This window comes from Sorangium sp. So ce1036 (assembly GCF_051369805.1).
Lineage (GTDB): Bacteria > Myxococcota_A > Polyangia > Polyangiales > Polyangiaceae > Sorangium > Sorangium cellulosum_F.
The window spans coordinates 57,672-115,342 of the sequence record NZ_JBBMOX010000001.1 but is presented as its reverse complement, the minus strand read 5'-3'; the positions used below and the strand labels follow the sequence as shown (position 1 = coordinate 115,342).

40 protein-coding genes (2 of these 40 cut by a window edge) are annotated in these 57,671 nt (G+C 73.6%); 18 read left to right on the top strand and 22 right to left on the bottom strand.

Going from position 1 to position 57,671, the window contains the following annotated elements:
- The 11 genes from WMF31_RS00240 to WMF31_RS00190 all read right to left on the bottom strand — a co-directional run.
- Positions 1 to 91, bottom strand: partial view of a phenylacetate--CoA ligase family protein gene (locus tag WMF31_RS00240; RefSeq protein WP_436600026.1) — the 5' portion only. Its footprint begins 1,280 nt before the window's first position; 91 of the gene's 1,371 nt are visible here — the first part of the coding sequence; its start codon is at positions 89 to 91; its stop codon lies off the left edge, out of view.
- A 228-nt stretch (positions 92 to 319) separates the two neighbouring features.
- Entirely contained in the window at positions 320 to 1,234 is a 915-nt protein-coding gene (locus tag WMF31_RS00235; RefSeq protein ID WP_436600025.1) for a DMT family transporter, read from the bottom strand.
- A 64-nt stretch (positions 1,235 to 1,298) separates the two neighbouring features.
- Complete coding sequence (locus WMF31_RS00230) at positions 1,299 to 3,041, bottom strand: IgGFc-binding protein (protein WP_436600024.1); 1,743 nt, start codon at positions 3,039 to 3,041, stop codon at positions 1,299 to 1,301.
- A gap of 689 nt (positions 3,042 to 3,730) precedes the next feature.
- On the bottom strand, positions 3,731 to 6,793 hold the full coding sequence (gene uvrA, locus WMF31_RS00225; RefSeq protein WP_436600023.1) for an excinuclease ABC subunit UvrA: 3,063 nt from the start codon (positions 6,791 to 6,793) through the stop codon (positions 3,731 to 3,733).
- A gap of 115 nt (positions 6,794 to 6,908) precedes the next feature.
- The gene (locus WMF31_RS00220; protein ID WP_436606497.1) at positions 6,909 to 7,727 is read right to left on the bottom strand and encodes a Stp1/IreP family PP2C-type Ser/Thr phosphatase; all 819 of its coding nucleotides are present in this window, start codon (positions 7,725 to 7,727) and stop codon (positions 6,909 to 6,911) included.
- A gap of 373 nt (positions 7,728 to 8,100) precedes the next feature.
- A complete protein-coding gene (locus tag WMF31_RS00215; RefSeq protein WP_129354628.1) occupies positions 8,101 to 8,544 on the bottom strand; it encodes a hypothetical protein in 444 nt (147 codons plus the stop codon).
- A gap of 13 nt (positions 8,545 to 8,557) precedes the next feature.
- A complete protein-coding gene (locus WMF31_RS00210) occupies positions 8,558 to 9,421 on the bottom strand; it encodes a DUF2894 domain-containing protein (protein WP_436600022.1) in 864 nt (287 codons plus the stop codon).
- Positions 9,422 to 9,570: 149 nt separating this feature from the next.
- Complete coding sequence (locus WMF31_RS00205; RefSeq protein ID WP_436600021.1) at positions 9,571 to 10,206, bottom strand: OmpA family protein; 636 nt, start codon at positions 10,204 to 10,206, stop codon at positions 9,571 to 9,573.
- Between the two features lie 85 nt (positions 10,207 to 10,291).
- On the bottom strand, positions 10,292 to 12,907 hold the full coding sequence (locus WMF31_RS00200; protein WP_436600020.1) for a hypothetical protein: 2,616 nt from the start codon (positions 12,905 to 12,907) through the stop codon (positions 10,292 to 10,294).
- A gap of 18 nt (positions 12,908 to 12,925) precedes the next feature.
- Complete coding sequence (locus WMF31_RS00195; protein WP_436600019.1) at positions 12,926 to 13,726, bottom strand: hypothetical protein; 801 nt, start codon at positions 13,724 to 13,726, stop codon at positions 12,926 to 12,928.
- A 116-nt stretch (positions 13,727 to 13,842) separates the two neighbouring features.
- The gene (locus WMF31_RS00190) at positions 13,843 to 16,044 is read right to left on the bottom strand and encodes a prolyl oligopeptidase family serine peptidase (protein ID WP_436600018.1); all 2,202 of its coding nucleotides are present in this window, start codon (positions 16,042 to 16,044) and stop codon (positions 13,843 to 13,845) included.
- Between the two features lie 485 nt (positions 16,045 to 16,529).
- Here WMF31_RS00190 and WMF31_RS00185 point away from each other — a divergent pair, with 485 nt between their 5' ends.
- Complete coding sequence (locus WMF31_RS00185; RefSeq protein ID WP_436600017.1) at positions 16,530 to 17,345, top strand: hypothetical protein; 816 nt, start codon at positions 16,530 to 16,532, stop codon at positions 17,343 to 17,345.
- Positions 17,346 to 17,349: 4 nt separating this feature from the next.
- Here WMF31_RS00185 and WMF31_RS00180 read toward each other — a convergent pair whose 3' ends face one another.
- The 4 genes from WMF31_RS00180 to WMF31_RS00165 all read right to left on the bottom strand — a co-directional run bounded on the left by WMF31_RS00180 (position 17,350) and on the right by WMF31_RS00165 (position 20,829).
- A complete protein-coding gene (locus tag WMF31_RS00180) occupies positions 17,350 to 17,841 on the bottom strand; it encodes a hypothetical protein (RefSeq protein ID WP_129354640.1) in 492 nt (163 codons plus the stop codon).
- Entirely contained in the window at positions 17,838 to 18,299 is a 462-nt protein-coding gene (locus WMF31_RS00175) for a phage holin family protein (protein WP_242515550.1), read from the bottom strand. Before WMF31_RS00175 ends, WMF31_RS00180 begins: the two co-directional genes overlap by 4 nt.
- Before the next feature lie 230 nt (positions 18,300 to 18,529).
- Positions 18,530 to 19,414: a peptide chain release factor N(5)-glutamine methyltransferase gene (gene prmC, locus WMF31_RS00170; RefSeq protein ID WP_129354642.1), complete on the bottom strand. Its 885-nt coding sequence runs from the start codon at positions 19,412 to 19,414 to the stop codon at positions 18,530 to 18,532.
- On the bottom strand, positions 19,411 to 20,829 hold the full coding sequence (locus WMF31_RS00165; protein ID WP_129354644.1) for a phosphomannomutase/phosphoglucomutase: 1,419 nt from the start codon (positions 20,827 to 20,829) through the stop codon (positions 19,411 to 19,413). Before WMF31_RS00165 ends, prmC begins: the two co-directional genes overlap by 4 nt.
- Positions 20,830 to 21,045: 216 nt before the next feature.
- Here WMF31_RS00165 and WMF31_RS00160 point away from each other — a divergent pair, with 216 nt between their 5' ends.
- The 7 genes from WMF31_RS00160 (at position 21,046) to WMF31_RS00130 (ending at position 27,851) form a co-directional block, all read left to right on the top strand.
- Positions 21,046 to 22,164, top strand: coding sequence for a PEGA domain-containing protein (locus WMF31_RS00160; protein WP_129354646.1), 1,119 nt, complete (start codon positions 21,046 to 21,048; stop codon positions 22,162 to 22,164).
- Positions 22,165 to 22,201: 37 nt separating this feature from the next.
- On the top strand, positions 22,202 to 22,750 hold the full coding sequence (gene rsmD, locus WMF31_RS00155; RefSeq protein WP_129354648.1) for a 16S rRNA (guanine(966)-N(2))-methyltransferase RsmD: 549 nt from the start codon (positions 22,202 to 22,204) through the stop codon (positions 22,748 to 22,750).
- A gap of 299 nt (positions 22,751 to 23,049) precedes the next feature.
- Positions 23,050 to 23,664, top strand: coding sequence for an AgmX/PglI C-terminal domain-containing protein (locus WMF31_RS00150; protein WP_436600016.1), 615 nt, complete (start codon positions 23,050 to 23,052; stop codon positions 23,662 to 23,664).
- Between the two features lie 10 nt (positions 23,665 to 23,674).
- On the top strand, positions 23,675 to 24,058 hold the full coding sequence (locus WMF31_RS00145; RefSeq protein WP_436600015.1) for a hypothetical protein: 384 nt from the start codon (positions 23,675 to 23,677) through the stop codon (positions 24,056 to 24,058).
- Between the two features lie 25 nt (positions 24,059 to 24,083).
- Positions 24,084 to 25,010 carry a tRNA pseudouridine(38-40) synthase TruA gene (gene truA / locus WMF31_RS00140; RefSeq protein WP_436600014.1) on the top strand — a complete coding sequence of 309 codons (927 nt, stop codon included), beginning with the start codon at positions 24,084 to 24,086 and terminating at the stop codon, positions 25,008 to 25,010.
- Positions 25,007 to 26,461 (top strand): trypsin-like peptidase domain-containing protein, encoded by a 1,455-nt coding sequence (locus tag WMF31_RS00135; protein ID WP_436600013.1) that lies wholly within the window; start codon positions 25,007 to 25,009, stop codon positions 26,459 to 26,461. Before truA ends, WMF31_RS00135 begins: the two co-directional genes overlap by 4 nt.
- Before the next feature lie 178 nt (positions 26,462 to 26,639).
- Positions 26,640 to 27,851 (top strand): exo-beta-N-acetylmuramidase NamZ family protein, encoded by a 1,212-nt coding sequence (locus WMF31_RS00130; protein ID WP_436600012.1) that lies wholly within the window; start codon positions 26,640 to 26,642, stop codon positions 27,849 to 27,851.
- 37 nt (positions 27,852 to 27,888) lie between these two features.
- On the opposite strand, the gene WMF31_RS00125 is transcribed toward WMF31_RS00130, so the two are convergent.
- A complete protein-coding gene (locus tag WMF31_RS00125; protein ID WP_436600011.1) occupies positions 27,889 to 28,275 on the bottom strand; it encodes an SPW repeat domain-containing protein in 387 nt (128 codons plus the stop codon).
- A gap of 256 nt (positions 28,276 to 28,531) precedes the next feature.
- Here WMF31_RS00125 and WMF31_RS00120 point away from each other — a divergent pair, with 256 nt between their 5' ends.
- The gene (locus WMF31_RS00120; protein ID WP_436600010.1) at positions 28,532 to 29,962 is read left to right on the top strand and encodes an FAD-binding oxidoreductase; all 1,431 of its coding nucleotides are present in this window, start codon (positions 28,532 to 28,534) and stop codon (positions 29,960 to 29,962) included.
- Positions 29,963 to 29,989: 27 nt separating this feature from the next.
- Here WMF31_RS00120 and WMF31_RS00115 read toward each other — a convergent pair whose 3' ends face one another.
- Positions 29,990 to 30,538, bottom strand: coding sequence for an HD domain-containing protein (locus WMF31_RS00115; protein ID WP_129354662.1), 549 nt, complete (start codon positions 30,536 to 30,538; stop codon positions 29,990 to 29,992).
- A gap of 334 nt (positions 30,539 to 30,872) precedes the next feature.
- On the opposite strand from WMF31_RS00115, the gene WMF31_RS00110 reads away from it, so the two are divergent.
- Both WMF31_RS00110 and WMF31_RS00105 read left to right on the top strand, forming a co-directional pair.
- Entirely contained in the window at positions 30,873 to 32,702 is a 1,830-nt protein-coding gene (locus WMF31_RS00110) for an OmpA family protein (RefSeq protein WP_436600009.1), read from the top strand.
- A complete protein-coding gene (locus tag WMF31_RS00105; protein ID WP_436600008.1) occupies positions 32,699 to 34,432 on the top strand; it encodes a DUF11 domain-containing protein in 1,734 nt (577 codons plus the stop codon). Before WMF31_RS00110 ends, WMF31_RS00105 begins: the two co-directional genes overlap by 4 nt.
- 96 nt (positions 34,433 to 34,528) lie before the next feature.
- On the opposite strand, the gene WMF31_RS00100 is transcribed toward WMF31_RS00105, so the two are convergent.
- Positions 34,529 to 37,678 carry a DNRLRE domain-containing protein gene (locus WMF31_RS00100; protein ID WP_436600007.1) on the bottom strand — a complete coding sequence of 1,050 codons (3,150 nt, stop codon included), beginning with the start codon at positions 37,676 to 37,678 and terminating at the stop codon, positions 34,529 to 34,531.
- Positions 37,679 to 38,444: 766 nt separating this feature from the next.
- Between WMF31_RS00100 and WMF31_RS00095 the strand changes: the two genes are divergently transcribed.
- Entirely contained in the window at positions 38,445 to 41,255 is a 2,811-nt protein-coding gene (locus WMF31_RS00095; protein ID WP_436600006.1) for an RCC1 domain-containing protein, read from the top strand.
- Positions 41,256 to 41,421: 166 nt separating this feature from the next.
- On the opposite strand, the gene WMF31_RS00090 is transcribed toward WMF31_RS00095, so the two are convergent.
- Positions 41,422 to 43,431, bottom strand: coding sequence for a zinc-ribbon domain-containing protein (locus WMF31_RS00090; RefSeq protein ID WP_436600005.1), 2,010 nt, complete (start codon positions 43,429 to 43,431; stop codon positions 41,422 to 41,424).
- Positions 43,432 to 43,660: 229 nt separating this feature from the next.
- Positions 43,661 to 45,064, bottom strand: coding sequence for a hypothetical protein (locus tag WMF31_RS00085; RefSeq protein ID WP_436600004.1), 1,404 nt, complete (start codon positions 45,062 to 45,064; stop codon positions 43,661 to 43,663).
- Between the two features lie 745 nt (positions 45,065 to 45,809).
- On the opposite strand from WMF31_RS00085, the gene WMF31_RS00080 reads away from it, so the two are divergent.
- Both WMF31_RS00080 and WMF31_RS00075 read left to right on the top strand, forming a co-directional pair.
- Positions 45,810 to 48,128 (top strand): SdrD B-like domain-containing protein, encoded by a 2,319-nt coding sequence (locus WMF31_RS00080; protein ID WP_436600003.1) that lies wholly within the window; start codon positions 45,810 to 45,812, stop codon positions 48,126 to 48,128.
- 838 nt (positions 48,129 to 48,966) lie between these two features.
- A complete protein-coding gene (locus WMF31_RS00075) occupies positions 48,967 to 49,437 on the top strand; it encodes a response regulator (RefSeq protein ID WP_436600002.1) in 471 nt (156 codons plus the stop codon).
- An 81-nt stretch (positions 49,438 to 49,518) separates the two neighbouring features.
- On the opposite strand, the gene WMF31_RS00070 is transcribed toward WMF31_RS00075, so the two are convergent.
- Entirely contained in the window at positions 49,519 to 52,377 is a 2,859-nt protein-coding gene (locus WMF31_RS00070; protein WP_436600001.1) for an Eco57I restriction-modification methylase domain-containing protein, read from the bottom strand.
- Between the two features lie 398 nt (positions 52,378 to 52,775).
- Here WMF31_RS00070 and WMF31_RS00065 point away from each other — a divergent pair, with 398 nt between their 5' ends.
- The gene (locus WMF31_RS00065) at positions 52,776 to 53,441 is read left to right on the top strand and encodes a DsbA family protein (RefSeq protein WP_436600000.1); all 666 of its coding nucleotides are present in this window, start codon (positions 52,776 to 52,778) and stop codon (positions 53,439 to 53,441) included.
- Between the two features lie 223 nt (positions 53,442 to 53,664).
- Here WMF31_RS00065 and WMF31_RS00060 read toward each other — a convergent pair whose 3' ends face one another.
- Complete coding sequence (locus tag WMF31_RS00060) at positions 53,665 to 55,122, bottom strand: glycoside hydrolase family 6 protein (RefSeq protein WP_436599999.1); 1,458 nt, start codon at positions 55,120 to 55,122, stop codon at positions 53,665 to 53,667.
- A gap of 574 nt (positions 55,123 to 55,696) precedes the next feature.
- Here WMF31_RS00060 and WMF31_RS00055 point away from each other — a divergent pair.
- From WMF31_RS00055 to WMF31_RS00045, 3 genes are all read left to right on the top strand, one after another.
- Positions 55,697 to 56,953, top strand: coding sequence for a metallophosphoesterase (locus WMF31_RS00055; protein ID WP_436599998.1), 1,257 nt, complete (start codon positions 55,697 to 55,699; stop codon positions 56,951 to 56,953).
- 142 nt (positions 56,954 to 57,095) lie between these two features.
- On the top strand, positions 57,096 to 57,557 hold the full coding sequence (locus WMF31_RS00050; RefSeq protein ID WP_436599997.1) for a hypothetical protein: 462 nt from the start codon (positions 57,096 to 57,098) through the stop codon (positions 57,555 to 57,557).
- A 6-nt stretch (positions 57,558 to 57,563) separates the two neighbouring features.
- A protein-coding gene (locus WMF31_RS00045; protein ID WP_436599996.1) for a hypothetical protein crosses the window boundary here: on the top strand, positions 57,564 to 57,671 show its beginning. 882 nt of this gene lie beyond the right edge of the window; the window shows 108 of its 990 coding nt (coding positions 1–108); its start codon is at positions 57,564 to 57,566; the stop codon falls past the right edge of the window.

Genomic DNA, 57,671 nt, shown 5'->3' with positions numbered 1-57,671 from the left:
CGAGCTCCTCCAGCGCCTTCAGGGTCTCCCTGCCCCGGAGCCGGGTCTCGTAGAGTGGAAACAGGACATTTCGGAGCAGCCCACCGTACATGAGGAGAGCCTCCCTTCGAATCATCGCCAGTCAAGCCGCGACGGGTGGTTCTCCTGCAATCACCCTGAATCGTGGTGAAGAGTTTGACCGAAGCGTCACGCGCCGGCGACTTCCGTCCAGGCACGGACAGCGGCGCTCGACTCCATCGCTGCACAGGCACGCTTCCATCGCCTGGCCGGCCGGCGCGCTCCGCAGGACGCCGCGGGGGGTGGTCGCGTCGGGGGCGTGTCAGCCGGCGCTGGCCGCTGCCGAGGCGCGCGATCCGAAGATGGCGATCGTGGCGCCCGCGAGGATGACCGCCGCGCCCGCGACCTCCGTGGCGGAGGGGACGGCACCGAGCCACAGGGCGCCGAGCAGGATTCCGCCCAGCGTCTCGCCCGGGGACACGAGCGCCACGACGGCCGGGGACATGCGGCGCGCGGCCGCCTGGATCGCGGTGTGGCCGAGGAGGGTGGGGACGAGCGCGAGCGCGACGATGGCGACGGCGGCGTGCGGCGGCGGCGGGGCGACGCCCTCGAGCGCGCCGGGCGCGACCGGGAGCGCCGCCGCGAGGAAGGCCGCGGCGCTCGCGTAGACGAGCGCCGCGTAGCTCCGCGTCGGCAAGGCGTCCCGGAGCGCCCGGGCGAAGGACACGTAGAGGCCATAGAGGACGGCGGCGCCGACGACCATGAGGTCGCCCGAGAGCCTGTGATCGCCGGCGCCGGCGCCGCGCGCGACGAGGAGCGCGCCGGCGGTGGCGAGGAGCACGCCGACCTGCTCGGAGCGCGCCGGGCGGACGCCGAAGAACACCCACGCGCAGAGCACGACGGCGAGCGGCTCGAGCGAGATGAGCGAGAGCGCCGCGGGCACGGAGGTGCGGTCGAGCCCCCAGAGGAAGAGCGCGAAATGCGCGGCGAGCAAGAGGCCCGCGCAGAGCACGGCGGCGCGCTCGCGGAGCGAGAGGCGGGCGATCGAGCGGGCGAGCACGCGCAGGTCGAGCACGGAGAGCGCGATCGCGGCGAGCGCCACCCGGCCGAAGGCGATGAAGAGCGGATGGACGGGGCGAGCGTACCGGGCGAGCGGGCCGCTCACGGCGAAGGCGGCGCTGGCCAGGACGACGAAGAGCACGGCGCCCCGGGCCGTGGCGCGCTGCTTGGCCGCCATGCGGTGGTGCTAGGGCCGCGGCCCGGGGAAGACAATCACGGAGGCGGGCGGCGGGTGGCGCGGCTCAGCGGGGCACGACCGGCGGCGGCGCGATGACGTCGAGGTTGAGGCCGCCGGGGTACTGGTAGCTGGTGTACGAGCCGTAGCCCATCACCTGGATGCCGACGGGCGCCGAGGCGGTCAGCACGTGAGCGCCGTTGTTGCCGGGGCCGAGCGGGACGCGCGCGACGCCGAAGCCGGAGCCGATCGGGGTCGGCGCGAGGTCGAGCGTGGCGTCGTCGAGCGTGACCGAGGCGTCCAGGGGCAGGACGATATCGACGTAGCTCTCGTCGTAATCGCTGGGCGCCAGGAACACGTACTTGGTGCGGTACTGCTCGACCGCGGTGGAGAGGCTCTGCGACGGATCGCCCTTCTGATCGCTGTCGTTGCCGAGGTCGACGAGCTCGGCGCTCAGCATGAACGAGCCGACCGCGAACTCATGATCTCCCACGACCTCGAAGTCCCTCCTCACCATGTCGAGGTCGACGACCTGACCGGCGTCGAGCCGGGTGGGCGCGCCGTCCGGCCGGCCGGAGGGGTAGGTCAGCGTCGTGCCGTCCACGTTGCCGTAGAGGCGCACGATGTGCCCGACGGCCTCTCCGCCGGGCGAGGTGGGGACCGTGACGAAGTAGCGCTTGCCGAGGGTCTCGGCGGGGAACACCGACTCCTCGAGGTGGTCGCAGGCCTGGTAGGGGCTCGGCGACTGCGCGCACGCCATGCCCGTCAGCACCTGGACGGGGTGCGTGGCGGAGACGAGGCTGCCGCTGAGGTCCGACCGCGGGTCGCTCAGGATCTCGACGACGTCGCCCTCGTCGAGCTCGACGGTGAAGATGTCGCCCCCCTCGGTCTCGGGGACGCCGCCGCCGGCGAGCACCCGGCCGCCTCCGGCCACCTGCACGGTGACGGTCGTGCCGTCCTGGATGCCGGTGATGGTCATGAAGCCGCCGATCTCCGCCCTGGGCCAGCCGTCGCGACCGGTGATTCGATAGTTGCCGGTCATCGCCGTGCTCGGCAGGAGCAGCGAGGCGTCGTTGCTGAAGGAGAAGCAGCCGAGGGGCTCGCGGCTGGACGGGCAATCGTAATTTCCGGGGCAGGAGGACCAGCTCTTCCCCTCGGGGCCGCCCTCGCCCTTGTACTCGAGCGCGTTGAACTGGTAGACGGTGACCGGCCTCGTCGAGACGAGGTGATAGGCGCCGTCGTTCACGCGGACGGAGCGGGTCATCTCCACGGAGTTGCTGCACCTGTCCATGTCGGGCCCCTTCAGCTCCGGGACCCAGGGGAGATAGATCTTGGTCAGGCTGTTGGGCGGGACCTGCTCTTGCGCCAGGACCTCGTCGCCGCGCGTCACCTCGACCTCGGCGACCTCATCGCCCGCGTTGGCGACGACGACGGCGTAATCGAAGGTCGACCAGACGATGTTCGCGGTGACCGTGGGCCAGAAATCGCAGCCGATATAGGACCTGAGCGCGGCGGCCTGCGCGCACGTCCTCGGATCGCCCCCCGGGAGGGGCTCGTCGCTGCCTGCGGTGCCGCTGGCGAGATCGTCCCCGAGGCTGCCGGCGCTGCCCATGTCGCCGGAGCTCGCCTCGTCCCCCGCGCCAACGCCGCCCGAGCCAGCGCCGTCCGAGCCGCCGTCGCCCGAGTTGTCTGCGCCAGCGCTCCCGGGGCGCGCGGAGCTCGACGCACCGCCGGCGGAGCACGCCACCGCGGAGACGGCGCCCATCCATAGTCCCAGGCCGAGGAAAAGAGAGTGCTTCGTGATCTGCATGGGCCCTCCCGGAAACGGACTTCATGCACAGAGGCCTGTGCGACAGCCCGGCTAGCGTGGAAAATTACGTTGAATTGTCTGAGGGAGTTGGTGGGGTGCTTGCCCACTCCTGGACACGGTGGCGTCCCCCTCCGCGCTACGCGGTTTTGACCCATGACGCAAGCACATCAAATATTTCCATTATTGATGTTATCCGGCCGCAGGGTGAATATCCTGGAGGCACGGAGAAGATGAGGTGTTGATCACGAGATCGGGTGTTCGTGTTCGGGTCGGACGGGCCGCCCTGCCGGGCCCGGTGCCCGGTGCGGATGCGTCGTGGTGGCTCACCCGCGTTGGGTTGGGTGGACGTCAAGTGAGCTGGCCCGGACGGGGGGAAGGGTTGATCCAGGGCGGGATTACGACGACGGAGGAAGCGGGAACGGAACGGGAACGGAACGGGCACGCGCACGCGCACGCGCACGCCAGACGAGGACGGGAGACGGGGACGGAGGACGGGAGACGGGAGACGGGAGACGAGAGACGAGAGACGGGGACGGGGACGGGAGACCGGAGACGGGGACGGGAGACGAGAGACGGAGACGAGGAGGGGAGGGAGGGAGGCGTTCCGGGGTCTCTTGTCGCTGCAAGGGGCTGGCACGCGGACAGCCCCCACCCCGATCACGTCAATCCGGGGAGATCTCCTCCCCCGGTCAGGCGCGTGGCTGCGATCTTCCCGCCGCAAGCAGGGGTTTCAGGAACTGCCCCGTGTAGGAGCCCTGCACCTTCGCGACGGCCTCCGGCGTCCCCTCGGCGATGACCCGACCGCCGCCAGAACCCCCCTCGGGGCCGAGATCGATCACCCAGTCCGCGCACTTGATGACGTCGAGGCTGTGCTCGATGACCACCACGGTGTTGCCCGATTCGACCAGCCGACGCAGCACCCCGAGCAGCTTGCGGATGTCCTCGAAGTGCAGCCCCGTCGTCGGCTCGTCGAGCACGTAGAGCGTGCGCCCCGTCTGGCTCTTGCCAAGCTCGCGGCTCAGCTTCACCCGCTGCGCCTCGCCGCCGCTCATCGTCGGCGCGCTCTGGCCGATCTTCATGTACCCGAGGCCGACCTCGACCAGCGTGTCGAGGACGCGCCGCAACGCCACATGATGCTCGAACAGCCGCACGCAATCCTCGATGCTGGTGTCCAGGATGTCGGCGATGCTCTTGCCCTTGTACCGCACCGCGAGCGTCTGCGCGCTGTAGCGCTTGCCCCCGCACACCTCGCAAGGGACGTAGACGTCGGCGAGGAAGTGCATCTCGACCTTCACCATGCCGTCGCCGCTGCACGCCTCGCAGCGCCCCCCCTTCACGTTGAAGCTGAACCGCCCCGGGCCATAGCCCCGCGCGCGCGACTCCGGCAGCTCGGCGAAGATCTCGCGGATCTGATCGAACGCCTTCGTGTACGTCCCCGGGTTCGAGCGCGGCGTGCGGCCGATCGGCTTCTGGTCGATCGCGATCACCTTGTCGAGCGCCTCGAGCCCCTTGATCGCCCGGTGCGCGCCGACCGGCTCGGTGCTGTTGTGCAGCGCCCGGCCGAGCGCCGGCAGCAGGATGCCATTCACCAGCGAGCTCTTGCCGGCGCCGCTCACCCCCGTCACCGCGAGCAGCACCCCGAGCGGGAACCGGACATCGATGTCCCTCAGGTTGTGCTCGGCCGCGCCCAGGATCTCCAGCCACCCGCGCGGCGCGCGCCGCGCCTCGGGCACCTCGATGCGCACGCGCCCCGCGAGGTACGCGCCGGTCACGCTGTCGGGGTCGCGCGCGATCTCCTCGGGCGTCCCCGCCGCCATCACCCGGCCGCCGAGGTGCCCCGCCCCGGGGCCGAAATCCACCACGTGATCGGCGGCCCGGATCGTCTCCTCGTCGTGCTCCACCACCAGCACCGTGTTGCCCAGATCGCGCAGGCGGCGCAGCGTGTCGATGAGCCGCTGGTTGTCCCGCTGGTGCAGGCCGATGCTCGGCTCGTCGAGCACGTACATCACCCCGGAGAGCTCGCTGCCGAGCTGGCTCGCCAGCCGGATGCGCTGCGCCTCGCCGCCGCTCAGCGTCGGCCCCGAGCGATCGAGCGTCAGGTAATCGAGGCCCACGTTCAGCAAGAAGCTCAGCCGGGTCGAGATCTCCCGCCGCACGCCCTCCGTGATCTTCTGCCGGTTTCCCGGCAGCTCCAGCCGGGCGAAATGCTGGTACGCGTCCTTGACCGTCATCGCGGTGACGTCGGCGATCCCCTCCCCCGCGATGCGCACCGCGAGCGACTCGGGGCGCATCCGCCGGCCGCCGCAGGCGTCGCACGGCCGCTCGCTCATGAACTTGCGGTAGGAGTCCCGCGCCGTCTCCGACGACGACTGCTGGAACCTGCGCATCAGGTTCGGGATCACCCCCTCGAAGCGCATCCCCCACGTCCCGTGGGTCTCGGTCCCCTCCTTGCCCCACGTCACCGAGATGCGCTTGCCCGAGAGGCCGTAGAGCACCATCTCCTGCTTCTTCGCGCCGAGCTTGCGCCACGGGGTGTCCAGGTCGACGGAGCACGCCTTCGACACGGCGTCGATGATGCGGAACGTCCAGCCCTCGCCGCGCGCCATGGCCGACGCCCAGGGGGCGATGGCGCCCTCCCGGATCGACCTCGAGGGGTCCGGGATCACGAGGGCCGGATCGACCTCCAGCCGGGTGCCGAGGCCGTTGCAGGCGCCGCACATGCCGAGCGGGCTGTTGAACGAGAAGCTCTGCGGCGAGAGCTCGGGGAAGCTGTGGCCGCAGCACGAGCGCGCCGCGCTGAACAGGAGCGGCGCGTCCGGCCGCCGCCGCCGCGCGCCCGCCCCCTCGTCGGCCTGGAGCTCGACCCGGATCTCGCCGCGCCCCTCCTGGAGCGCGAGCTCGACGCCCTCGGCGATGCGCTGGCGCTCGTCCGCGCGCACCACCAGCCGATCGACGACGAGCGCGATGGTGTGCTTCAGCTTCTTGTCGAGCCGCGGCAGGTCGTCGAGCCGGTGCTGCGCCCCGTCGATCTCGACCCGCACGAAGCCGCGGCCCCGGAGCTCCTCGAAGAGGTCCTTGAACTCGCCCTTCCGGTGCGTCACGAGCGGGGCGAGCAGCACGAACCGCGCCCCCTCGGGCATCGCGAGCAGCTCCTCGACGATCTGCTCCGAGCTCTGCGCCCTCACCGGCTTGCCGCAGAGGTGGCAGTGCTGCTCGCCCGCGCGCGCGTAGAGCACGCGCAGGTAATCGTAGATCTCGGTGATGGTGCCGACCGTGGAACGGGGGTTGCTCGACGCGCTCTTCTGCTCGATGGCGATCGTCGGGGACAGGCCGCGCAGGTGCTCGACCTGGGGGCGCTCGAGCTGGCCGAGGAACTGCCGCGCATAGGAGCTCAGCGTCTCGACGTAGCGCCGCTGCCCCTCGGCGTAGAGCGTGTCGAACGCCAGGCTCGACTTGCCCGACCCGCTCACCCCCGTGAACACCACGAGCTTGCGCTTCGGCACCTCCAGCCGGTCGATGCGGAGGTTGTGCTCCCGCGAGCCGAGCACCTCGATGAAATCCGGCTCGCGCGCCGCCTCGAGGAGCTTGAGCGTCGGCCGCGCCTCGATCTGCGCGGGCCCGGCCGCGGGCGCGGCAGGCCCCGCTCCCCGCGCGCTCGATGCGCCGCCCGATCCCGGCCTGGCCAGCACCGCGCCCGCAGAGGTGGAGGAGATCAATTGCGATCGTGTGGATCCGTTCGTTCGCGCGCCCATCGTGGTTCCCCGCCGGCCTTAACATGGTGGCGCGCTTTCCGGCACTCGATGTTCCATGGAAAAACAGACAAGCTGGGCGCAATGCTGAGCGCCATGACACGCCCGGCCCAGGCGCTCAGCGCCCGGCCGGTGCGCCGGAGGCGGCGCGCCAGCGCACGACAACGCAGGTGACGTTATCGGGACCACCGTTCTCGTTGGCGCGTTTGACGAGCCGCGATGTCATCTCGCCGAGATCGGGGTGCGTCTCGAGGATACTGGCGATATCTTGCGCCGACACCACGCCGGACAGGCCGTCCGAGCAGAGCAGGAGGATATCGCCGCTCTCGATGGCGTCGATCCGCGTCTCCACCTCGACCGCCTCGTCGGTGCCGAGCGCCCGCGTGATCACGTGCTGGAGCGGGAACGAGCTGGCCTGCTCGGGGAGGAGGTGGCCGAGCCGGATGCACTCGTTGACCAGCGAGTGGTCCCGCGTGAGCAGCTCGAGGCGGTGATCGCGGAGGCGGTAGACGCGGCTGTCGCCCACGTGCGCGATGGCGACGAAGCCGTCGCGCGCGAGCGCGGCCGCGAAGGTGGTGCCCATCCCGCGCTTCTCCCGGTCGCGGCGCGCCGCGGAGAAGATGCGGCCGTTCGCGAGCTGGATGCCCGCGACCAGCAGGGGGAGGCCCTGATCGACGTAGCGGGCCTCGGCGCCCCGGAGGGTCGGCGGGCCGACGCCGACCGCGATGGGCCAGGTGGACTCCGGGTCGTTGAAGAAATCGCGCACCGTCTCGATCGCCATGCGCGAGGCGACCTCCCCGGCGGCGCGCCCTCCCATCCCGTCGGCCACGAGGAACAGCCCGCGCGACTCGAGGATCGCGTAGCTGTCCTCGTTCGTGTCCCGGACCATGCCGGGGTGGGTGATCCCGGCGGCCTCGACGACGAGGTGACGCTGCACGGCGCCGTTCCCTGGGTTGCTCACGGGCACACCCCGCCGAGCGACGGGCGCTCCTCTCCCGTGAACTCCGTGAACCGCGCCCCTTCCGGCGCCTGGATCGAATCGACCGCGCGAAACAGGAGGCCTCGTCTGCTCATTCCGCTGCCCGCTCTGACTCCTCCAGAGCGTACGCGCCAAGGATCGGTCGCGTCCACCAGATCAGGCCTCGGGCCGCGCCCGCCCGCGGCCGCCCGCCCGGGGGTCGGTGGCCGTGCCGGGGGTGCGCAGGAGGGTATTCCGTTTCCACCGTCCTGTGCCGCCGCGGGCTCTGGACCGTCTGCCGCGGCGCGGCGCATGACCGGACCGACCCGAACGCCCCGGCGCGGCGCGCCCGTCACGGGACCGCGAACCGCTCGGCGCCGCCGCCGGAGCACGCGCTCAGGGCGAAGCCGAACCGGTCCTCGCTGCCCTCCTGCATGATGCGCTCGAGATTGCGGCAGGCGTGACGGAACACCCCTTGCAGCGCATAACGGTCCTTGCTGTTCACGACGACCACGACGCCCGTGAGCGTGACCTCGAGGTGGTAGGTGATGGGATCTCCCTCGATGGTGTACCGGGTTGTGGTGAACTCGGCGGGCTCGCGGTCCTTGTACGCCTGCCAGATGCACTCGCGCGCCCTGGCGTCGTACCCCTCGCCGCGCTTGACAACCTCGGTGCCGCACTGCTTGAGCGGCGGCGCCGGCGGCGCGCTCTGCACCTTTTCGGGGGAGGGCCCGCAGGCGCAGGCGAGCAGGAAGAGCACGAGGGCAGCGGGCGAGCGGCCGGACGAGCATGACATGGCGACTCTTTACCTAACGCGATCCGCGGAAGAGTGATGCTTTTTTTCGGGCGGGCCGGCGGCGTGTGCCGGTGTCGCCGCTGGCCCGCGGAGGGGCCTTCTTCCGGGCGGGCTTCTCGGGCTCGGGCTCGAACGCGGCGACCAGGGCGCCGAGATCCTGGAGGCTGGCCACGAGCGCGCGCAGGTAGTGGTCGGAGAGGCGCTCGGCTGCGCAGAGCGCCCGGGCGGCGAGCACCTGGGCGTTGTAGGGGCCGGCGTCCACCGGGACGTTGTCGGCGGCCCGCGCGACCGCGAGCGTCGCGCGGGCGCTCACCAGGGACTCGTGAAACAGCGCGCTCGAGAGGGCGTTGCTGAGCGCCTGAGCCTGCCGCTTGACCCGGCGCTCGACGGCGTCGCCGTCGCACGGGAGCTGGGCCAGGTCGCGCGCGAGCGGCTCGGGCAGGCGCATGTCACGCGCCGCCGCCTCGCCGCGCAGGCGCGCGAGCCAGGGGACGGCGGTCATCTGCCGCTCCGCCGCGAGCTCGCGCAGGCGGCGCCGCGCGGCCTTGACGACGAGCGCGACCTCGCCGCGCTCGAGCGCGGCGGCGAGCGCGCCGTCATCGACAGCGCCAGCCTCGGCGAGGGCGCGGAGCTGGCTCGCGGCGTCGTCGCGCGCGCGGCGGAAGGCGGCCTCGAGCTCCGCGAGCCGCGCGGAGGCGCGGGCCTCGAGGCGCGCGCGGGCGCCGCCGTCGAGCGCGCGGGCGCGCTCGAGGAGCACCTCGATGAAGCGGCAGGCTGCCGGATCGAAGCGGTCGGCGCCGGCCTGCCGCAGCGCCGCGAGGCGTGCGGCCGCCGACCCAGGTTGAGGCTCGTGAGCCGCCGACCCAGGTTGCGCCAACCGCGCCGACCCAGGTTGCGCCGACCCAGGTTGCGCCGACCGCGCCGACCCAGGTTGCGCCGACCGCCCGCCCACGCCAACCGACCGTGGTTGAGGCACGCGACGCTCTTCGGCCTCGACCCTCTCTGGAGCAAAATCCGACACGGACGTCATCGCGACGTCCCTTGTCGGGGGATGGGCGAGATCTCCACACGGCGGTTCTTCGCCCGGTTCTCGCTGGTATCGTTGGGCGCCACCGGGTGCATCTCGCCGAAGCCGGCCGCGAACAGCGCCGCGTCAGGAACGCCGGCGGCGGCGAGCGCGCGGGTCACCGTGAGCGCGCGCTGCGCCGAGAGCTCCCAGTTGTCCGCATAGCCCCGGGAGGAGTTCGTCAACGGCCGATCGTCCGTGAAGCCGCTCACCATGATGAGCTCGTCATGGTGCTCCAGGTACGCCTTGAGCGGATCAGCGAGCGCGTGGAGCAGCGCGATGCCCTCCGGCTGAAGCTCGGCCGAGTTCAGCTCGAACAGGATGCTGCCTCGGATCCCGATGCGCCCCTCGCTCAGGGTGATCCTCCCCTCGGCGAGCGGTCCGGCCAGGGCGCGCTCCAGCGTCTCCAGGCGCGCGCGCTCCGCCGCCCGGGTGGCGCGCTCGACGGCGAGATCGCGGGCGAGATCCACCTGGAACGCGATCGCCCAGACGAAGAAGAGCACGAAGAGCCCGAACAGGCACGCCATGAGGTCGCCGAAGACCGGCCAGACCGCCGCCTGCTCCACCACGTCGTCTTCCGCGGGGATCAGGGACATCGGCGCGCGCTCCCTGCGGCCGGCGGGCGCACGACGCCGCGGCGCGAGGTGCCAGGGCGAGCCGGGAGCGCGCGGCGGCGGCGCATCAGCTCGTCCTGCTCCTCAGCGCCCGTAGCTCCGAGAAGAGCTCGCGCTGGAACTGCAACGAGTGGTCGAAGACCTCACGGGTCTGGTCGAGGTAGGCGCCGAGCAGGTCCGTCGCCTCGCCGTGCTCCCGGCGCTCGATCGCGTCCTCGATCGCGCCGAGGCTGTTCAGCCAGCGATCGCTCGCGTCACGGTACCGGTCCACGGCGACGGTGAACATCTCGGCCACCGCCGTCATCTCGGCGCCGCCGGCCCGCACGAGCTCCGAGGCCTCACGCACCACCGCCGCGGTCGCCTCGAGGCTCTCGCCGAGGCCGCGCGCGTGGGCGCCGAGCCGCTCGGCCAGCCCGTCGGCCGCCTCCCGCCGCGCGCCCTCGAGCCGCTCCTCGAACGCCGCCAACCGCGACGCCTGCTCCGCCAAGAGCCCCCGCGCCGCCTCCGCGAGCTCCGCCACCCGCGCCTCGGCCCGCGCCTCCCGCTCCGCCGCGCTCCGCTCCGCAGCCGCCGCCAGCTCCGCCACCCGCTCGGCCTGCTCCCGCGCGCTCCCGGCCATCCCCGCCGTCGCCTCCGACAGCCGGTCCAGGAGCGCGTCCAGCCTCGCGTCCCGCGCCGCGTCCGCCTCCGCACGCGCCGTCAGCCGCTCCGACGCCTCCGCGATCAGCCGCGACGCCGCCTCCGGCGCCGCCTGCGCCGCTCGCGCCGCCTCCGCCAGCGGGCCCGACAGCGCCTCGCCCAGCGCCGAGAGGTGCGCCGCCCGCGCGGCTTCCAGCTCCGCCTCCCGCTCCGCGGCCTCCGCGGCCCGCGCCGCCTGCGCCCGCTCCAGCCGCTCGATCGCCTCCCCCACCACCCCCGCCAGCCGCTCCGCCTGCTCCGCCAGCCGCGACGCCGACGCGGCCTCGATCTCGCGCCGCCGCGCGAGCGCGTCCCGCTCCAGCCGCTCCAGCCGCTTCGCCGCGCCCTCCTCCAGCTGCTCCAGTCGCGATGACACCCCGCCCTCGAGCCGCTCCAGCCGCGACGATACCCCGCCCTCGAGCCGCTCGAGGCCCTCGCCGAGGCCGCGCGCGTGGGCGCCGAGCCGGTCGGCCAGCCCGTCGGCCGCCTCCCGCCGCGCGCCCTCGAGCCGCTCCTCGAACGCCGCCAGCCGCGACGCCTGCTCCGCCAAGAGCCCCCGCGCCGCCTCCGCGAGCTCCGCCACCCGCGCCTCGGCCCGCGCCTCCCGCTCCGCCGCGCTCCGCTCCGCAGCCGCCGCCAGCTCCGCCACCCGCTCGGCCTGCTCCCGCGCGCTCCCGGCCATCCCCGCCGTCGCCTCCGACAGCCGGTCCAGGAGCGCGTCCAGCCTCGCGTCCCGCGCCGCGTCCGCCTCCGCACGCGCCGTCAGCCGCTCCGACGCCTCCGCGATCAGCCGCGACGCCGCCTCCGGCGCCGCCTGCGCCGCTCGCGCCGCCTCCGCCAGCGGGCCCGACAGCGCCTCGCCCAGCGCCGAGAGGTGCGCCGCCCGCGCGGCTTCCAGCTCCGCCTCCCGCTCCGCGGCCTCCGCGGCCCGCGCCGCCTGCGCCTGCTCCAGCCGCTCGATCGCCTCCCCCACCACCCCCGCCAGCCGCTCCGCCTGCTCCGCCAGCCGCGACGCCGACGCGGCGTCCGCTTCCCGCCGCGTGAGCGCCTCCGCGTCGAGGCGGCGCGCGAGCGCCTCCAGCGAATCGCCCGCGATCGCGCCGGCGCGCTCCACCGCCTGCGAAAGGAGCGGCGTCACCACGCCGGCCGCGACGTCGGCCGTCTGCCGGAGGCCCGCCGCGATGTCGCCGCGGATCTCGGCCGCGGCCGTCGTCAGCGAGGCAGCGACCTGCCGCGCCCCCTCGGTCTGCACGGCGACGAGCCGCTCCTCCAGGCGCTCGAGCCGCGCGGTGGCCTCGCGGAGCGACGCGGCCGCGCCGGGGAGCGCCTCACCCTGGCGCGCGAGCGCCTCCAGCGCCGCGAGCTGTCGCCCCGCCGTCGTCAGCGCCGCGAGCGGGCCCGCCGCGTACGCCTGGAGCGCGGCCGCGGCCGCCGCCTCGGCGCGGCGCACGAGCACCGCGCCGAGCCCGAGCATCCCCGACGCCGACACGCCCGCCGCCGAGGTGCCGAACGCGCGCGACAGGCCCTGCATCGGCGCGGCCAGGCTCTCCCGCAGCGCGTCCACGTCGGCGCTCCGGGTCAGCGCCTCGCGCGCCCCGCGCAGGGTCTCGAACAGGCCCAGGAAGGTGCCGAGCAGCCCGATCATCACGAGCAGGCCGATGAGGTACGAGGCGAACGAGGCGCCGGCCGGCGTCAGCGGCACGCCGGCGATCCGCGCCTCGAGCATCGCCCGGAGCGGGGCGCCGCTCTGCTCGACCGCCGCCCGCGTCGCCGGCCGCGGCAGCGCCGAGAGCTCGCGCCCGAGCCGGGCGGCCCGGCCCGCGCGAACGAACAGCTCGAGCGTGCCGAGCGCGAGCCCGAGCGCGATGAGCTGGACCAGGCGGTACGCGAGCGGGTCCGTCCCGCGGTAGACGAGCGCCGCCCGCGCCACCAGGGCGAGGCCGAGCGCCCCGGTGAGGAGCACCAGGAGCCGCGTCGTCCACTGCCGCGCCGTCGCAAGCCACATGGTGAACGCCCCGGCGAGCTAGGCGGGCGCGCCCGCCACGGCACCGTCGACGAGGGCGAGCAGCCTGCCCGCCTCGTGCGCGAGCAACGCCTGGACCACGAGCTCCATGCGCTGGAGCTCGCGCCCGAGCCACGCGCCCTGCCCGAACCAGGCCGCGACGTGCTCGATCCGGACCTCCCCCGGCAGCGCGGCGACGGCCGCGCGGAGGCCGCGCGCGAAGCAGCGCGCGAGGCCGGGGACGAGCTCGCCGAGCGCGCGCTCGCGCCGCTTCTGGGTGGCGGACGAGATCGCCGCGTCGAGCTGCTCGAGGCGCGCCGCGCCCGGGCCGAGCGCGCCCAGCGGCGGCGCGAGCTCCTCGCGCAGCGCGCGCGTCTCGAGCCGGATGCGCCCGAGGGCGCGCGCCGCGAGCTCGCCGAACGGCTCCCAGATCTGCCCGGCCGCGGACGCGAGCTCGCGCCCCGCGCGCGGGCGCGCCGAGAGCGCCCCGGTCTGCTCCAGGATCGCGAGCAAAGCCTCCGCGTCGGGCAGCTTGTTGCGCCGCTGGAACGGCGCGGCGAACACGTGATCGAGCGCCTCGGCGAGCTCGCCGAGGCGGTCCGCGGCGAGCTCGCGGACGCCGGCGCGCGCCTCGTCCGAGGCCGGCGGCGCCGGCGGCGCGGCGCGGCGGTCGAGCAGCGAGAGCTCGCGCGCGAGCGAGACGCTGCCGTGCAGGTCCATGAGCCCCGCGAGGACCGCCGCGGGGTCGGAGGCCCCCGGGCGCGACGCGCGCGGCCCCTCCGCGAGCGCCGCGACGGCGGCCGCGAGGGGGCGCGAGGTCAAGGGCCCCCGCCCCAGGGACCCGGCTCCGGGGTAAAGCATCTGCACAGCGGCGCGTTGTTAGCCGTCGCGGCGCGGAGCCGCAAGCCTGTCCGTCGCGGCGCGCGCGCCCTCGCGCTTCACCGGCTCCGGGGCTGCTGCGCGCCCGTCGCCGCGGGCTGCTGCGGACTCGCCGCCGCGGGCTGCTGCGGACTCGCCGCCGCGGGCTGCCGCGCGCCCGTCGCCGCGAGCGCGAAGGCGAGCTGGTCGGCCCCCTTCTCGACGGCCGCCTTGACGAGATCCGCGCCGCCGTGCCCGGCGTTGCGCTCGATGCGGAGCAGGACCGGACCGCCCGCGCTCGCCGCCTGGAGGGCGGCGGCGAACTTGCGCGCGTGCATGGGGTCGACCCGATCGTCGCTGTCGGCCGACAGCAGGAGGATCGCCGGGTACCGCGTCCCTGCCTCGATGCGGTGATACGGGGAGTAGGCGTGGAGCGCCTTGAACTGCTCGGGATCGTCGGAAGAGCCGTACTCGCTGATCCACGTCTTGCCCGATCCGAACAGGTGATATCGCACCATGTCGAGCAGCGGGACCCCGCAGAGGACGGCCCCGAACAGCTCCGGCCGCTGCGTGAGCGCGGCGCCGACGAGGAGGCCGCCGTTCGAGCCGCCCTGGATGGCGAGCCGCTCGGGCCGCGTGTACCCCTCGCGGACGAGGTGCTCCGCGGCGGCGATGAAGTCGTCGAAGACGTTCTGCTTCTTCAGCAGCATCCCGTCCCGGTGCCACGCCTCGCCGTACTCGCCGCCGCCGCGCAGGTTCGCCACCGCATACACGCCCCCTCGCTCTAGCCACGGGTACATCGAGGCGATGAACGAGGGAGTCTGCGAGATCTGGAACCCCCCGTAGCCGTAGAGCAGCGCGCGGGCGCTGCCGTCCTTCTCCATGTCCTTGCGGCGGACGATGAACATCGAGATCCTCGTGCCGTCCTTCGACGGGAAGAACGCCTGCTCGACGACGTACGGCGACGGATCGACGGGCACCTCGACGCGCGCGTAGAGCTCGGTCTTCCCCGTCCTGATCGAGGTCGCGTAGATCTCCTGAGGCGAGGTGAAGGAATCGAACGAGAAATAGGCATCGTCCTCGTCCGGCAGCCCGATCGGACCGCCCACGGTGCCGATGCCGGGCAGCGGGAGCTCGCGGACCAGCTTGCCGTCGAGCGCGCGTATCTCGACCCGGCTCGATGCGTCCTTGAGGTAGCTCAGCGCGAGGTGCCCGCCCACGATGGAGACGCTCTCCAGCGTGGCGTCCGGGCGCTCCGGGACGATCTCCTTCCATGCGGCGCGCTCCGGCCGGTCCGGATCGACCTCGAAGACGCGGCCATGCGGCGCGCCCTCGTCGGTGTGCACATAGAAGCGGTCCTTGTAGACCTCGACGAGGTAATGCGCGTCGCTCCCGACCGCGAGCGGCGTGTCCCTGGCCTCCCCGCCCGGCTTGCGGAGGTCGCGGAAGTAGACGTCCATCGACGTCCACCCGTGGGACACGGTGAGCACCAGGAAGCGGCCGTCCTTCGAGAGGCTCGCGCCGAGGAAGGTCCTCGGATCACCCGTCCTGCCGCGCACGATCCGGTCCTTCGCCGGATCCTCGCCGAGCCGGTGGAAGCGCACCTCCGCGTAGCCGGGCCGATCGGCGGCCGGGATCGACGGGTCGGTGGGGAGCCAGACGTAGTAGAAGCCGTCCCCGGACGGCGTCCACGAGGCGTACGCGTACTTGGCCCCTTCGATGACGTCCGCCTCGGAGCGCTTGCCGGTCGCGACATCCATCACGTGGAGGGTCGCTTCATCGGAGTTGTTCTTCTGGACCTTGTAAGCGACGTTCTTGCCGTCCCACGACACATGCCACCCACCCAGCGAGAGGCTGCCGTCGGCAGACCAGCTGTTCGGGTCGAGCAGCGGGCGCTCCTCGCCGCTCTTTCCCTGCTTCCAGTAGACGATCGATTTCTCCTTCGTCGCGTGCCTCCGGCTCACGAAATACCTGCCGCGCCGGTGCCGCGGCGCGGAGACCGCATCGACGTAGAAGAGCTGCTTCAGCCGCGACGCGATCGCGTCCCGCTCGGGGAGCCGGGCCAGCTCGGCCCGCGTGAACGCGTCCTGATCCCTCATCCACTCCTGCACTTCCGGCGAGGCGCCGTCCTCGAGCCAGCGGTACGGGTCGGCGATCTCCACTCCATGAAGGATGGTCTTCACCGGGTCGATGCGGGTGGGCGGGTACGCGGGGCGGTCATGGTCTTCGGGCGTCGGGGCGGCGCTGGCCGCCCCCGGGGACAAGGAGGAGCTCGCGGTCATGGTGCGATCCGATCGGTGTGCCTCAGCGCCTCCGCAGGCGCCAGCAAGAAACGCCGAGAGGAGCAGGCGGGGAGCGACCTTCATGGTACGACAACCCTACCGCGCCCCGTCGGCCGAGGCAGGCGGGTTCGCGGCCCGCTCGACCAATCCGCCGATACGATCGTGCTTTGCTGCCGGAGCGGGACGGGACGTCGTGGGACGGAGCGACGGTTCAGGGAGCTCACACCACTTCGCATCAAGCCGCCTTTTCACGCTGTTCAGACATGCTGTTCATGGCCCCTTTCGAGGGAGGCTCAGGACCGCAGCGCGCCCCCGCCGCCCCGGCGCGCGCCCTCGGGTGAGAGCGCCCCTCGCCAGCGCGGCGCTCGCGTGGCGGCGAGGCCCGGCGTGCGGCGCTTGCCGCGGGCAGAGGGGCGCGTTGATCGAGAAGCGGCCATCGGATTGCGATGCCGGGCACCCCCGTCATCGTATAGGAAGGGAAGCCGATGGCGACGCCTCTCCACCTCCGGCGCGCGGCCGCGCTGCCAGCGCTCCTCGGACTGGGCCTGCTCCCTTCGATCGCGGCGGCGCAGCAGACGGCGCCCGGGGCCGCGGAGCGCTCGCCTCCGCCCGCCGCGGCCCCGCAGCCCGCCGGCGCCCCTGCTGCTCCGCCCGCCGCGGCCCCGCAGCCCGCCGGCGACCCTGCTGCTCCGCCCGCCGCGGCCCCGCAGCCCGCCGGCGACCCCGCCGGGACCGACCCGCTGTTCGCGCCCACGCCCTCGGTGCGGCGCAGCGGGCTCGCCGTGGGGATCGCGGGAGGCCTCGCGCTCGGCAGCGCCGCCGGCTACCCGAACGACGTCCAGAAGATCGGGTTCCAGCGGCATTACACCGAGACCGGTGTCGGCATCGGCGGGGGCGGCTATCTCTGGATCGGCGGCGCGCTCACCGACTGGCTCACGTTCGGCGGAGCCCTCGGCGGACACGGCCTGATCGCCGCCGACCATTCCGTTCTGGCCGGCGGATTCATGTTTCACACCGAGGTCTTTCCGCTCTTCTCGCTCGGGGAGCTCTGGAGAGAGGTCGGCCTCATCGTCGACGCCGGCACCGGCGTGGCCCACACGACCGCGGACGCCGGCGGCGACGCCGACGTCATCGACGGCGCCCTGCCCGCCCGCCTCGGAGTCGGCGTGTTCTACGAGGGAATCCGGCTCTGGAAGGTGTCGATGGGGCCGTGGCTCTACGCCGACTACACCTGGAGCTCATCGGTCCGCCAGCCGGCGTTCTACCTGGGGTGGCGGTCCGCGATCTACACCGGGCCTTAGAGCGCTACACCGGGCCCTCCGCCGGGCTCCGCCGCTGCGGGCCCGGGAGCTCCAGCGCGCTCCGGCGCGACAGCGCCTCGCGCCTCGGCGCCGCCAGCGTGAGCCGGATCCCCCGCCGGATGAGCTGCATCGCCGCGAAGGACACCGCGCCCACCAGGACCTTCCGGCCGATCTCGCGGGGCACGCTCGGCTTGCCGCGCGGCGCCACCCAGTCCGGGTGCTTCCAGAAGCGGACGAGCGCCCGGACGCGCTCGCGCCGCAGCCGCTCGCCCCGCGCGCGCGCCTCCTGGACCAGCGCGATCACCACCGCGCCGCCCATGATCGCGAGCATGAGCCCGCCCGTGACCACCCCGGCGCCGTGCCGGCGCACCTGGGTCTTCACGTCGAGCAGCGCGTGCCGCCGCTGATCGAGCGCCTCGATCGTGTGAAACAGCCGCTCGCGCAGCTCGTCCGCCCTCCGCTCGAACACCTCTCGCTGGCCGTTCAGCCGCTTCATACGACGCGCTCCCGGAGCAGCCGGACGTCCGACTCGAGCCGGCCCCGGGTCCTCTCCAGCGGCCTCTTCGGCACCTGCCTGTAACCGACGAGCCCCATCACCACGGCCAGCGCGATCAGCACGAGCCCTATCAGCAGCGCCGGCAGCGGGCGAGGCGAGATCGCGAGCGCGAGCGCGACGAGCACCAGCGCGGCCCCGAGCAGCCCCGCGGCCGCCGCCGCGCCGAGCGCCACGCCCGACGCCTTCGCCCGCGAGATCTCCTGCTCGATCTCGTCGCGCGCCAGCGCGACCTCGACCTGCACCAGCTCCTTGGCCTCGGCGATCGCCTCCTTCACGAGATCGGTCGTCGAGCTCTCGGGCCTGGGATCCAGCTGCTTCATCCTGGGCTCCAGCTGCCTCGTCCTGAGCTCCAACTGCCTCGTCCTGGGCTCGAGCTGCCTCGTCCTGGGCTCCATCATGGAACACCTCTCCGCCTCACGGGGTGAACACGCCCGGCGAGCGGAGCAGGCAACCGCCGGCGCACCGCCGCGGAGCCGCCGCCCACCGCCCGCGCCCCGCGGTGCACACGGCGCGCCAGCCCCATCCTGGCGGGCGGCGCGCGCGCGCTGCGCGGCCCCGGCGGCGCCCTGCGCGGCAGGCGATCGGCCCAGGACGCCGGGGTCGCCGCGCAGCCCCCCGCGGCGGGCGATCAGGGCAAGGCGCCGGAGACGACGCGCTCGTGCCCGCCGTAGTCGAGGTTCCTCGCGACGTCGTGGAACCCCGCCCGGGCGAAGAGCTCGGCCACCGCGCCCGCCTTGCCGGCCTCGACCTCCACGGCGAGCACGCCGCCGCGGGCGAGCACGGCCGGCGCGCCCGCGACGATCCGGCGCGTGACGTCGAGCCCGTCCGCGCCGCCCGCGAGCGCCAGGCGCGGCTCGTAGCCGCGGATGTCGACCTGCAGCGCGCCCACGTCGTCGTCCGGAATGTACGGCGGGTTCGCCGTGATCAGGTCGAACCGGAGGCCGGGCGGCAGGTCGGCCAGGAGATCCGAGCGCAGGAACCCCGCGTTGACGGCGCCGAGGCGGAGCGCGTTCTCGCGGGCGACGGCGAGCGCGCCCTCGGAGAGGTCGACGCCGAGGACGCGGCTCGTGGGCCGCTCGCAGGCGAGGCTCACCGCGACGCAGCCCGACCCGGTGCACAGGTCGAGCGCGCGCGCCGAGAGCGCGAGGTGCCGCGTCCGGGCGAGGGCGACCTCGACCAGGATCTCGGTGTCGGGGCGCGGGATGAGCACGCGCGGATCGACGCGGAACGGGCGGCCGTAGAACTCCCGCACACCGAGCAGGTAAGCGACCGGCTCGCCGGCGCGGCGGCGCTGGTGCAGCGCCCGGTAGGCGGCGAGCTCGGCCTTGTCGAGCGGCCGCTCGGCGTCGATGAGCAGCCCGACCCGGTCGAGGCCCAGCACCTTGCCGAGCAGGAGCTCCGCGTCGAGGCGCGCCGAGGACGCGCCCCGCTTCTTCAGGTCGCCGGTCGCCCAGGCGATCACGCGGCGGATCGTCCAGGCCTCGTTCTGGGGCTCGACGTCGGGCTTGGTCACGGGACGGCGGCGGCGAGGGACTCGCGGACGGCGGCGGCGACGACGGCCTCGACCTCGGCGCGGACCGCATCGCGGCGCGCGGCCGAGCGGGCCTCGAACCGCAGCACGAGGATCGGACCGGTGTTGGAGGCGCGGCAGAGCCCCCACGCCCCGCCGCCGAAATCGATGCGCGCCCCGTCGATGTCCACGACCGGGCGGACGCCGCGGAAATGCTCGGTCACCCGGCGGACGACCTCGAACTTCACGGCGTCGGGGCAGTCGACCCGGATCTCGGGGGTGGCGAACGTCTCCGGGACGTCCGCGAGCAGCTCGCCGAGGGGCCGGCCGGCCCGCGCCACGATCTCGAGCAGGCGGACCGACGCGTACACGGCGTCGTCGAACCCGAACCACCGGTCGGCGAAGAACATGTGCCCGCTCATCTCGCCGGCGAGCAGCGCGCCCTCTTCCTTCATCTTGGTCTTGATCAACGAGTGCCCCGTCTTCCAGAGGATGGGGCGCCCGCCGCGCGCGGCAATGTCGGCGTACAGGCTCTCGGAGCACTTCACCTCCCCGAGCACGGCCGAGCCGGGCCGCTCGGCGAGGAGCGACCGCGCGAAGAGGAGCAGCAGCTTGTCGCCCCAGAGCACCTCGCCGCGCTCGTCCACGACGCCGAGCCGATCGCCGTCGCCGTCCCACGCGATGCCGAGCGCGGCGCCGGTCGCGAGCACGCGCGCGCGGAGCGCCTCGAGGTTCTCGGGGACGGTCGGGTCCGGGTGGTGGTTCGGGAAGCGGCCGTCGATGTCGCAGAAGAGCGCGTCCGGCGCGAAGCCGAGCGCCCGGAGCGCGCGGACGCCGAGCGGGCCGGCCGCGCCGTTACCCGCGTCGACCACGAAGCGGACGTCGGCGCCGGAGAGGCGCGACGCCGCGCGCACCGCCTCGATGTAGTCGGCCTCGAGATCGACCTCGGTGAGCGCGCCGCCGGCCGCGCCCGCGTCGAGGCCCGCGCCCGCCTCGACGAGATCGGCGAGCGCCTGGAGGTCCTCGCCGAAGAACGAGGCCTTGCCGCGCATGAGCTTGAACCCGTTGTCCGGCGCCGGGTTGTGGCTCGCCGTGATCATGATCGCGCCGTCCGCGTCGAGGTGGTGCGCCGCGAAGTAGAGCAGCGGGGTCGGCCCGACGCCCGCCGAGATCACGTCGGCGCCGCCCGCGCGCAGGCCGCCCGTGAGCGCGGAGAACAGGCGCTCGCTGGAGAGGCGGCCGTCCCGGCAGACCGCCACCCTGGGCCGGCCTCCGCCGGGCGGCGCGCCGGCAGGGGGCTCGCGGCGCAGCAGGTGGGCGAACGCGGCGCCGAGCCCGCGCGCGAGCTCGCTCGAGAGATCGCGCTCGGCGACGCCGCGGATGTCGTACTCACGAAAGATGTGTCGGGGGACTCTCATGGCCAGGCGAGGAGAGCGCGCCCGGGCCCGCCCGCGGGCCCGCGCCGAGGACGCTCTGACACGGCGCGATCGTGGGTGAAACGAAAAACGCCGCGCGCGGCGCACCTCCCCGCGCGGGCCCACGAGATTGCGTTCCCGGCCGCCGGCCGGGTAATTTGGGTACGTGGAGCTCACGACCGCACGATGACGCGCGCACAGAGAACCGGTCTCGCGGCCATGCTGGCCCTCTCCGCCTGCGTGGCCCGCGGCGGCGCCGCGCGGGCCGCGGAGCCGTCGCCCGCGGCCTTGCCGATCACCGTGGTCACCCTCCGGACCGACGACGCTTACGACCAGGCCGACGCGCTGACCAAGGCGCTCCGCTCCGCCATCAAGAACGTCCCGGGCTGGTCGGTCGGCACCGGCGATTTCTCGCTCGAGGTCCTGACGCTCTCCCTGCAGTGCGACGATAGGCCCGACGCGAGCTGTCAGGCCCGCATCGCGGATCACATCCGGAGCGACCGTTACATCTGGGGCATGCTCCGCAAGAGCGACGCCGTCGTGGAGGGCGAGCTGCACCTCTGGACCCGCGGGCAGCCGACCGTGACCGTGCCGGTGAAGTACAGCGCGAACCTCACCGAGGCCAACGACGAGTCGCTCCGCGCGATCGCGGCGGACGCCATCGCGGCGCTGACCGGCGGGCCGCCCAGGGGCTCGCTCCGCGTGCGGACGGGCGCCTCCAGGGCGAGCGTGCTCATCGACGGCAAGCCGGCCGGCCTGGTGCAGAACGGCGAGGCGACCTTCACGGTCACGGCCGGGCCGCACCGGGTGCTCGTCAAGTCGACCGGCTTCCTCGACGCGGAGGCGTCGGTCGTGGTCCGTCCCGTCGCCACCACCGACGTCGCGCTCAGCCAGATGCCCGACGAGTCGTCGCAGCTCGACTGGAAGCGGCTGGGCGGCTTCGTCGGCCTCGGCGCAGGGGCGGTGTTCGGGACCGTGGGGGTCATCAGCTCCGTGCAGGTCGCGAGCATCCAGGGCGACGCGCGGTACGACGCCTACCGCGCGCTCTTCGACCAGAGCGTCACGGACGTGTGCGCGCGCGACCAGCGCGAGGCCATCCGGGGCGATCAGCGCGCGGACGCGTCGACGGTGAACGCCGGCATCCGGCTCTGCGAGAAGGCGGACACGTTCATGACGCTCCAGCTCGTCTTCTATCCGCTGGCGGTGCTCTCGGCCGGCCTCGGCGCCTACCTGCTCGTGACGAGCGGCGACGAACGGCCCGAGCGGCGCACCGGCTGGACCGTGCAGCCCAGCGTCGGCCTCGACGCGGGCGGCCTCGACGTGACGTACCGCTGGTGAGCCGCGCCCCTGGGCCCGCGGCGGCGGGGCGACGACCATGCGGGTGATCGCCGGCCGGCTCGGAGGGCGGCGGCTCGCCGCGCCGCGCGGCGAGGGCACGCGGCCGACCGCGGACCGCGTGCGCGAGGCGCTCTTCTCCTCGCTGGGCGACGTCACCGGCGCGCTCGTCTGCGACCTCTACGCCGGCACCGGCGCGCTCGGCATCGAGGCGCTGTCGCGCGGCGCGCGGCGCGCGGTCTTCGTCGAGAGCGGCCGGCCCGCGCTCGCCACGCTCCGCGAGAACCTCGCCGCGCTCGGCCTGGGCGACGAGGAGGCCCGCGTCGTCCCGATGCCGGTCGAGCGCGCGCTCGACCGGCTCGGCGACGAGGGCCCCTTCGATCTCGTCCTGCTCGATCCGCCGTACGCCGCCCTGGCCAAGGCCGTCGCCGCGGTCGCGCGCCTCGCCGGGCCGCTCGGCCTGCTCTCCCCGGCCGGACGCCTCGTCCTGGAGCACGCGCGCCGCGATCCGTCCCCGGAAATCGCCGGGCTCACCTGCGCAGCGACGCGCGCGTATGGTGACACCGCGGTGTCCTTCTACGAGCGCTGACCCCTGCGCGCGCTCTGCGACCGCGGACCCCTGCTACGAGCGCGGACCCCTGCGCGCGCTCTGCGAGCGCGGACCCCTGCTACGAGCGCGGACCCCTGCGCGCCCTCGCCCGCCGAGCGCGCCGCACGGGCTGGCCCGCCGTGTGTCCATCCCCGGGCGTATCCCGTTTTCCTGGCGCGCTCCCCTGTCCGCCCTTGTAGACTCGCCCCCGCCGGACGCGCCCGCGTCTCGGCTCTGGCGCACGAGGGGCCCGCCGAAGCGGCCCGGTCCACGCGCGCCTCTCCGGGAGGACTTCTCACGTGTCCGCATCGATGCCCCCGTCGTCCCAGCACATTCCTGGAAAATCGAGCAATACGGGCTTCTACGTCGCAGGAATCGTCGTCCTCGCCGCGCTCATGGCGGGCCTGCTCTACTGGAAGCTGAGCCCGGAGCCGGCCCCGGCGCCCGTGGCGCAGACCGCGGCGCCCACCGAGAGCAGGCCGGCGGATCCGCCGCCGCTCTTCGCGCCCCCGCCCCCGCCGCCGGTCGAGGAGGTCGAGGACGCCGGCGTGGACGCGGGCAAGGTCGCCTCCGGCCAGAGCCCGCAAGGCGCCGGCAAGTCTCCCTGCTCGGGCAAGTGCGGCGACGGCGCGACCTCGCCCGCGCTCGACTCCGCCGTCCTGGGGCTCGCCCGCTCGGCGCAGGGTTGTTATAACCGCGCGCTGCGCACCTCGGAGGTCTCCGGCAAGCTGACGGTGAGCGTGCAGGTCGCCTCGACAGGCGCGGTGTGCAGCGCCTCGATCCTCAACGACACGGTGGGATCGAACGAGATTGCGTCTTGCGTCCTGGGACGTTTCCGCGGCAAATCACTGCCTCCGCCGCAGAGCGGATGCGTCGTGGTGAACGTTCCGATCAACTTCACCATCAAGCAATAGGAAGCAGCCGATGCGAACGCTCCCCCCCCGGATGGCCAGCTTGCTCCTCGTCGTGCTCGCTCCGCTCGCGCTGCTGGGCGCAGCGTGCAGCGCGGAGGACGGGACCACGCCGACCTGCACCGACAACCTCGACCCCGAGCAGGGCATCGTGAAGATGTCGGACGGATGCCACCAGTTCCCCTACTGCATCGTGAACGGCCGACAGTCGGCCCCGGAGGAGTGCTGCAAGAACGACGAGGGCCTCGTCAACCCGGAGTGCGTCAAGGGGTACATGCCCCTCGGCTCCGGGAGCAGCACGACGTCGGGCGCCGGCGGCTCCGGCGGGAACGGCGGCTCCGTGGACGCCGACGGCTCCGGCGGAGCCGGGGGCGACGGGCAGAACGGCGGCGCCTAGCCCGCCCCGCCGGGCGGTGCCGAGCATGGCCGCGTCGAGCCGGGGCATCCTGCTCTCGGTCGCCTACGATGGGCGGCCCTTCGCCGGCTTCGCCCGCCAGCGCGACCAGCGCACGGTGGCGGGGGAGCTGCTCGGCGCGCTGCGCGCCATCGATCCGACCATCCGGGAGATCCGCGGGGCGAGCCGCACCGACGCGGGCGTCCACGCGCGCGACCAGCGCGTCGCCTTCGACGCCACGGCGCCGCTGCCGCCGCGCGGCTGGGTCCTCGCGACCGCGCGCCACCTGCCCGACGAGATCGTGATCCGGCGCGCCGCCGTCGTGCGCGTCGGGTTCTCGCCCCGCTTCGAGAGCGTCCGCAAGCGCTACCGCTACCTGATCCTGCGGGATCTGGTCCGCGACCCGTTCCTCACCCGGCGCGCCTGGCGCGTCGAGGGGCTCACGGAGGCCGCGCTCGAGCGGGCGCGCGCCGAGGCGGCCGCCGCGGAGGGCACCCACGACTTCGCCGCGTTCCGGACGAGCGCGGACGAGCGGACCTCCACGGTGCGGACGCTGCACGGCGTCGCGCTGTCCATCGACCCCGCGGACCCGCGCCTCGTCCGGATCGACGTCGAGGGGAACGCGTTCCTGCACAACATGGTGCGCATCCTGGTCGGCACCCTGATGGACGTGGCGCGCGGCCACCTCGCGCCCGGCGCGATCGCCCGCGCCCTCGCGTCGCGGGACCGGCGCGACGCCGGGATCACCGCGCCGCCGGACGGGCTCTACCTGGAGCGCACCTATCTGCGCGACGACGGGGAGGCCCCCTGGCCGGCGGGGCCGCCGGCCGGACCTCCGGCGGAGCCGCCGGCCGGACCTCCGGCGGGGCCGCCGGCGGGCGATGCCATGGACCGCGGACAGGGCCCCTCCGACGCGCTGGACGACGCAGGAACTCACGCGCTGGAGGAAGCATGATCTCGCGCCGGCTCGCCGCATCGCTCGCCCTGCTCGTCCCTGCCCTCGCGCTGCCGTCGACCGCCGACGCCCAGGCGCCCGCGGGGGCTCGGGCGCCCGCGCCCGCCCCGAAGATCGCGCCCGCGCCGTCGTCGCAGAGGCCCGCGCCCCCGCCCGCGTCCCGCGCCGGCGCCGCCGCGGCCGCCGGCGCCGCCGACCTGCGCCGCCTCGGCGAGGCCTTCGCCGACGTCGCCGACAAGGTCGGCCCCGCGGTCGTCCAGATCGAGGTCACCGTCGCCGAGGACGTCTCCTCGCCGCTGCGCTGGTTCCGCGACGGCGGCCAGCGCCGCGGGCTCGGCTCGGGCGTGATCTTCTCCGAGGACGGCGGGATCCTCACGAACAACCACGTGATCGACGGAGCCCGCGCGATCACCGTCCGGCTCCGCGACGGCCGCATGTTCGCCGGCCGCCTGGCCGGGCGCGATCCGGCGACCGACCTCGCCGTGCTCCGCATCGACGCGAAGGGCCTCCCCACCGTGACGTTCGCCGACAGCGACGCCGCGCGCGTGGGCGCCTGGGTCGTCGCGATCGGCTCTCCCTTCGGCCTCGGCCACACGGTCACCACCGGCGTGCTCAGCGCCAAGGGGCGGGGCGGCGTCGGCGTCAACGACGTGGAGGACTACCTCCAGACCGACGCGAGCATCAACCCGGGCAACTCGGGCGGCCCGCTCGTCGACCTCGACGGCCGCGTGCTCGGCATCAACACCATGGTGGTGAGCCGCGGGCAGGGCATCGGCCTGGCCGTGCCGGCGAACATGGCCCGGCGCGTGGCCGAGCAGCTCCTCTCGAGCGGCCGCGTCGAGCGCGCCTGGATAGGCGTCGGGCTGCAGGACCTCACCCCCCAGCTCGCCGCGGTGCTGCCGAGCGCGCCCCCGGCAGGGGCGCTCGTCAACGCCGTCAGCCCGGGCGGCCCCGCCGCCAGGTCGAACCTGCACCCGGGCGACGTGATCACCTCGGTCGCGGCCCGGCCGGTGCGCGACGCGCAGGACGTCCTCCGCGCGCTGTTCCTCCACAACGTCGGCGAGACGCTGGCGCTCGAGGTCGTGCGCGACGGCCAGCGGTACCAGACCCGGGTGACGCTCGCCGCGCGCAACGAGCGCCCGCCGCCGGCGCTGCCGGTGGAGCGCGCGCCCGCCCGGCACCCGGGCCTCGGCCTCACGCTGCGCGACGTGCCGGTCGCGCGCGCGCCGCGCGCCCCGGCCGGCGGGGCCACCTCGGCCGTGCGCGTGCTCGGCGTGGCGAGCGACTCGCCCGCCGAGCGCGCGGGCATCCGTCCAGGCGACGTGATCCTGGAGGCGGACCGGAGGCGGGCGCCCACGGCCGCCGACGTGGAGCAGGCCGCGCGCGACGGCGACCTCCTCCTCCGGGTGCAGCGCCGGAGCACCGTGTTCTACGCGGCGCTCCGGCGCTGAGCCGCGCCTGCGCGGATCGTGGGGGCGCTGGAGGGCTCGCCGGAGGGGCTTTCATGCAGGCGAGCCACGAGGCGCTCGCCGGAACGCAAGCCCCGGAGGGGAGCCCCCCAGCGCCCCCACGACCCGCAGACGCCAGGACGCATGGACGGCCAGCGCTCGCCGCGGTAGGCACATCGACGTGCACGTCGGACTCGATCGCCTCCCGGATCTCCCGCTCCTCAGGCGCATCCGGTCGGCTCGCCTGGGGGTCCTCGCGCACCCGGCGAGCGTCGACCGCGAGCTCACCCACATCGCCTCCGTCCTCGATCGCCTCGGCGTCCGCCCGCGCCTCTTCTTCGGCCCGGAGCACGGCTACGGCGGCGAGGCGCAGGACATGGCGACCGTCCTGAGCGCCGTCGACGCGCGCTCCGGCGCCCGCGTCGTCAGCCTGTACGGCGAGCGCTTCGAGGATCTCTCGCCCGCCGCGGAGGATCTCGCCGAGATCGACCTGCTCCTCATCGATCTCGCCGACGTGGGCTCGCGCTACTACACGTTCGTCTGGACGGCGCTGCTCGCGCTCAGGGCGGCGCAGGCGGCGGGCGTGCACGTCGTGCTGCTCGACCGGCCGAACCCCCTCGGCGGCGCGGCCGAGAGCGTCGAGGGCGCGACGCAGGCGCCGGGGTTCCTGTCGTTCGTGGGCCTCGAGCCCGTGCCCATCCGCCACGCGCTCACCGCCGGCGAGCTGGTCGCGCTCTTCGCGCGGCGCGAGGGCATCCCGCTCGGCGACGTCGCCTGCGGGCTGGAGGTCGTCGCCGTCGAGGGCTGGCGCCGCGAGGCGCTGGCCGCCGCGTGGGACCGGCCGTTCGTCCTCCCCTCGCCCAACATGCCGACGGCGGACACCGCGCTCGTCTACCCGGGCGGCTGCCTGCTGGAAGGGACGAACCTGTCCGAGGGGCGCGGCACGACGCGCCCGTTCGAGATCGTCGGCGCCCCCTGGATCGACGGCCACGACCTCGCCGCGCGCCTCGCGTCGACGGCGCTCCCCGGCTTCGTCGCGCGGCCGCTCACGTTCCGGCCCACGTTCCAGAAGCACGCCGGCGCGACGTGCGGCGGCGTCCAGATCCACGTGACGGATCCGGGCGCCTTCCTGCCGGTCGCGACGTACGTCGCGCTCGTCGCCTTTGCCCGGAGGCAGCGCCCGGAGCAGTTCCGCTTCCGCACCGAGCGGTACGAGTACGTCGACACGATCCCGGCGTTCGACCTGCTCACCGGGTCCGCGGCCGCGCGCCTCGCCATCGAGGCGGGCGAGGATCCCCTGGCGATCGCGATGGAGGTGTCGCGCCCGGATCCAGGCTGGCCCGAGGTGATGCGCGAGGCGCAGGCGGCGTCGGAGGCCGCGCGCGCCTCGTAGCGCCCCTCGCGAGCGGGGCGCTGCGCGCCCGCGCGGCTCAGCGATCGTACCGGTCGTACGGCTCCGGCCGGGAGAGCACGCCGGCCACGTAGCGCGTCGTCATGACGACGAGCACGAGCAGGATCCCGGTGGCCACGAAGAAGGTCCGCGTCGGGCCCTCGGCGGAGAAACGGAACATCCAGGGAGAGGCGAGGAGACCCACGCCGAACGAGAGCTCGAGCGCTCCGTGCACGGCAAACGGGATCTTCCTGGCGGCGCCGAGCGGATGATCGGACAGCAGCGACACGATGAAGTGCGCGAGCGCGGTGGAATAACAGACCGCCGCCGGCGCCGGCTCGAAGCGCAGCGCGAGCGGCGCGGCCACGAGCAGAGAGACGATCGCGTAATCGATGTATCCATGGAGGCGGGGAGACAGGAGCTTCATCGGTCCCTCCTTGGAGGAGCGCTCCCCACCGGTGCATTGCATGTGCCGAGGAGAGGGCGACATCGCGCGCGCAGACCGCGTCGGAACGCCACGCCCCCGGGGAGCAGCGCGGATATCGCTCGTCCGGGACGGGCGCGAGGGTGCCTGTCATGCTCACTCCATGAGGGGCGCGTGATCTCGTGCGATCTCGCGGACAGCCACCGACAGAGACACGGCGCGGGTTGACGTGATCCTCGCGGGGCGCGAGGTCCATCGCATGCTGCCCGGAGAGCGCCCGCCCCCGCGACCCGAACCGCGGCTGACCGGGCGGGTCGTCCTCCCCGGCGACCCTGGATACGACGACGCCCGCGAGGTCCACAACGCGCGGATCTCGCGCAATCCGGGCGCCATCGTGTTCTGCCAGGACGCCGGGGACGCCGCGAACGCCGTCCGGTGGGCGGCCGCGCGGGGCGTGGAGATCCGGGCGAGGAGCGGCCGGCACTGTTACGAGGGGTTCTCCGTCGTCGACGCGGGGCTCGTCATCGACGTGAGCGATCTCCGCGGCGTCCGCGTCGACCGCGAGCGGGGCGTCGCCGTCGTCGGGGCCGGCGCCGACCTGCTGACCGTCTACGACGCGCTCGGGCAGGTGGGCGTCACGATCCCCGGCGGCACGTGCCCCACGGTCGGCATCGCGGGGCTCACGCTCGGCGGCGGGTTCGGCCTGCTCTCCCGCGCCCTCGGCCTCACCTGCGACAGCCTGCTCGCCGTCGAGATGGTCACCGCGGACGGCGACGTGATCCGGGCCGATGAGGGCGAGCACCAGGATCTCCTCTGGGCCTGCCGGGGCGGCGGGGGCGGCAACTTCGGCGTCGTCACGTCGTTCACGTTCAAGACGCACCCTGTCTCCGAGGTCTCGATCTTCAGGATCGCCTGGCCGTGGGCCGAGCTCCCGGGCGTGATGGAAGCGTGGCAGGCGTTCGCGCCCTGCGCCGACGACCGACTGACCTGCTTGCTGCAGCTCAGGGCGCGGTCGAGCGGCGAGATCGCGTGCATCGGCCAGCTGCTCGGGGCGGGGCAGGAGCTCTATCGGCTGATCCAGCCGCTCCTCGCGGCCCGGGCGGCGCCGTCGAGCGTGTCCATCGACACCGTGCCTTACCTCGGCGCGGTGGGCCAGATGGGCGGGCTCGGCCGCGATCCCGACCGGTGGACCGTGCACGCGCACCAGGCGCAGGAGCGCTACAAGAACTCGTCGGCCTATGCCCACGACCGATTCGGAGGCGACGCGATCGCGACCCTGTCGGCCGCGCTCTCGGGCGCGCCGAGCTCGAGGTGCCTTGTCCAGCTCGACGCCTACGGCGGCGCCATCGGCCGGATCGCGCCCGACGCCACGGCGTTCCCGCACCGGCGCGCGCTGTGGAGCCTCCAATACCAGGCCTACTGGACCGCGCCCGCCGAGGAGGCGGAGAACGTCGCGTGGGTCGAGCGGCTCCGCCGCGCGATGCTGCCCCACGTGCGGGGCGCCTACGTCAACTACATGGACGCCGAGATCGAGGATTGGCCCGAGGCCTACTACGGCGCGAACCTCCCGCGGCTCGCGGCCATCAAGGCGCGGTACGACCCGCGCGACCTGTTCCATTTCCCCCGGTCGATCCCGCGCCCTCCGCCGGCCGCGGCGAGCGCTCCGCCGGCCGCGCGCGCGGGCGAGTAGCCGCCCCGCGCGCCGGGGCGCCGGCGCTCAGCGCACCGACAGGAGCTCGTCGAGCACGGCATTGTATTCGTCGATGAGGGGGTGCGGCGGCAGCGCTCGAGACATCCCCCGCAGCTCCTCGAACCTGGCGACCTGCGTCTCCCTGCCGCGCTTGAACATCGGCCACGGATCGCCGTGCTCCTGCGAGCAGACGATGATGGACTGGAAATTGTCTATCTTGTCCGCCAGCGTGATCGCCTGCGCGTCCCAGGGCTTCATCGGGAACGCCTCGAGGTAGAGCCGCTTGCGCTCCTCCCAGGGCAGCGACCTGTCCTGCTCGGTCACGTGGCGGACGAGCGTGGCGACGCGCTCGCCGAAGCGCTGGAGCAGCTCGTCGAACGTGACGCCCTGGTCCTCGATGGAGTCGTGCAGCGCGCCCGCCGCCACGACCTCCTCGTCGAAGCCGTGGCGCGCGAGCACGATCGCCACGCCGGCGAGGTGGCTGATGTACGGGACGTCGACGTTCGGATACTTGCGCCTCTGTGCCCGGTGCCAGACGGCGGCCTGGTCGAGCGCGCGCTTGAGGAGGGTGCTCATCGCGATGCCCGCACCATAGCCGCTCGGCGCCCGGAGCGCAGGCGCCCCGACGCCTGGCGCGGCGCTCGATCCGGCGGGCCGCGCGCTGCAGCCGCGCTGTGCCGTGTCGCCCGGCGCGCGGCCGCGCCCGGGCGCACGCCCGGCGCGGCGGCAGGCGAGCGCGCGACAACCTCTCGTTCGTTCAGATGGTCCGGGGAGGTGCGCGCAGGTGCTACGAACGTGCGGCGCCTGTCGTGGGTTGCCGGAGACGACGCAATTGCCGGTCTGTATACTGGTCCGCGACAGCATCTTATATCGTCATGCGAAACCCGCCGACACAGCAGGGTGCCACCACATGAGATCTTGGTCTTTCGTATCCATCGCCGCCGCCCTCGCCGCCCTCGCCGCGGCGCCCGCGCCGGCGCGCGCGCAGGACGCGCCCCAGGAGCCCGGGGGCATGGCGCTGAGCCGCTTCGTCCCGGCCCCGGCCGGGGACCGCATGTTCAGCGTGCCGTCGCCGTTCTCGCCAGGCCACCTCACGCCTCACGTGATGCTGCTGGCCGACTACGCGAGCAATCCGCTCGTCCTCCGGCGCGAGCGCGATGACGCGGAGCTCGGCGCGATCGTGAGCGATCAGCTCACGTTCCGGCTCAACGCGTCGCTCCCGCTCTGGAACAGGGTGAGCTTCGATCTCGACGCGCCGCTCACCGCGCTGCAATCGGGGGACAGCCCGAGCGGCGGCGGCCAGGCGTTCGCGTCCCCGAGCGGCGCGGAGCTCGGGGACCTGCGGCTCGGCGCGCGGGTGGGGCTCTTCGGCGCGTACCACGACCCGCTCCAGGTCGCGGTGGGCGCGTACCTCTGGCTGCCCACGGGCGCGGACGACTCCTACGTGAGCGACGGCAGCGTGCGGGCGATGCCGTACCTCGCCGCCGGCGGACGCACCCAGGCGCTCGTGTGGTCGGCCGCGCTGGGCGCCGAGCTCCGGCGCTCGCAGTCGTTCGGCGGCGTGACGCAGGGGACGATGCTCATCCTGGGCGGCGGCGTCGGGTTCCTCGCCGCGGACGGCCGGCTCCAGGTCGGGCCGGAGCTCAGCACCGCGATGGTGCTCGAGGACATCGACAGCCGCGCCGTCAACGCGGAGCTCCTCCTCGACGCGAGGTACCGGGTCCTCCCCTTCCTGGAGGCGGGGCTCGGCGTGGGGCCCGGGCTCACCTCGGGGATCGGGACGCCGGATCTGCGCGCCGTCGCGATGGCCGCCTTCACGCCGGAGCAGCACCCGCCGCCGCCGGACCGGGACGGCGACGGCATCGCCGACGCCGTCGACGCCTGCCCCTTCGTGGCGGGCGTCGCGAGCGACGACCCCAAGAAGCACGGCTGCCCGCCCCCGCCCGACAGGGACAAGGACGGCATCCTCGACGCCGTCGACGCCTGCCCCTTCGCGGCGGGCATCGCGAGCGACGACCCCAGGAAGCACGGCTGCCCGCCCCCGCCCGACAGGGACAAGGACGGCATCGTCGACGCCGTCGACGCCTGCCCCTTCGTGGCGGGCGTCGCGAGCGACGATCCCAAGAAGAACGGCTGCCCGCCGGACCGGGACGAGGACGGCGTGCCCGACGGCGAGGACGCCTGCCCGGACGTCAAGGGGGTCGCGTCGGAGGATCCGGCGAAGAACGGCTGCCCGGGGGACACGGACGGCGACAGCTTCAAGGACGACACCGACGCCTGCCCGAGGGAGAAGGGCTTCGCGGACGAGGACCCGACGAAGCACGGCTGCCCGAAGGCGGTGCGGGTGACCGAGAAGCACGTCGTGATCCTCCAGCAGGTGCAGTTCGACACGGCCAAGGCCACCATCAAGCCGGTGAGCGATCCGCTGCTCGACGAGGTCGCCCAGGTCCTGAAGGAGCACCCGGAGATCGTGCTCATCGAGATCGAGGGCCACACCGACGACCGCGGCACCGACGAGTACAACCGGGTGCTGTCGCAGAACCGCGCCAACTCGGTCATGGCGGCGCTGGTCCGCCGCGGCATCGACGCGACGCGGCTGACGGCGCAGGGCTATGGCCGGAGCCAGCCCCTCGCCGACAACAAGACGGAGGCAGGGAGGCAGAGGAACCGGCGCGTCCAGTTCAACATCATCAAGAAGGCCGCGAACAGACCGCAGGCTGAGACGGGAGAGAAGCGATGAGAAAGCAGTTGAGCATCACGGGGCTCGCGTCCCTCACGCTGATCGGCCTCACGGCCGCCAGCGCGACGGCCGAGCCCAAGCTGCGCGTGCAGGTCGAGCAGCCGGGCGACTTCGCGCTCATCGGGAGCTCGCTCGGCCAGGAGTGCCGCCGCGCGACGCCGAGCCCGATGGCCGGCACGGTCGGCGACTGCGGCGCGTCGACCGTCGAGTCGGGCCCCGACCTCTTCTGGCGCTCCGACTCGCCCGCGGAGGGCCGGGCCGAGGCCAACCTCGATATCGCCCCGGAGGCGGCGCGCACGACCGCGGTGCTGACGCTGCCCGAGGGAGCGACGGTGACCCACGCGTTCCTGTACTGGGCGGCGCGCAACACGGCCGGCGCCGACCAGGAGGTCGAGCTCCACCACGAGGGCGGCGAGGGCGGCGCGGTCACCGCGATCGACTCGGTCGAGACGGTGATCAACCAGGGGCGCCCGGACGAGACGCACAACTACCAGTCGGTCGCCGACATCACCGCGATCGTGAAGGGGAGCGGGCCGGGGGCGTACCGGGTGGGCGGCGTGGACGTCGTCGACGTCCGGAACAGCGACGACGACGTGGTGTTCGCGGCCTGGTGGATGGTGGTGTTCTACGAGGCGCCGAGGTCGCCGATGCGCAACCTCGCGCTGTTCGACGGCCTCGACCGGGTCTCGCAGGGCAACTCGCAGCGCGTGGAGCTCTCGGGCTTCAAGGTGCCCGACGCCGGGTTCAGCGCGAAGCTGGGGATCATCGCGTTCGAGGGCGACAACACGAACTCGGGCGACAGCGTCTTCTTCAACCCCAAGAACCCGGGCAAGCCCGACGTGGCCGAGGCGCTGAGCGACGCGATGAACCCGGCCGACAACTTCTTCAACAGCACGCGCTCGGCGTTCGGAAAGCCGGTGTCGGTCGAGGGCGATCTCCCGAGGATCCCGGGCACGCCGCAGAGCATGTCGGGGGTCGACATCGACATCGTCGACGTGAGCGCGAAGCTCGTGCCGGGGCAGGAGCGGGCCACGCTGGTGGCCACGAGCACCCAGGAGCTCTTCTTCCTCGCGGGCTGGGTGACCTCGATCGCCAACATCGGGCACGACTTCAGCAAGTCGAGCAAGGTGGCCACGGACCTCGGCGGGCTGCCGACGTACCGCGGCGACGTCGTCGAATACCGCATCACGGCGTCGAACACGGGCAACGACGACGCCGTGGGCGCGGTGTTGACCGACCCGCTGCCGCCCTTCGTGACGTTCGTCCCCGGGTCGCTGGAGATCGTCGAGGGCCCCGGCGCCGGGCCCCAGACGGACGCGCCGGGCGACGACCTCGGCGAGTACGATCCCGAGGCGCGGACCGTCACGTTCCGGCTCGGCGACGGGGCGGACGGGGCGCAGGGCGGCCGCATCCCCGCGGGGGAGAGCGTGACGGTGCGCTTCGAGGTCACGATCGACGAGGACGCGCCGGATGTCATCGCGAACCAGGCGAAGATCTCCGCCGCGGGCGCGCTCGGCGCCCCGCGCAGCGACGACCTGACGGACGGCAACGGCGACGGCGCGGGCGCGCCGCCGACCGAGCTCGCGGTGGAGCCCGAGCGCTTCTACGCGGTCGGGAGCGGCGTGTTCGGGCCGTGCGCGGCCAGCCCTGGAGGCCGGGCCGGGGGCGCCGCCTGGCTCGCCGCGGGCCTCGCGCTCGCGGGGCTCCTCCGCCGGCGGCGCCGCGGCTAGAGCACCGATCGCCTCTGACGGCTCGAGCGTGACATGTCACGGGGCACGACGTGCCATGTCGCGCGCATGACCGATGAGGCCGCCGGCCAGCGCCATTCACTCCGCCGCGTAGTAGCAGACCTCGAGCTTCGGCCTGCGCGCGACGTCACCGTGCTCGCTCGCACGGAAATCGGTCCTGTCGGCGGCGTCGACCAGGGCGACACCATGGTTCGGCTGGACGCCGTCGACCCAGCCCTGGACGAGCGATGTCAGCCCGGCCGACGCGAACGCGTCGGTCTGCGCAAGCGTGAGGAGCGAGGCCTCGACGGCCGGGCTGTGGCCGCCGAAGTTGCCGGCGTCGACGGTCGCCTCGTCCCAGGCGCCGCTCACGCGGTGCACGGTGACCGCGCTGCCGGCGGGCTTCCAGGCGTACGACAGGGAGAGGGTCGCCGACGCCACGCGCGAGCCCGCGGGGATGAAGGAGAGATCGAAGGCGACCAGCGCCGTCAGCGGGCGCTCCGCGACCGCGCTGGTGACGAGATAAGGATACCCGCCGTACGACCAGCCGGTCGTGGCGTCCTCGACGAGGGCGTCCTGCACGCCGCCGAACGTGCCGCGCTGGACGCGGACGCACGCGAGGTCGCAGGCATCGCCGGTCCCGTCGCCGTCCGAGTCCGCCTGGCCGGGGTTGGGCGCCGTGGGGCAGTTGTCGAGCGCGTCAGGGATGCCGTCGCCATCCATGTCCGGCGCGATGCGGAACCGCGCCACGCCGGGATCGTGGTCGCTGGCCTGGTCGGCGAACTCCGCGTTGACGTGGACGACATCGAAGCCCATGAGCTTCGGCCCCGCCAGGCCGGGGCTGACCAGCACGTGGTCGAGCACCTGGCCATTGCCGTCGTACACGTACGTATAGCGCTCCTCGGGCGGGAGCGTCTCGATCAGCGTGGTCAGCCCCGCGCCCTTGAGGACCTCGAGGGGCGCCGAGAACTGGAAATCGTTCAGGTCGCCCAGGACCACGACGTTCGCGGACGGGTCGCGATCGAGGATCTGCCGCACGAAGCCGGCGACCACGGCCGCCTGCTGCAGCCGCTGCGCCTCGCTCGAGAGGGTCGGGGGCTGGAAGCGCCCGCTCAGCGGCTCGTCGCCGCCCTTGGAGCTCCAGTGGTTGGCCACCACGAACAGCGGCTGGCCGTTCCAGCGGAGCTCGCCCGCGAGCGGCTTGCGGCTGCTCGTGAAGGCCGGGTTGGCCGGGTCGATGCGGCCGGGGCTGTACCGCAGCGCCACGCCGCCCGCCTCGCCGACGACCTCGTTGGGCGTGAGGGGTCCCGCGCCCGGGCGGTCGACGAACTCGAGGCCGCGGTCGGTCCGGAACAGGAAGCCCACGCGGATGTTGCCGCCCGGCTGGCCGCCGTCCGCGCCGTCGACCGGGTCGATGCTCCGGAACGCGTACGTCGGCCCGCCCGGCACGGCCGCGACCGCGGCGATGAGCCGCGCGAACGTCTGCGAGGCGTCCACCACGCCGTCGTTGGTCGGGCCCGTGTCGTCCTGGATCTCCTCGAGCGCGACGAGGTCGGGGCCACCGAGGTGATCGACGAGGATGCGCGCGAGGCGATCGAACTTCTCCTGCGGATCCCCCGGATCGAGGTTCTCGACGTTGAACGCGGCGACGTCGAGGTCGTCGGCGCTCCGCGCTCCCAGCGACACGGTCTCGCGCGTGAGCGCCGAGGTCGCCGCGGGGAGCCCATCGCCGACGGGCAGGAGCTTGAAGTTGGCGAAGTTGTAGTCGATCGTGCCCACGATGGGCCCGGCGAACGTCGCGCCGACGTCGAGCGCCGGCGGGGAGGCCCGCAGGGGGAGCTGGAGCAGGATCCGCTCCGGGTTGGCGTCGCCGGGGCCGAGGACGATGGCGCCGCGCGCGCTGCGCAGGCCGGCCGCGGCGCCGGTCGCGTCGTCGCGGTCGCCGGGGATCAGCGCCATCTCCGCGGTGCCCGAGCTCGTGAACGTGCGGGTGGGGCCCACGACGACCGGGCTGTTCAGGCTCACCCGCATGCCCTCGAGGCTCTCCCAGAAATCGAGGCCGTCGGCCTCGGGGTCGAAGTCGCCCGAGCTCTCCACGCTGCCGCTCGCGTCGTCCTCGATGACCTGCGCCGGGGGCCTGCGCGCGCCGGGCGCGAAGCCGATCGGGACCGGGGCCGGCAGCGCATGGCCGCTCGAGAGGACGGTGATCTGCGGGCGGCTGAGCTCCGTGACGGTCAGGTTGTCGTACCCGCTGCCGCGGGCGGGCGTGCACGGCTCGGCGCAGCCGCCGCGGAACTCGACCACCTCGCCGGCGAGCTCGACCAGGTCGCCCGGGCTCACCGCCGGGGCGGTGCCGGTGAAGACGAACAGCCCCTCCGAGGTGGCCGGATCGCCGTCCGGCTCCGTCGACTCGACGGTGAAGCCGTTGCCGCGCAGGCTCGCGACGACGCCCGTCGTCCTCACGACGGCGCCCGCGAGCGGCGACAGGTGCGCGCGCCCCTGGATGTCGTGGATGGCGACGACCGGCGGGGGGTCGTCGACCGGCGGGGGGTCGTCGACCGGCGGGGGGTCGTCGCCGCACGCGGACGCGACGGCGGCCAGGGTGTTGCGCGGGGTGGGCGCCCCGGTCGCGAGGTCGTCGGCGTTGCTGGACGTGTCCTGGCAGCCCGCGCGCCGCCGGATCGAGGCCGTCGCGTTGGCCGTCGCCGGCGCCGGCGCGGAGCCCTCGAAATAGGTGGCGCCGCCGTAGCCGACGAGATCCTCGAGCAGCGCCTCCTGGGCCGTCGAGCACGGGGACGACCCGCCGTTGCAGCCGAGGCCCGCGGCGCCCCGGACCAGCGCGACCTTCCCCGCCGAGCCGCTCAGGTTGATGGGGGTCGCGTCGACGACGTCGGGGGCCGGGAGCGGGGCGCCGTTGCCCGACCCCGCGGCCCCCTGGACGAGCAGGTACTGGCCGGGTTGCAAGGTGATCGCGGGCAGCTCCGTGCGCTGCGAGGCCGTGGCCCCGAGGGCGCCCGTGCCGGTGGCGCTCGCGTACTGGATGGACCACCCCGCGAGGGACACCGGGCTGCTCGACCGGTTGAACAGCTCGACGAAGTCGTGGGTGTAGGCGGCGCCGGCATTGCCGCCGCCGCCGTACACCTGGCTGATGACCACGCGCCCGCCCGGGAGGGTGACGGCCTGTTCGGCGCGACCGAGCTCGCCGTCGGCCGGCGCGCCGCCGCAGCCGCAGGCGGTCGCGAGCGCCATGACCGCCGTCCACCGGAGGCGGCGGCGCCGGAGCGGAGAATCCCAACCACGCGAGATACACGAGCCGGCGCGCTCGGACCAGGAGAGGTTTCGCACGATGACACCTAATGGCGTTGAAGGAGCAATTGCAGGGAACGGGCGCTGCAACGCAGCAGCAGCCACGGTGACACTATGGCCCTTCGGACATCGCGCCTGCAACGTCCTCATGGAGCGTTGATGACCTGCCCGATTGCCCCCTGGGCGGAACCCGACCAGCCCCCGCGCTTTTCGCCCGGCGCCGGGCCGCTGGTTGCAGCGAGATCCTCGGCGAGGCGTGCGACGCATGTCACGCTCCAGCCGTGACATGTCACACGCCGGCCGTGACATGTCACGCTCCCGCCGTGACATGCCCCGCTCGCGACCGGTCATGCGCGCCGGCGCGCGCCCCCGGCCGAGGGCACGCCTCGACCGGGCTTTCGGCGAATGTGCTCCGAGCAGCCGGGCCTGGGGGAGGCGCGCGGTCAGGGTAGGCGCGGCGCGTCGACTGGCACCCCCCTTGCTCGGCGCCCGCTGGCCGAGGTTCAGGCTGGCTCCGGGGAGACCCGAAGTCTCGGCCGCTCGCGAGCTCGCCTTCCTCGTTCTTGGCTGGGCGCGTAGCAGCTCACGCGCCTTTCACCTGCTCCACAAGAGGACTGCTTCGATGATGCCTCCCCGTGCATATTCCCTGTCGGAGAACGACCCCCGTGCCTCTCGACGGGGCGCTCTCCCCGCTCCGACGGATCGCGCCGTGCCCCGGCGGACGACGGACGTCACGCCCCGCGCAGGCCGCCTGTCGGCGCATGCGCTGGTCCCCCTGGCCGCGCTCGCGACGAGCCTCCTCGCGTCGGCGTGCGCCGGCGGGGGCGCGGAGGCGGGCGATCTGGACGAGCCCGTGCTCGCGGCGTCAAGCGCGCTGCGCGCCCTGGGGCCCGGCGCCATCTCCGCCGGGACCAACCACACCTGCGCGATCTTCGAGGGCGGCTTCGTCAAGTGCTGGGGGAGGAACGAGAGCGGACAGCTCGGCCTCGGCGATACGGACCCTCGCGGCGTCAGCTCGGCATACAACACCATCCCGTTCGTCAACCTCGGGAAGGGGCGCACGGCGAAGGCGATCTCGGCCGGCGGCTCGCATACCTGCGCCATCCTGGACGACGACACGGTCAAGTGCTGGGGCTCGGGCAGCAACGGTGTGCTCGGCATCGGGGTGAGCACATCCACCGTGGTCGGCGATTCCCCCTCCGAGATGGGCGACAACCTCCCGATCGTCAATCTCGGCACCAACCGCACGGCCAAGGCGATCTATGCCCACAAGAACCGCACGTGCGTCATCCTCGACAACGATCGGGCCAAGTGCTGGGGCGCGAACGTCTACGGCTCGCTCGGCCAGGGCCTCTACGATCCCATGAACTACATCATCGGCGACGACGTGACCGAGATGGGCGACAATCTCCCGCCGATCGAGCTCGGCGCCGGGCGCACCGTCAAGAGCATCGCCATAGCGACCGAGCATTTCGCTTGCGCGTTGCTCGACGACGACACGGTCAAGTGCTGGGGCAACAACGGGTTTGGGGCCCTCGGCCTCCCGGGGGGCACGGCGGGCGATCACACGGATGACCTCGGCGATGCCCCGGGAGAGATGAGCAGCATCGATCCCATCGATCTCGGCACCGGTCGCACGGCCCAGGCCATCGCCGCCGGGGACAACCACGTCTGCGCCGTGCTCGACAACGGGCAGGTCAAGTGCTGGGGCGCCAACGAGGCGGGCGAGCTCGGCTACAGCGACTCGCCCGAAAAGCGCGGCGATGACGCCGGCGAGATGGGCGACGACCTCCCGCGGGTCGACCTCGGCACCGGCCTCCTCGGCGCCGACCTCACCGCCAAGGCCATCACCGCGAGCGGCAACCGCACCTGCGTCCTGCTCACCAACGACGGGATCAAGTGCTGGGGGAGCAACTACCTCGGCGCGCTCGGGGTCGGAGACTCGACCCCGCGAGGCCATGTGGCCGGTACCATGGGCGACGACCTGCCGCTCGTCAACATCGGCACGGAGGTCGTGGGCTCGACTCCCCTCGTGCCGATCACGATCGCGGCCGGCGACGACCACACGTGCATCATCGAGTCCACTCATCATCGGATCAAGTGCTGGGGCGCCGACACCTTCGGCCAGCTCGGCGTCGGTGTGCCCACGTTCGATATCCCGGCCGCCCGCGGTGATGTTCCCTGGGAGATGGGCAACGCGCTCCCCTTCGCCTTGACGGGCAGCCAGACCGCTTCCCAGGTCGCGGTCGGCTACAATCACGTCTGCGCGCGCCTCACGTCGGGCAGCGCCAAGTGCTGGGGGTACAACAGCCTCGGTCAGCTCGGGCTCGGCGATGACGACGCCCGGGGCGACGAGCCCTACGAGATGGGGGAGGGTCTCGATGAGGTCCTGGTCGGCGAGGTGACGTCGATCATCACCGGCGAGTCGCTCACCTGCGCGTTGCAGGAGCTCCCCTCCTCGTCGCTCAAGGGCATCAAGTGCTGGGGCAGCAGCTGGGGCGGGAAGCTCGGCAACGGCGCCACCAGCAGCCAGGGCGACAGCGCGGCCGAGATGGCGAGCCTCGACTTCATCGACCTCGGCACGCACCTCGGCACGGATCGTACCGTCAAGTCCGCGTCCGCGGGCAACAGCCATGTCTGCGCCGTGCTCGACGACGACACGGTCAAGTGCTGGGGCTCGAACACCTACGGCCAGCTCGGGCTCGGCGACACCACCCACCGAGGCGTCCTTGCCAGCGACATGGGCGACAACCTCCCCACGGTTTACCTGGGTGCGGACCGCAAAGTCAAAGCCGTGGCGACCGGGGCCACGCACACCTGTGCGCTGCTCGACAACAACACGGTCAAGTGCTGGGGCGCGAACGACTACGGCCAGCTCGGCATCGAGAGCTCCGCTGACCAGGGCGACCAGGCTGGCGAGATGGAGATCCTCGATCCCGTCTACCTCGGGGTTGACCGTACGGCCAAGGCCATCTCGGCGGGCGCTGCGCACACTTGCGCGCTGCTCGACAACAACACGGTCAAGTGCTGGGGCTCGAACGGCTACGGCCAGCTCGGCATCGAGAGCTCCGCTGACCAGGGCGACCAGGCCGGCGAGATGGCCATCCTGCCGGCGGTCGACCTGGGGGCCGAGCGCACCGCCAAGGCCATCTCTGCGGGCAGGAACCACACCTGCGCGCTGCTCGACAACGACACGATCAAGTGCTGGGGAAGAAACTCGTTCGGTCAGCTCGGCCTCGGTAACACCTCGCCGCGCGGGCTCAGCTCCGGCACGATGGGGGACTACCTGCCCGTGGTCGATCTGGGCTTCGGCCGCAGGGCCCAGGCGGTCGTCGCCGGGGTCAACGCCCACGCGACCTGCGCGCTGCTCGATACGGGCCACATCAAGTGCTGGGGGGAGAGCGTCGGCGGCAGGCTCGGCGGCCCTGGTTGCGCCGGCACCAGCCCTCACTGCGGCGACGAGGCCGGTGAGATGGGCGACGCGCTCCCGGTGATCGACCTGGGCCGCTCCTTCCTCTAGAACGCCGATCGCGCTGGAGCTCCGCGGCGATCCGCCGATGGGAGAGAGAACCGCAAGGGCGCAAGGAACAGAGGGGAGAGGGGCACACCCCTCTCTCCCTTGCGCCCCTCGTGCGCCCTTGCGGTCCGTCCGCTGCCGGGGCGCCGGTCCGCTGTCGCGGCGCCGGTCAGTGGATCGAGAAGGACTTCGTGACGGTGACCGGGGCGCCGCTGAAGGCCGGGATGCGCGCGCGGCGGAAGACGCCGGCGACGCAGTTGCCGACGCTCGTGCCGGCGAACGGCGCGCCCTGAACCTGCGACGAGGTGACGCTGCCGCTCGGCGCGAAGGTGACCCGCACCCTGCCCGTCCCGGTCGGGCCGCCACGCCGCTTGCAGCTCCTGGCGGAGGCGGCGGCAGAGCCGAGCGCCGAGGTCGCCGCGCCGCGGCTGAACGGACCGGCGGCGGCCGAGCCCGTCGCCGGCGCAGGCTTCGGCGCGGCCGGCTTCTCCGCGGCGGGCGCGGGCGAGGGCGCCGCCCCGGCGGGCTTCTCGGCCGGCTTGTCGGCGTTGGGCGCCGCCTCGGCCGCCTCGTTCGTCTCGGCGTCGGGCGTGGCCGTCGGGGCCTCCGCAGGCGCCTCGGCGGCCGCGGTCTCGGCCGGCGGCGCCTCGGCGGCCGCGGTCTCGCTCGGCGTCGGCGCGGGCTCCGCGGTCTCGGCCGGGCTCGACGTCTCGACCGGGGCCGCGTTGGCCTGCTCCGGCGTGACCGTGGACGCCTCGTCGCTCGGCTTCTGCATGAAGAAGAAGGCGACGCCGCCGATCAGCACGACCGCGGCGGCCGCGGCGGCGATCAGGCCGAGGGGGCTCTTCTTGGCCGGGGCTTCGGGCGCCGCGAGCGGGGAGAGCAGCGACGGTGGCACGGAGGTCTTGGCCGAGGCCGGCGGGGGCATGGACGGCGGCGGCCGCGAGTCCCCTCCCACGGGCGCGAGCAGGGGCGGGGGCGCGAGCATCGGCGCGGCGATGGCGCCGCCGCCGAGGTTCAGCAGGTCGTCGTAATCGGTGCGCCCGTTGTTCTTCGCGGGGCGCGAGGAGCGCCGGCCGGTCGGGCTTTCCTCCTGGATCGGTTGCTTGGCGGCGTTCTCCACGGCGGTGAGCGCCGAGAGCGAGAACAGGACGGAGTTCTCGTTGCGCTCGCCGACCAGGCGATCGGCGCCGGGCTGCGGCGGGGGCGCGGCAGAGTCCCCTGCGCGCTGGGCCGCGCTGAACACGTCCACCGCGGCGGCTCGCCCGGCGCGACGCGCAGCCGCAGGCGCGGCGGCAGGGGCCGCAGGCGCGGGGGCAGGCGCCGCGGCGGCCGCGGCAGCGGGCGCGGGGGCAGGCGCCGCGGCGGCCGGGGCCACCGCGGGCGCGGTAGCTGCGGCAGCAGGCGCCGCGGCGGGCGCGGCCGCCGCCCTCGGCACGGCAGGCGACGACGGGAGCGCGGCGGTGGCCGGGTTCGGGGCGCGCCGCGTCTCCTTCATGACGACGGTCCCCTCCGGGCCGAACCTGAGCCCAGCCGGCGCCGGAGCCACCGGGACCGGCGCGGCGGCGGCCGGCGGCGCAGGCGTGGCCGCAGCGACCGGGGCGACGGCGGCCGGGGGAACCGGCGCAGCGACCGGCGCGGCCGGTGTAGCGGCCGCTGCCGACGCGGCGACCGCTGGCGCAGGCGCAGCGCCGACAGCGGGCACACCGGCGGCATCCGGCGCAGCCGCGGCATCCGGCGCAGCCGTCGGGGCGGCGCCCGGCTGCGCAGCGGCCTGCGCGACCTCGGGGACGCTGGCGATCGGCATCCAGTCGCTCATCCCCTCCTTCCACACGTACGTGTCGTTGCTGAGCGAGCCGCTCGCATACGCGGCCACGAGCTCCGCCGTCGTCATGGTCCGCTCATCGCCCTCGGCGACGTTGACGGTCCACGGATCGGCCGCCGCGGCGGACGACGCGCCGGCCTCGGCCACGAGCTTCGTCTCGGCGTCCTCCGTCAGATCGCCCTGCTGCCCGGCGGTCACGTCCTGCGGCGCGCCCGGGGACGGGGCAGCCTCATTCGCGGCATGGACGACCATCGCGTGGTTGCACTTCTTGCATTTGATCTTGACCGTCTTGCCGGCGACCTTCTCGTCGGCAATGGTGTACTTGGCCTGGCAAGACTCACAGGTAATCTTCATGCGATTGGCGCCCTTCCCGTTCCGACCTGCGGGCGTGGGTAAGACGACCACACACGCGCATCCTCGTCGCGGCCTGGTCGTACCACAGAGGATAGCGGGACCGCGCAAGACCGATCAAGGCAACGGCCTTCTTTCCTGAGCGCGGCCCGCGCCGGTGGTCGTTCGCGACGCGCTCTCCGCGGCGGCGCCGCGCGATGACGCAGCGCGCGGCGAGACGCCGCGCGGCACCTCAGTTGAGTGGAACGAGCTGCGTGCCGTCTTTCCCGCAGAACATCGCCTCGCCCGGGTAGTTCTCGCCGCAGGTCGGGCAGATCTTTCCGCGCACCCTCGACGCTGGCCGCGCCGGCGCCTCGTCGCGCGCCGCGCCGCCCGCGATGCCGTCCGCGCGCGGCGCGCCGGCGGGCGCCGGCCCTGCCCGCACGCCTGCGCTGTCGGGCGCCGCGGGGGCGTCGCCCGTCGACACCGGGCCCTCCAGCTCGCCTTCTGTCCGCCGGCGCCCGCGGCGCAGCAGGATGAGCCCGGCGAAGCCGAGGCAGGCGGCGACGCCGCCGACGATGGCGACGAACAGGTGCTTGCGCTGGCGCGCCACGTCCTCCCCCGTGGTGGTGCGTCCGCCGATGGTGCCGGTCGCGATCACCGCGATCGCGGCCTGATCGCTCTCGCCGGCGGGGTTCAGCCCGCTCCGCGCGAGGAGCGCGTCGTACCGGTCGGGGCTCGTCACCTCGATCGCGACCGTCACGCCCTTGCCGGCGATGGACGCGACCAGGCCGAGCCTCCCCTCGCCCGCGTCCGCGCCGAGCGAGAGCGCGCCGGTGGCGTCGACCGTCGCGGCGGACGCGAGCGGCCCCGGCGCGATCGACCACGCGGGCCGCGTCGGGAGCGCGCACCCGTCGGCATCGAGGACGAGCGCGCGGAACTGGAACCGCTCGCCCGGACGCATGAGCTTGCGCGACGGCGTGACCTGAAGGCGCGCCGGCTCGCCGGGGGCGTCGCACGCGCGCGGGGCGGCGGGCTTGCCCTCGGCGGCGGGCTTGCCCTCGGCGGCGGGCTTGCCCTCGGCGGCGGGCGCGCTCGCGACGGGCGGCGCGCTCGCCGCCGGGGGCGCTTCGCCCTCGCGGCGGACGAGCGTGTAGGTCCGCGTCCGCGTCACGGAGGCGCTGCACGTCGTGTCCTGGATGATGAACCGGTACTGCCCGGTCTCGACCATCTGGATGCGGGTGTCGGTCGCCTGCGTGGTGGTGGTGACGACCGCCTGGCGGGGGTCGTTGGCCGCCGTCGTGCAGCGCGTCTGCCAGGACCGCGCGTTGCCGGAGGCCGAGTGCTTGCTCCGCGCGAGCCCCGGCATCTGCTCCCAGCACTCGGCGGTGCTCCACGACCGTGAGGCCCCGGAGATCGAGAGCTCCGAGCCCTGCTGCTTGATCTGCACGGCGCCGCCGGGCGCGCCCTGGGGGCGCGGCCTCGGCCCGCACGCCTCTCCCCACGCGGCGATCGACCACTGCTCCGTGAGCGCGCTCGCGGTCCAGGCCCCGCTCAGCGTCGGCAGCTCCTGGGCAGCGCTCGAGCGCGGGGCGGCAGCGAGCGCCGCGACGAGGAGCGCGAGGGGCAGGGCTTGCGAGGCGAGCGAGCGTCCCACGGCCGAACCCTAGCAGCGCGCGCGCTCGGACGGCAGGCGGCAGGCCCGTGGCGCCCGGGCCGACGCGCCGAGAGACGCGCCGAGACGTGCGGACGCGCGGATGTCGACGACGGTGTCGGCCACGCCACAGCAAAGCTGCGGCGGACGGCGGCGGGGGCAGAAGGAGCGCGCTGCGCAAGAGCACAAAAGCGCTCGCCCACCAGAAAAGAGTAGACAAGCGAAAGCCGGATTCTTTATCTTGAAAAATGGTCCTGTGCGCATTCAGCATCAACTCGAGGCCATCGACCCTGCGTACCTGATCCGATCCTGAGGAGCCCGCTGGACGAGCGCGAGCCAACGCGCGCAGCGCAAGGCCGAGAAAGGCCGAGCGATCCGCTCCGGGATCAACGCTCTTCTTGCCTGGCGCGCCCGGCAAGAAGAGCGAAGAAGAGCGAAGAAGAGCGTCAAAGGGCGACCTGGAGACGTTCCGAGCGACAGGACACCGAGCGAGATTCTCTCGTGTCTCCCGGAAATGACTAGACAGACTGAAACCGTCTTGATAGCTTGAACAATGGACCTTTGCGCATCCGCTCTCCGATCCGAGCCGATGCCCCCGCGTACCTGATCGGATCCCGATCGGCCCGCGGGGCGCGGCCCGGGCCGGAGCCCGCGAAACCAACCTCGCCTGACCGCGTGTCATGGTGCCTGTTACTCGGATGACGCTCCATCGTGGTTCGACCCCGCAAGGACCTCAAAGGAGCCAACAATGAAGCAGATCACGATCGCCTCCTCCGCCGCGCTCGCCACGCTGTTCGTCACGTCGGCGAGCCTGGCCGAAACCTCCGCGCCGCCCGCTCCCACATGCACCGTCATCATGAGGGGCGGGCTCGGTGACCTGCCGGACTCCGAGATATGGAGCCTCAACCCGAGCTACGCTGTCCCCGACTCCTACGAGGTGAACACGGGGTACTCCAGCACGGCCGGTGAGAAGCGCGCCCTGTTCGGGTTCGACCTCGGCCCGATCCCCGCCGGCTCGCTCATCGCGTCGGCCAGGTTCTACGCCAAGACCTACACCAGCACCGCCCAGGCCGTGCGCGTCCACCGGGTGCTCGCCCCGTGGGCCGAGAACGTGGTCACGTGGAACAACCTCGGCGGCATCGACCCCACCGCGTTCACGTCGTTCGTGCCCAGCGTCACGCAGTGGAGCGAGATCGACCTCACCGAGCTCGTGCAGGAGTGGGTCAGCGGGATCTCGCCCAACTACGGGATCCTCCTCGAGGAGGATCAGGGCGGGAAGACCTCGTACAAGAGCAGCGACCACCCGACGATCGACAACCACCCCTTCCTCGAGGTCTGCTTCACCGCGGCGAAGGGCTCGATCGGCGACAAGGTGTGGTTCGACGCGGACGCGGACGGCGTCGAGGGCGCCTCGGAGCCCGGCATCGCCAACGTCGTCCTCGACCTGTTCGGCGACGCGGACTGCGACGGCGCCGCCGACGGCGATCCCCTCGCGGCGACGGCGACCGACGCGGACGGCGCCTACCGCTTCGGCGAGCTCGACGCCGGCTGCTACGTCGTCAGCATCGATGACATGACGCTGCCGCTCGGGCACCTCCTGACCACCGGCGCCGAGCCGCTCGCCGTGTCTATCGGCGCGGGAGAGGACGTGACCGACGCCGACTTCGGTTACGTGACTTACTCCTCGATCGGCGATACGGTCTGGCTCGACAGCGACGCGGACGGCCTCTATGAGCCCGAGATCGGCGAGCTCGGCGTGAACGGCGTCCTCGTCGAGCTGTACCACGAGGGGGTGATGCTCGATGCCGTGACCACCGGTGACAGCCCCTATACAGGCCAGCCCGGCTTCTACCTCTTCGACAGCCTCGCTCCGGGCGACTACGAGATCGTCATCACCGCCGACAACTTCATGACGAGCGGTCCGCTCGCCGGACAGGAGCCGACGGCCGACCGCGACGGCGTGCTCGACAGCGTGACCACGGTCTCGCTCGCCCCGGCCCAGGATCTCCTCGACGCCGATTTCGGCTACCAGCTCTCCTGCGGCAACGGCGTCTGCGGCGGGGACGAGAGCTGCTCCACCTGCGCCGTCGACTGCGGCATCTGCCCGCCCGTGTGCGGCAACGGCACCTGCGAGGTGGGCGAGGACTGTGGAAGCTGCAGCGCGGACTGCGACGTCTGCCCGCCCGTGTGCGGCAACGGCACCTGCGAGGCCGGCGAGGACTGCGGCAGCTGCTCGGACGACTGCGGCGCCTGCCCGCCCGTGTGCGGCAACGGCGCCTGCGAGGCCGGCGAGGACTGCGGCAGCTGCTCGGACGACTGCGGCGCCTGCCCCGCGGTCTGCGGCAACAACGTGTGCGAGAACGGCGAGGACTGCGCCAACTGCGCCGGTGACTGCGGCGCTTGCCCCGCGGTCTGCGGCAATGACACCTGCGAGGCCGGCGAGGACTGCCTCGAGTGCCCGAGCGACTGCGGCATCTGCCCGCCCGTCTGCGGCAGCGGCGTCTGCGAGGTCGGCGAGACCTGCTCGAGCTGCGCTGCCGACTGCGGCGAATGCCCGCCGGTCTGCGGCGACGGGGTCTGCAAGGCGGGCTCCGAGGACTGCTCGAGCTGCGCCGCCGACTGCGGCGCCTGCCAGTGCGCGTCGCCCGGCACCGGCACCCCGGGCTACTGGAAGAACCACCCGAGGGCCTGGCGCGTCTCGCACCTGACCATCGGCCGCAAGACGTACACGAAGTCCCAGCTCCTCGACATCATCAGCCGTCCGACCAAGGGCGACGTCACGTACATCCTCGCGAAGCACCTCATCGTGGCCAAGCTCAACGTCGGCATCGGCAACCAGTCGAGCTGCATCGAGGACACCATTGCCCAGGCCGACGCATGGCTCCGGCAGTACCCGCTCGGCAGCAACGTGAAGGACAAGGGCAAGTACTCGCCGTGGGCGAGCGGCGAGCCGCTCGCGGAGACGCTCGACAACTACAACAACGGCCGCCTCTGCGCGCCGCACCGCGACGCCCTCAATTGCGATGACAGCAACAGCGGCGGTGACCGCGACCACAGCTGCCGCTGACCGGTCAGACCGGTAACCGGCAGAGGAGGGCGCCCCCCCTCGGGCCGGCACCCGCTCCGGGCGACCAGCGTCGGGCGCCGGCGCTGGCCTCGCCGCCCTCCCGCCTCTGTCCTTCTTCTATCCTCCCTGCATCTCCCCTCCCCCTCCGTGCCCGACAGGGCGCTCGCCTCGAGCGGGGCGCTCGCCTCGAGCGGGGCGGGGCGGTCGCCGCGCCCCGCTCCGGAGGGTGGTGCGGCCCTTTGGGGGCTCACCGGAGGGGCTGAAGTGCAGGCGAGCCACAAAAGGGGCTCGCCGGAACGCACGCCCCGCAGGTGAGCCCCCAAAGGGCCGCACCACCCTCCGGTGGCCGCCTCGGGGCGCGGGGTTGCCCGTGCCCCCCGCGCCCTCCGGCATTCTCGAGGTGCCCGCCCTCGGCCGACCGATGGCCCATCGTGTGCAAGGAGAAGGCAGAAAGAGGCCAGGGAGAGGGAGGCCGCCGCCCGTGGCGCGCGAGACCCGACCCGCGGCGCGCTGTGCGCGACAGCGACTCGCCTCCACGTTCCGGCGCGCGCACGCGCCTCCGGCGCACCGAGACGGAAGTGCCCCAGGCGGTGCGCGCGATCTGCCCCTGGCGCGGCAAAATGCCCCTGGCCTGCAGAATGCGGCGGCTGCCCGCGCGGCGGTACGCCGCGGACAGCGCCGCTCCAGGCGGGCCATGACGACGTTGAGCCCGCTCCTCCGCACGTTCCGACAGTGTGGCACGACCGCTGCAAATCCTGAGGGGCTGAGCTCCGGAGACCGCGGTGGACGGTCCGAGGACAGGGCGACGGCGGGCCGGTAGTTGTAAGGAGAAGCTGCGATGAACCTGACGGATAGCTGGGTAGGCGACAGGCCCTTGGTCCCGCCTTGCGGCTTGTTCGGCAAAGGCCAGCATATCGTCCTGGCCGAAGACGACGACGACATGCGGCTCACGCTCGCCGCGGCGCTCCGCGGCGACGGCTTCGAGGTGTTCGAGGCGCGCAACGGCCTCGAGCTGCTCGACTGCGTGGCCCCGTGGCTCGGCGGGCAGGAGCCGCCGACGCCCATCGACGCGATCGTCACCGACATCCAGATGCCGTGCTTCTCGGGGATGGAAATCCTGGAAGGCCTCGCCGAGCTCCGGCGCCGGCCGCCGGTGATCCTGATCACGGCCTATGGCGACCCGCACCTCCACGCGACCGCGCGCGGCCTCGGCGCGTCGGCGGTCTTCGAGAAGCCGTTCGAGATCGATGATCTCCGCAGCGTGCTGTTCAACCTGAAGGACGCGCCCGGCTATAACGGCGGCTTCTGAGCCGCCGCCCCGCCGCGCCTCCCGGGTGGCGCAGCACCCGGGGGCTCACCGCCCGCTCCCGGGCCGCGGGCCGCGGGCCGCTCAACCGTCCGGCCGCGGGGGCGGTGTGGCCGCCGCCCAGCGCGCGACGCAGGCCCGCTCTTCCTCGGTCATCTCGAGCATGCTCGCCACCACGTCGTCCACGCGGCGCCGGGCCTCGGCGGACAGGCCCGCGTTCGCCGGCCCGAGCTCCCGCCCGAGCGCGTCGAGCGCGCCGATCAGGCCGGCGAGCGCGGGCCGGGGCGCGGGGATCGCGCGCAGGTGCGCGATCTTCACCTGCGGCATGCCCTCGCGCGCGTCCCGGTGCCGCGTGTAATGCCACCACCGGACAGGGGAAGAGTTGAGATAGCAGAGCAGCGCGAACTCGCTCCAGGTGTCGTCGCAGAAGCCGGCCAGGATCGAGTTGCGAAAAGGGAGGCCGTCGCTCAGCGCGGCGATGGGATAGCGGGCGGTCTGGCGGATGAGCAGCCGCACCGCCCTCCACTCCTCGTCCTTGCGGAAGCGGCCCTTCACGGCCCCGCGATCGACGTAATGGCGCGGCGCGCGCGCGATGAGCTCCCCCACGTCGGTGCCCTCCCGGATGGGGCAGGTGTAGGGCGGCGCCGGGGCGTCCGCGCGCCGGATGCGCTCGGCGTCCTCGGCCGTCGTCTGGAACCCGCGCTCTCCGAACAGGGCGGCCGGGAGCGGGCGCAGCGCGCCGAGCCGCTCGAGGAGCCGCCGGGACACGACGTCGAGATCCGAGCGCGCGAGCGGCCACGGAGCGGCCGCTGGCCGGGGGAGCGCGGGCGCGACGCGGGTCGAGAGCAGGCCCATGCACGGCTGGAACACGCCCTCGAACGCGTCGCTCCCGAAGCTCGGCAGGTCGGGGTCCACGGCGCAGAGCGCGTCGTGCGCGCGCCGCGTGGGCCCGTACCCCGCGAGATCCGCGACCGACGTCGGGATGACGAGGCCGAGCCGCCCGCCCGGCCGGAGCAGCGACGCGGCCCGGTGCACGAACAGGCCGTGCAGCGAGCGGTATCCGTGGAATGCCGGGCTCCTCTCGAGGTGGAGATGGAACACCTGCGGCTCGATCGGCTGCGCCGCCCGGCCGACGTACGCGACCCACGGCGGGTTGCCGATCACGGCGTCGAAGCCCGGCTCCGGGCGCTCGAAGACGCCGGGGAACGCGAGCTCCCAGTGCAGGAAGCGCCGCTCCTCGGCGACGCGGCGCGACAGGGCCGCCCGCGGATCGTCCGGATCGCCCGCCACCGCCGCCATGTAGCCCGCGAACGTGGCCGCCGTGGGCGCGAGGCCCGCGAGCTCACCGTCCCGCGGCCAGAACCACAGCGCCATCCAGGCGTCGAGCGCCGCCTGCTCTGCGGCCTCGGCGCGCCCGGGCAGCGCTGCTGCCGCCGCCCCGACCTCCGCGGCCGGCCCCGCGGCCAGCGCCCGCGCGCGGGCCCGCCTCGGATCGAGCCGCCGCGCTCGCCTCCCCGGCTCCCCGGCCGTGGTGTCGCGGCCCGGGAACGCCGCGGCCGGGAAGCCGGAGGCCTCCGCGCGCGCAGCGCCGAGGAGGCTGTCGCCGCAGCGGAGCTTCTGATCGAGGAAGCTCGGCGGGAGGCGCTCGTCCCGCACGGCGAGCCACAGCGACATGCGGGCGAGGTCGACCGCGATCGGGTCGAGATCCACGCCGTGGAGGCAGCGCTCGGCCACGAGCGCCATCGCGCGGCGCAGCGCCGGCTCTCCGGGGGTGAGGTGCGGTGTCACGCCGGAGCGCTCCCAGGCCGCGGCGAGGTGCGCGGCGAGCTGGCGGCACGCCTCCACCAGGAACGCGCCGGATCCCATCGCGGGGTCGCACACCGCGAGCGAGAGGAGGTCGCCGGGCGAAGGCGGCCGGCCGTCGCGCTCGAGCAGCGGCGCGAGCGTGCGCTCGACGACCTGACGCGTGATCTCCCGCGGCGTGTAGTAGGACCCGGCGCGCCGCCGGAGCTGCCCGGGCTGGAGGTAGAGCGCGCCGCGCGCGATCCGGCCCGGCGCGCGCGGGGAGGCGCGGCGGGCGAGCGCCCGCGCGAGCTCGTCCACGGTCCTGGCCGCGGCGACCCGGGCGGCGAGGCGCGCGCCGAGCTTCAGGTCCGCCGCCGCGAGGAGCGACGCGAGGCGCTCCTCGCCGGCGCGCCGGAGGAGCGCCTCGAGATCGATGACCGCGTGACGCGGCAGCAGCGCCATCGACTCGCCCTCGGCGAGCTCGAGGTCGAAGGCGATCAGGCCCTCGTAGAGCGTGCCGATGTGCTCGATCTCGAGCTCGCCGTAGCGGACGGGCTCGCCGCCCTGCAGGACGAGCGCCGAGAGCACCCGGTGCAGGACGCCATCGCTGAGCCACGGCCGGCCCCGCAGCACGGCGGGCGTCTCCGGATCGAGGAGGCCGCCGCGCGCGCCCCGCGGCTCCCGGTCGAGGAGCGCGCGGGACAGCGCCTCGACGCGCGGCCATGCGCCATGGCGGCGCTCGAGGTCGGCGCCCCACCGCCGCCGCTCCGCCTCCAGGTGGTCGAACAGCCGCGCGAGCGGCGCGCCGCCGTCGGCCGCGACGGACAGGAGGCCACGCGCCTCGGCGTAGAGCAGGAGGATGAGCCGCATCAGCGCGGTCACGAGGCCGGCATGGAGGCGACGCCGCGCCGCGGCGGAGCGGAAGGCGGCGTCGCCCCCTTCCGGCTGGCCCTGCTGGAAGGCGCGGAGGAGCTCGCCCAGCGCGCCTTGCGCCTCGTGCCGGAGCCGCCTGACCACGCCGTCCGGCGGCCGCTCGGGCCCGCCGAGGGGCGCGTCCGCCGCCATCGCCCCGCCGCGCGGGCGCGGCGTCGAGGGCGCGCCGACCTGTTCGAGGTCGCAGCGCTCGACGACGCGGAGCTGGGGGCATTCCGAGGACACGCGCAGGTAGCTCTGTCATTTGAGCATGAAGGCGGGAAGGCAGGAAGAAGAACCGGATGGCCTCTCCGCCCTCCGCCGCGGCGCTCGATGACAGACCGGTCGCGGAGGGGCCTCCGCCGAGGCGGTCGACGGCAGGGGCCTCGCGGCGAGCGCGCCCGCGCGGCGGCGCGCCGCGCCGCCGAGGCAAGGAGTCCTGCCTCGCCCGGAGGTCCTTGCCCAGCACGGTTTGCCGATCTCCGCGCGTGGGCCCCGGGCGCGGGTGGTGGTCGCGCCGGGGTATGCTTTGTGCCGTATGCGTGGGAATGAAGCCTGAGCCGATCGATCGATACGCACTCGCCCGTCCACGCAATTCACATCGGGGCTCCGCGGCGCGGCGCGGCGCCTGCCTCGCGGCGATCTTGCTCGGAATCTCGGCCTGTGACGGCGCCGGCGCGGCGCACGAGCCCGGGGGGGCGCGCGCCGCGGACGAGGAGTCTGACCTCTATTCCGGCATTCCCCAGGATGGCGTCACCCTCGGTGATCCGGGCGCGCCGATCACGCTGACCGAGTTCTCCGATCTCCGCTGCTCGCATTGTCGAAATTACGCGCTCGCGGTGCTGCCCGTGATCCTGGATCGTCACGTGCGGCCAGGGCAGGTGAAGCTCGTGTTCCGGAATCTCGCGTTCCTCGGGCCGGGCTCCGTGCGGGCCGCGCGCATGGCGTCGGCGGTCGGCATGCAGGACCGGCTCTGGGACTTCGTCGACCGCCTCTTCCGGCTCCAGGCGCGGGAGCGCCCGGCGGCCATCACCGACGATCTCCTGCTGCGCGTCGCCGCCGAGCTGCCGGGCGTGGACGCGGCGCGGGCCGCGGCCGAGCGGGACAGCGGCGAGGTCGACCGGCAGCTCGAGGCCGCGCGCGCCGAGGCCCGGCGCCTCCGGATCCGCGGCGTCCCGGCGTTCTTCCTGGGCCGGGCGGGCGAGGAGCCCCGCCGGCTCCGCCTCACCTCGATGTCGCCCGAGCCGTTCTCGCGCGCCATCGAGCAGCTCCTTGCGGCGCCGCGGACCGCGCCGGCCATAGGCCGCTGAGCCGACCGGACCGGGCGCCGGCTCACCGCGCGATTCTTGGTCCCGAAAAAAGAGCGCGGCGACCGGGGCAGGCGAGGAGCGTCTATTCAAGGGGTCTACCCTCCAGCGGCCCCGCGGTCCGCGGGCGGGTAGACCCCTCTTTTTCACGCTCCTCGCCTGCCCCGGCCGCCGGCCGCGCGCTCCGTGGAGCGCGCTCGTCACAGCCTGGGGCAGGCGACGCCGATCAGAGCGGCGGGTTGGCGTTCTTCACGCACTCCACGAAGTACTCGTGGAACCAGGCACCCGCTTGCGGTGCGCGCGTGTCCGCGTCCTCCTTGCCGCAGAAGAGGTCGTAGCGCGGCTGGTCCGGCTGGCCGACACCGTCGGAGTCACCCGGCGGCTTGACCCAGTAGAAGGCGTCGAGGCGCGTCGCCCCGCCCGGGTTCGCCTTGGGCCGCTCGCCCATGCCCGCGCCGATGTTGTTGCACCAGTAGCCCCAGTCCCCCCGGATGCCGCCGACGCCGTTGCGGCTCGTGTCGATGATGAAGTGCTTGTCGCCGAGGCCCTCCGCCTCGAGCGCCCGACCCATCGCGTTGACGTAATCGAACTCGCCGTAGCAGGGGTTGTCCTGCTGGTCGTACGACTCCTCGCCCTCGGAGTAGCGGAGCAGCGTGTAGTTGGCGACGTTGGTCGCGAAGCCGCGCACGCTGGCCGGGCTGCCGGCGGCCTTGATGACCCTGGCGAAGATCTCGGCGCCCTTCTTCTGGTTGTCCTCCCAGCCGAGCCAGCCCGAGTGCGCCGCGTCGATGTACTGGTACACGTGCGGCATGTTGAGCTCCTTGAGCGCGAACGCGACGTTCGCCTCGTAGGAGTCCGCCGTCTCCTGGTCGCAGCGCTTCCCGCCCAGGTTCGTCGCGATGTTGGGGAGCGAGTCGGGCTCGATGATCAGGATGATCCGCTGGTTCGGGCGAGCGGCGAGGATCTCCTTGATCGGCAGGATGAACTCGTTCCGGTACCGCTCGGTGCCGTTCTCATTGAGGTGGAGCTCGCCGTTCGACGCCTCGGCGAAGCAGTCGCGGTTCGGCAAATCGTACACGACGACGACCGGGATGACCGGCTCGCAGAGCTGGTTCTGGAGCTCGAGCGCCTTGTCGAGGTGCCCCGGGAGACGCTCGACCGCCGCGATCCTGTCGAGCCAGAACGCGGTCGGGATCTCCTGGACCTTGCGCATCTTCGCGATCAAGGCCTCGTCCGTCACCATCGCGATCGACGACTCGACCTTTGCGACGTACTCGGGGTCGACGAAGAGCCGCCCACCCGCGAACGGATTGCCGCTCGGCGGCGTGATATCCACCCCGCCGGGGCAGGACGCGCTCCCGCCGGTCCCGGTCGTGGCGGGGCTGGCGCCGGTGCTGACCGTCGTGTCGGGGCTGGCGCCGGTGCTGACCGTCGTGTCGGTGCCGCCGCCGGGGCCGGTGGTCGCGCCGGGGCCGCCGGTCGCGCCGGGGCCGCCGGTCGCGCCGGGGCCGCCGGTCGCGCCAGGGCCGCCGGTCGCGCCAGGGCCGCCGGTCGCGCCGGCGCCGCCCGCCCCGCCAGAGCCCGCATCTCCCCCGTCGCCCCCGCAGGCCGCAAGCGCGACGGCCCCGAGGAGGACCGCAGCCGCCCTCGTCAACCCCAGTGGATGCGTATTCCTTCTCAGCATATTAAGCCTTTCTACTCACCTTCAGAACCGAACCACGCAAACACGACACAACAAAACAAGCGCGCAGACTCTAGACCAACGCTCTCGGAGGGGCAAGGACAAACGACGGCTGTGCCACCCCGCGGCAGCGTCATCGTAATCTGCTGTGCGGCCATTTTTCCACGGCGAAGAGAACGCCCGCTCTCCTCGTGGCGATGTCCTCCAAGCGCGTCCAACCGCGCAAGGGTGGCACGATTCCCGGACATCTGGAGAACACTCCGACGTCCGGAGGACGCGCTCCCGTCCGCCAACGCGATGCGCAAACGCGATGCGCAAGGCCCGAGACCGGGTCGCCGAGATCACACGGCAGACGGACAGGAGCGATTGTCTCGCTTGCTTCCGATTCTGGTGATCACGCGGCGCGCGCGCTGAGCCCCTGTCCATCGATGGCACGGTGAGGTCGCCGCCCCGGTCCACAGCCCGTCGACCGCTGCGGTGGACAGGCGCCCTCTTCAGCGGTCCGACGCGGAGCGGCTTCTGGCCGGCCGCCGCAGATCGGTTAGGCTTCCGTCCCCTCGTCCCCCCAGAGCCCGCCATGCGCTTCGCCGCCTTCTTCCTGTTCATCCTCCTCGTCCTCGCCGCCCTCGGCGTGTACGTGCACCGGCGCGCCTCCGGGCTGCTCGGCCTGGCTGTGCGCGGGCGGCGCAGGCTGGCGGTCCTGCTCGCCGCCGCGGTGGTCGCCATGGCCGTCGCGCGGCTCGGGCGCGGCGCCCTGCCCGACAGCGCGCTCCGCGGGCTCGGGATCGCGGGGGGCGCGGTGTCGCTCGGCGTCCTGATCTCGGCGGTCCTGCTCGGCGTCGTCGACCTCGGTCGGCTGCTCGCGCGGCTCGGGCGCGCCGCGCTCGGGCGCGCCGGCGAGGCCGGTCCCGTGGCGCAGGAGCCGACCGGCGCGCCGCGCGAGCAGCCGCCGCCGGCCGCGCCGCGCGAGCAGCCGCCGCCGGCGCTCCCGCGCCGCGCCTTCCTCGCGCAGGGGGCCGCCGGCTCAGCCCTCCTCATCGGGAGCAGCAGCGCTGTCTACGGGACGTTGCTCGGGCGGCACGACTACGTCATCGAGGAGGTCGTCATCCCGATTCCGGGCCTGCCCCGCGGCCTCGACGGGTTCTCTATCGTGCAGTTGTCGGACATTCATCTTGGGCTGTTCGTCGGCGAGCCCGAGATGCGCGCCGCCGAGGATCTCGTGCGCAAGGCGCGCGGGGATCTCATCGTGATGACTGGCGATCTCATCGATCACGATCCGGCGTACGCCGAGCACCTCGGGCGGCTCACGCGGCGGCTCGGGCCGCTCGCGCGGGAGGGCGTCGCGGCGGTCCCGGGCAACCATGACCATTTCGCCGGGATCCAGCGGACGCTCGACGCGCTCTCGCGCGGCGGCGCGCACGTGCTGCGCAACCGGGGGCGCGTCATCGGCGGGGCGGGCGGCGCCTTCGCGCTGCTCGGCGTGGACGACGTGTGGGCCGCGCGGATGCGGGTGCCCGGCGGCGGCCCCGATCTCGGCCGAGCGCTCGCCGACGTGCCCCGCGATCTGCCGCGCGTGCTGCTCTGTCACAACCCCGTGTTCTTTCCGGAGGCGGCCGGCGACGTGGCCCTGCAGCTCAGCGGCCACACCCACGGCGGCCAGGTCAACCTGCTCGTCCGGCCGGCGGATCTCGTGCTCCCCCACGGCTACGTGGCCGGGATCTACCGGCGCGGCGGCGCGCACCTCTACATCAACCGCGGCTTCGGCACGGCCGGGCCGCCCGCCCGCGTCGGTGCCCCCCCGGAGGTGAGCCGTATCGTGCTCGTCGCGGCCTGAGCGCGCTCCAAGGTCCGCAGTCACCCAGGCGGGCTCCCGCCCCGCGAAGATCGCCCCGGCGGGCTCCCGCCCCGCGGAGATCGTGGGTCGGCACCGGCGTCCCGCTTGACAGCCGAGGTGGGGTGAGGGTCCCTTCTCCCCCATGGCGATGCCCCACGAAGTCTATCTGACGCTCAGGCTGCTTCACCTTGTCTTCATGGCAGGGTGGCTCGCGGCCGGCCTCTCCGCCCCTTCGGACATCCGGCGGATGCTGGCTTTGGGCCGGCCTCACGTCGACGCGCTCGTCCCGCGCGCCCAGCGGTCCATCAAGATCACCCAGGGCGCGGGCTACCTCACGGTGCTGACCGGCGTCGGGCTCATCTTCGCGCAGGGCGGCTTCGCCTTCGTGGCCCCGCGCATCCACGCGGGGTTCGCGCTCGCGCTCGTGGCGCTCGCGATCGAGGCCGTCCTCGCCGAGCCCGCCTGGCGCCGGATCAAGAAGGAGATCGAGGGAGGCGGCGACCTGAAGGACGCGCTCGCGAGCGCCCGGAGGTTCTCGATGGCCTTCGGGATAGGGCACCTGCTGCGCTTCGTGATCCTCGTCCTCATGGTGTTCAGGTTCTGACGCGCGATGAGCGCGCAGGAGCCCTCGGGCGACCGCCACGGCCGGCGAGCCGCCCTCGCCCTCGCCGTCGCGCTCGCGGCGCTCGCGGAGGGGTGCGCGCGAGCGCCGCTCGCC

Excerpts from the sequence above, each read along its gene's own strand:
- WMF31_RS00235 (WP_436600025.1), bottom strand. The coding sequence starts at position 1,234 with ATGGCGGCCAAGCAGCGCGCCACGGCCCGGGGCGCCGTGCTCTTCGTC.
- WMF31_RS00230 (WP_436600024.1), bottom strand. The coding sequence starts at position 3,041 with ATGCAGATCACGAAGCACTCTCTTTTCCTCGGCCTGGGACTATGGATG.
- uvrA (WP_436600023.1), bottom strand. The coding sequence starts at position 6,793 with ATGGGCGCGCGAACGAACGGATCCACACGATCGCAATTGATCTCCTCC.
- WMF31_RS00215 (WP_129354628.1), bottom strand. The coding sequence starts at position 8,544 with ATGTCATGCTCGTCCGGCCGCTCGCCCGCTGCCCTCGTGCTCTTCCTG.
- WMF31_RS00205 (WP_436600021.1), bottom strand. The coding sequence starts at position 10,206 with ATGTCCCTGATCCCCGCGGAAGACGACGTGGTGGAGCAGGCGGCGGTC.
- WMF31_RS00200 (WP_436600020.1), bottom strand. The coding sequence starts at position 12,907 with ATGTGGCTTGCGACGGCGCGGCAGTGGACGACGCGGCTCCTGGTGCTC.
- WMF31_RS00190 (WP_436600018.1), bottom strand. The coding sequence starts at position 16,044 with ATGACCGCGAGCTCCTCCTTGTCCCCGGGGGCGGCCAGCGCCGCCCCG.
- WMF31_RS00185 (WP_436600017.1), top strand. The coding sequence starts at position 16,530 with ATGGCGACGCCTCTCCACCTCCGGCGCGCGGCCGCGCTGCCAGCGCTC.
- WMF31_RS00180 (WP_129354640.1), bottom strand. The coding sequence starts at position 17,841 with ATGAAGCGGCTGAACGGCCAGCGAGAGGTGTTCGAGCGGAGGGCGGAC.
- WMF31_RS00175 (WP_242515550.1), bottom strand. The coding sequence starts at position 18,299 with ATGATGGAGCCCAGGACGAGGCAGCTCGAGCCCAGGACGAGGCAGTTG.
- WMF31_RS00165 (WP_129354644.1), bottom strand. The coding sequence starts at position 20,829 with ATGAGAGTCCCCCGACACATCTTTCGTGAGTACGACATCCGCGGCGTC.
- WMF31_RS00160 (WP_129354646.1), top strand. The coding sequence starts at position 21,046 with ATGCTGGCCCTCTCCGCCTGCGTGGCCCGCGGCGGCGCCGCGCGGGCC.
- rsmD (WP_129354648.1), top strand. The coding sequence starts at position 22,202 with ATGCGGGTGATCGCCGGCCGGCTCGGAGGGCGGCGGCTCGCCGCGCCG.
- WMF31_RS00145 (WP_436600015.1), top strand. The coding sequence starts at position 23,675 with ATGCGAACGCTCCCCCCCCGGATGGCCAGCTTGCTCCTCGTCGTGCTC.
- truA (WP_436600014.1), top strand. The coding sequence starts at position 24,084 with ATGGCCGCGTCGAGCCGGGGCATCCTGCTCTCGGTCGCCTACGATGGG.
- WMF31_RS00135 (WP_436600013.1), top strand. The coding sequence starts at position 25,007 with ATGATCTCGCGCCGGCTCGCCGCATCGCTCGCCCTGCTCGTCCCTGCC.
- WMF31_RS00125 (WP_436600011.1), bottom strand. The coding sequence starts at position 28,275 with ATGAAGCTCCTGTCTCCCCGCCTCCATGGATACATCGATTACGCGATC.
- WMF31_RS00120 (WP_436600010.1), top strand. The coding sequence starts at position 28,532 with ATGCTGCCCGGAGAGCGCCCGCCCCCGCGACCCGAACCGCGGCTGACC.
- WMF31_RS00115 (WP_129354662.1), bottom strand. The coding sequence starts at position 30,538 with ATGAGCACCCTCCTCAAGCGCGCGCTCGACCAGGCCGCCGTCTGGCAC.
- WMF31_RS00110 (WP_436600009.1), top strand. The coding sequence starts at position 30,873 with ATGAGATCTTGGTCTTTCGTATCCATCGCCGCCGCCCTCGCCGCCCTC.
- WMF31_RS00105 (WP_436600008.1), top strand. The coding sequence starts at position 32,699 with ATGAGAAAGCAGTTGAGCATCACGGGGCTCGCGTCCCTCACGCTGATC.
- WMF31_RS00100 (WP_436600007.1), bottom strand. The coding sequence starts at position 37,678 with ATGGCGCTCGCGACCGCCTGCGGCTGCGGCGGCGCGCCGGCCGACGGC.
- WMF31_RS00090 (WP_436600005.1), bottom strand. The coding sequence starts at position 43,431 with ATGAAGATTACCTGTGAGTCTTGCCAGGCCAAGTACACCATTGCCGAC.
- WMF31_RS00080 (WP_436600003.1), top strand. The coding sequence starts at position 45,810 with ATGAAGCAGATCACGATCGCCTCCTCCGCCGCGCTCGCCACGCTGTTC.
- WMF31_RS00075 (WP_436600002.1), top strand. The coding sequence starts at position 48,967 with ATGAACCTGACGGATAGCTGGGTAGGCGACAGGCCCTTGGTCCCGCCT.
- WMF31_RS00060 (WP_436599999.1), bottom strand. The coding sequence starts at position 55,122 with ATGCTGAGAAGGAATACGCATCCACTGGGGTTGACGAGGGCGGCTGCG.
- WMF31_RS00055 (WP_436599998.1), top strand. The coding sequence starts at position 55,697 with ATGCGCTTCGCCGCCTTCTTCCTGTTCATCCTCCTCGTCCTCGCCGCC.
- WMF31_RS00050 (WP_436599997.1), top strand. The coding sequence starts at position 57,096 with ATGGCGATGCCCCACGAAGTCTATCTGACGCTCAGGCTGCTTCACCTT.